The following is a 42,973-nucleotide window of genomic DNA, read 5'->3' as shown; positions in this document are numbered from 1 at the left end:
ATTCCCCTGTGGGAGCGAGCCTGCTCGCGAAGAGGGCATCACTGCCTCAGAAAATCTTCAGGCTGTCGCCTCCACCGTGCCAATAAAGTTCGCCAGCTCCGCCGTCTGCGGATTGGCAAACAATACCTTCGGATCGCCCACCTCGTGCACCTTGCCATGGTGCATGAAGACCAATTTATCGCCGACTTCCCGGGCAAAGCGCATCTCGTGGGTGACCATGATCAGCGTCATGCCTTCCTTGGCCAGTTGCCGAACCACGCTGAGCACTTCATTGACCAGTTCCGGGTCCAGTGCCGAAGTGATTTCATCGCACAGCAGCACCTTCGGCGACATCGCCAGGGCGCGGGCGATCGCCACCCGCTGTTGCTGCCCGCCGGACAGACGATCCGGAAAGGCATCGAATTTCTCCCCGAGCCCGACTCGCTCGAGCATTTCCCGCGCCAGTTCGGCAGCCTTGGCCTTGGGTATTTTTTGCACCACTTGCGGCGCGAGCATGACGTTCTCCCCGACGGTCAGGTGCGGGAACAGGTTGAACTGCTGGAAGACCATGCCGACCTTCTGTCGCAGGCTGCGCAGATCAGCGCGGGCGGCGTCGAGGTATTCGCCGTCGACTTCGATCACGCCGTCGTTGATCGACTCCAGGCCGTTGAGTGTGCGCAACAGAGTCGATTTGCCCGAGCCGCTGCGGCCGATGATCGCCACGACCTGGCCTTCCTCGACGCTGAGGTCGATGCCTTTGAGTACGTGGTGATCGCCGTAGTATTTATGCAGGGCGGAAATTCTAAGCAGAGGCATGCAGTCTCCTTTCCAGGTAGCGCGCACTGAGGGACAAGGGGTAGCAGAGCAGGAAGTAGCCGAGGGCGACGAGGCCGTAGACCATGAACGGTTCGAACGTGGCGTTGGCGAGCATGCCGCCGGTCTTGGTCAGTTCGGTGAAGCCGATGATCGAGGTCACCGCTGTGCCTTTGACCACTTGCACCGAGAAGCCCACGGTCGGCGCCACGGCGATGCGCAGCGCTTGCGGCAGAATCACGTAGCGCAGCTGCTCGAGCGGATTGAGCGCCAGGCTCGACGAGGCTTCCCACTGACCGTGGGGAATGGCCTCGACGCAGCCGCGCCAGATCTCTGCCAGATAGGCGCTGGTAAACAAGGTCAAAGCGATCGCGGCGGCCATCCACGGCGAAATCTCGATCCCGGCCAGCGCCACACCGAAGAACACCAGAAACAGCTGCATCAACAGTGGCGTGCCCTGAAACAGCTCGATCCAGGTGCGGGCGATGCTGCTGGGCAGGGTGTTCTTGGAGATGCGCATCACCAGAATCAGCAGGCCGACGAGGCCGCCGCCAATGAACGCCACCAGCGACAGCGCCAGCGTCCATTGCAGGCCGGTGAGCAGGTTGCGCAGGATGTCCCAGAAAGTGAAATCGCTCATTGGCTGCTCCTCGCAATGAACCGCCGGCCGAACCAGTTGAGCAATTGGCGGATCAGCAGCGCCATGCACAGGTAGATCAGGGTGGTCAGCGCGTAGGTTTCAAAGGCGCGGAAGTTGCGTGACTGAATGAAGTTGGCGGCGAAGCTCAATTCTTCCGTGGCGATCTGCGAACACACCGCCGAACCGAGCATGACAATGATGATCTGGCTGCTCAGCGCCGGCCAGACCTTGCCCAGCGCCGGCAGCAGGACGACGTGGCGGAACGCTTCGAAGCGGGTCATCGCCAGTGCCGCTGCCGCTTCCAGCTGCCCGCGCGGAATCGCCTGGATGCCGGCGCGGATGATCTCGGTCGAATAGGCGCCAAGGTTGATCACCATCGCCAGCACCGCCGCTTGCCATTCGGAAATCTGCACGCCGAGCGACGGCAGGCCGAAGAAGATGAAGAACAGTTGCACCAGAAACGGCGTGTTGCGGATCAACTCGACGTAGACGCCGAAGATCGCCGAGAACGGGCGGATCTGCCACGCCCGCACCAGCGCCCCGACAATCCCGACGCCGACCCCGAGCAGCGCGCCGATGGCGGTCAGCTCCAGCGTGAACAAAGCGCCGCGCAGCAGCAGGTCGGTGTTTTCCACCACCGGCAAAAAATCGAACTGATAAGCCATGAAGGTCTCCCGCGCAGTCGATCAGAGATCGGCAGGCAGCGGCTCTTTCAGCCAGGTCTGCGAGTTCTTTTCCAGTGCGCCGTCAGCCTTGGCGGTGTTGAGGATGTCGTTGACCTTGGTCAGCAGCGCCGCTTCGTTCTTGTTCACACCGACGTAGACCGGCGAATCCTTGAGCTTCACCTTCAGCGCCGGCACGCGCTTGGGATTCTTCTCGCTGATGGCCACCATCACCACGTTGCCGCTGGCGATCAGATCGACCTGGCCTGCCAGGTAAGCGGCGATGGTCGAGTTGTTGTCTTCGAAGCGTTTGATGGTCACGCCTTCGGGGGCGACTTTGCTCAGCTCGATGTCTTCGATGGCGCCACGGGTGACGCTGATGGTCTTGCCCTTGAGGTCGTCGAGGCTGGTGATCGCGGCGTCTGGCGGACCGAACACGGCGAGGTAGAACGGCGCATAGGCGCGGGAAAAGTCGATGACCTTCTCGCGCTCGGCGTTTTTGCCGAGGCTGGAGATCACCAGATCGACCTTGCCGGTGGTGAGGAACGGGATGCGGTTGGTGCTGTTGACCGGGGTCAGTTCGAGTTTGACCTTGAGTTGGTCAGCGAGCAGTTTCGCCGTGTCGATATCCAGGCCGCGCGGCTTCATGTCCGGGCCGACCGAGCCGAATGGCGGGAAGTCTTGGGGCACGGCGACTTTCAGCGTGCCGCGTTTGACCACGTCGTCCAGACCGTCGGCGTGAGCGGGGGCCTGGCACAGCAGCAGGCCGGCAAACAGGGAAGCGAGGAGGGCGCTGTAACGCTGGGTCATGGACAATCTCCGGATCGGCGGGAAGTGGTTGCTGCGATCGAACAGAGCATGGGCCGTGCCAACAGGCGGATTTCGCCCCGGCAGGCCGCGGTAGCAGCGGCTTGGTTCGGTCTTACTGGTCTGAACAGTCAGCTCGGTTTTCGCACTGCGATGGCGCATCGGCTGCACGCGCCGAACCCCGCTGGGGCACGACTTGCCGGACTCGACGAATAGCTTTACAACTAGCCGCACCTTGGCCCTGACGCGTCCGCACATCATGAATTCGATCTCCCGCGCCGTACCCGAAGTGGCGCTGCAAGCGATCCGCAAACTGATCACCGAACAGGGCTTCGGTGCCGGCGACGCGTTGCCTTCGCAACGGGATCTGGCGCTGCAACTGGGCGTCAGTCGGGCATCGTTGCGTGAAGCGCTGTCGTCGCTCAGTGCACTGGGCGTGGTCAGCATTCAGCCGGGCAAGGGCGTGTTCGTGCAGTCGCCGGTCGAATTGTCGCGCGGCGACAACGCGCCAGGCTGGTCGTTTGCGGCGCAGGCATCGCCGCTGGATATCTTTCAATTGCGCTATGCGCTCGAAGGGTTTGCAGCAGGTTTGGCGGCAGTGACGTTGAGCACGTTCGATCTGGATGCGCTGGAAGACAACGTTGCGGCCATGCGCGAGCAATTGAAGCTCGGCGACTTTGAGGCAGCGGCGAAACTCGACTTCGAATTCCACCGACGCATCCTTCTTGCCAGCGGTAATCAGGCGATGCTGAGCATTCTCACCGCCAGCGCCGAGATCTTTCTCGAGAGCCAGAAACTGCCGTTCATCCGCGCCGAGCGCGCCATGGAAACCTGGCAGGAACACCGCAAGATCCTCCGTGCCCTGGCCCGCCGTGCGTCGGGAGCAGCGCAAAAAGCCATGCAGGAACATGTGCGCAACGCCGCCCTGCGTACCGGAATCGCCTTCATCGCTCCCGCCACGGCGTGACTTGAGCTATACCCAAACTCATCAAGGGCCATAGCAACACTCAATCATCTGCGGCTTCCTGAACAAGGGAAGGGCGGCTATGATGGGCCACGTTTTTTTGCTTACAACCTGGAGAATTCCATGAGCAGCGATCTGATCAAACACGTTAGCGACGCTAGCTTCGAAGCCGACGTACTCAAGGCCGAAGGCGCTGTCCTGGTCGACTACTGGGCTGAATGGTGCGGCCCTTGCAAAATGATCGCACCGGTTCTGGACGAGATTGCCGAGACTTACAAAGGCAAGCTGACCGTCGCCAAACTGAACATCGACGAAAACCAGGAAACCCCGGCCAAGCATGGCGTGCGTGGTATCCCGACGCTGATGCTGTTCAAGAACGGCAACGTTGAAGCGACCAAGGTCGGCGCACTGTCGAAGTCGCAGCTGGCGGCGTTCCTCGACGCCAACATCTGAGCGTCGCAGTAATACGCTGAAAAAAAGCCCCGCAAATCGCGGGGCTTTTTGCGTATTCAGGGCTAGACGCTCCGAAACTCAGGTGGTACATTCGGCCCCGCACTGGTTTCTCCAATGCCCCCTGCTAGCCGTCGCCGACGCACTCCTTTTCGAATTAGTTCGCGATCCTGTCGCCTTCTCCGCGGCGCGGCCTCATTAAGCCAAAAGCTTAATTTCCCCCCCTCCATAAATGATTACGTCATTCCTATATGAATCTGACTGAACTCAAGCAAAAGCCGATTACCGAACTGCTCGAATTGGCCGAACAGATGGGCATAGAAAATATGGCCCGTTCGCGCAAGCAGGACGTGATTTTCTCCCTGCTGAAAAAGCACGCGAAAAGCGGCGAGGAAATCTCCGGTGATGGCGTGCTGGAGATTCTCCAGGACGGCTTCGGCTTCCTGCGCTCCGCAGACGCTTCCTACCTCGCCGGCCCTGACGACATCTACGTCTCGCCGAGCCAGATCCGCCGCTTCAACTTGCGCACCGGTGACACCATCGTTGGCAAGATCCGCCCTCCGAAGGAAGGCGAGCGGTATTTCGCCCTGCTCAAGGTCGACACGATCAACTTCGATCGTCCGGAGAACGCGAAAAACAAGATTCTCTTCGAGAACCTGACGCCGCTGTTCCCGACCGTGCGCATGAAGATGGAAGCCGGTAACGGTTCCACCGAAGATTTGACCGGTCGCGTGATCGACCTGTGCGCACCGATCGGCAAAGGCCAGCGTGGTCTGATCGTCGCACCGCCGAAAGCCGGTAAAACGATCATGCTGCAGAACATCGCAGCGAACATCGCCCGTAACAATCCTGAAGTTCACCTGATCGTGCTGTTGATCGACGAGCGTCCGGAAGAAGTGACCGAAATGCAGCGCACCGTGCGCGGCGAAGTGGTTGCCTCGACCTTCGACGAGCCGCCGACCCGTCACGTGCAGGTTGCTGAAATGGTGATCGAGAAGGCCAAGCGCCTGGTCGAGCACAAGAAAGACGTGGTGATCCTGCTCGATTCCATCACTCGTCTGGCCCGTGCCTACAACACCGTGATCCCGAGCTCCGGCAAGGTATTGACCGGTGGTGTCGATGCCCACGCCCTCGAGAAGCCAAAACGCTTCTTCGGTGCCGCGCGTAACATCGAAGAAGGCGGCTCGCTGACCATTATCGCCACCGCGCTGGTTGAAACCGGCTCGAAGATGGACGAAGTGATCTACGAAGAGTTCAAGGGTACCGGCAACATGGAACTGCCTCTGGATCGCAAGATCGCCGAGAAGCGTGTGTTCCCGGCCATCAACATCAACCGCTCCGGCACCCGCCGCGAAGAGTTGCTGACCGCCGACGACGAACTGCAGCGCATGTGGATTCTGCGCAAGCTGCTGCACCCGATGGACGAAGTCGCCGCCATCGAGTTCCTGGTCGACAAGCTGAAGACGACCAAGACCAACGACGAGTTCTTCTTGTCGATGAAACGCAAGTAATACGCTGGCGTTTCAACAAAGGACGCTTCCGCAAGGGGGCGTTTTTTTTGCCCCGAAAAATCTCGCGCCCATCACGGATATCTGTTGATGGGCCGATTTTGCGGCGTCGGCAGCGCACTCCCGAGTTCGAGGCCTGCGCCTTCGCCGCAGCGCGGGGGCCACAATCGAGCAATGACGGGCTGCTGTTTGCCCCTCAGAGCAGGTAGGATGTACGCCTATTTTGAGGGTGCCATCGTCAATGAAATTCAAGGATCTTCGGGATTTCGTGCAGCAGCTTGAGCAGCGCGGAGAGTTGAAACGCATCCAGATTCCCGTCTCGCCGGTGCTGGAGATGACTGAGGTGTGCGACCGCACGCTGCGGGCCAAAGGCCCGGCATTGTTGTTCGAGAAGCCCACCGGTTACGACATTCCGGTGCTCGGCAACCTGTTCGGCACCCCCGAGCGCGTGGCCATGGGCATGGGCGCCGAGTCGGTCAGCGAGCTGCGCGAAATCGGCAAGCTGCTGGCCTTTCTCAAGGAGCCGGAGCCCCCGAAGGGCTTGAAGGACGCGTGGTCGAAACTGCCGATCTTCCGCAAGATCATTTCGATGGCGCCGAAAGTCGTCAAAGACGCGGTGTGCCAGGAAGTGGTCATCGAAGGCGACGACGTCGATCTGGCGATGTTGCCGGTGCAGACCTGCTGGCCCGGCGACGTCGGTCCGCTGATCACTTGGGGCCTGACGGTCACCAAAGGGCCGAACAAGGAACGCCAGAACCTCGGTATCTACCGCCAGCAAGTTATCGGCCGCAACAAGGTGATCATGCGCTGGCTCAGCCATCGTGGCGGTGCTCTCGACTTCCGCGAGTGGTGCGAGAAGCACCCGGGCGAGCCGTTCCCAGTGTCCGTGGCCCTTGGCGCCGATCCGGCAACGATTCTCGGTGCCGTGACGCCGGTGCCGGACAGCCTCTCCGAATATGCTTTCGCTGGGCTCTTGCGCGGTAACCGCACCGAACTGGTCAAGTGCAGGGGCAACGATCTGCAAGTGCCGACCACCGCCGAAATCATCCTTGAAGGCGTGATTCATCCGGGCGAAATGGCCGATGAAGGCCCGTATGGCGACCACACCGGTTACTACAACGAAGTCGACAGCTTCCCGGTGTTCACCGTCGAGCGCATCACCCACAGGGTCAAACCTATCTATCACAGCACTTACACCGGCCGTCCGCCGGATGAGCCGGCGATTCTCGGCGTGGCGCTGAACGAAGTGTTCGTGCCGATCCTGCAGAAGCAGTTCCCGGAAATCACCGACTTCTACCTGCCGCCGGAAGGCTGCTCGTACCGCATGGCCGTGGTGACGATGAAGAAGTCGTATCCGGGGCATGCCAAGCGCGTGATGCTCGGCGTCTGGTCGTTTTTGCGACAGTTCATGTACACCAAGTTCGTTATCGTCACTGACGACGATATCAATGCCCGCGACTGGAACGACGTGATCTGGGCCATCACCACGCGCATGGACCCCAAGCGCGATACGGTGATGATCGACAACACGCCGATCGACTACCTCGACTTCGCCTCGCCGATCTCCGGGCTGGGCTCGAAAATGGGCCTGGATGCCACCCACAAGTGGCCGGGCGAAACTACCCGCGAGTGGGGCCGCGTGATCGTCAAGGACGACGCCGTCACCCAACGGATCGATGCCATCTGGAATCAGTTAGGAATAGATTGATGCGTGTAACCCTGCAGCCTTCCGGAGCAGTGCTCGAGATACAGCCCGGTGAGCGGATTCTCGACGGTGCGCGGCGCCTGGGCTATGACTGCCCGCAAAGCTGCCGCAACGGCAATTGCCACGTGTGTGCAGCGCTGCTGGTGGAGGGCCGCGTCGAGCAGGCCGGCAAAGTCCACGATCATGGCGAGTTCTACACCTGCATCGCCGCACCGCTGGAAGACTGCGTGCTGTTGTGGGATGGCGTGCTCGCACTCGGTGAATTGCCGGTGCGCAGCCTGTCGTGTCAGGTCATCGAGTGCCGCGAGGTCGGCGGCGATACCTGGCGCGTGCGCCTGCGGGCACCAGCAGGCAAGCCGCCGCGCTATCACGCCGGGCAATATTTGATGATCGAGCGCGAGAGCGGTGAGAAGTCGGCGTTCTCCATGGCATCGGCACCCCACGGCGGGCGTGATCTGGAAATCCATGTGCTGGCGCGCGAAACCAGTGCGTTGAGCCTGATCGAGCAGCTGCAACGCAACCCGCTGGTGCGTGTCGAGTTGCCGTTCGGTGACACACATCTTGCGGAGCTGCCCGACGGTCCTCTGGTGTTGATCGCCGCCGGCACCGGCATGGGCCAGATTCACAGTCTGATCGAACATTGCCGCGCCGAAGGCTTCAAGCATCCAGTGCATCTGTATTGGGGCGTACGCCGCCCGGAAGATTTTTATCAGATCGAGCACTGGGACGAATGGCTGAAGCTGCCCAATCTGTTCCTGCATAAAGTGGTCAGCGACCAGTGCTGCTGGGAAGGGCGCTGCGGGATGTTGCACGAGGCGGTTTGCGAGGATTTCCCTGATCTGAAACCGCTACATGTCTATGCCAGCGGGTCGCCGGCGATGGTTTACGGCACCTTGGACGCGCTGGTCGAGGCGGGGATGGATGCGCATCAGATGCGCGCCGATGTGTTCGCCTACGCGCCGCGCTCCTGATACTTATAACTTGGCATATAGCCGATCGGTATTTATCTAATTAGGCAAATACCGCTAGGTTATATATCAATCAGGCAATTAAGCAGTGGCACTTAATTTGCCTTAAAACATATGTGCCTTATTGTTACAGCGGTGCGTTCTATTAAGTAATTCTTCACCCGCGGGGAGCTGAACGCTATTCGCCATGAGCGCCATTGAAAACGCAATTCTGAACCTGGCTTACCCTCCGCGGCTCGATCTTGGGCCGCAGCTGACGCACGAACAACTTCTCGCTTCCATGCAATCGACCATGGCGCGCCACAAGGGCGGGCCGGTGTGGCTGTTCGCGTATGGTTCGCTGATCTGGCGCCCGGAATGCACGGCAGTCGAGCGCATGCGCGGTCGCGTGCATGGCTATCATCGCGGCTTGTACCTGTGGTCCCACGAGCATCGGGGCACGCCGGAAATGCCCGGTCTTGTGTTCGGTCTGGATCGCGGCGGTTCATGCAGTGGCTTTGCCTACCGCTTGCCGGAAGACAATCTCGATACCGCGCTGTATGCGCTGTGGAAACGTGAGATGCCGTTTCCGTCGTATCGACCACACTGGCTCAATTGCCGGCTCGAAGATGGCACTCAGGTGCAGGCCTTGGGCTTCGTGCTGGAGCGCCACCTGCCGAGCTATGCCGGCAACTTGCCGGATCATGTGCTCAGCCAGGTGTTCGCCAGCGCCAGCGGGCGCTACGGCACTACTCGCGATTATGTCGAGCAGACCGCGCATGCCCTGCGCAGCCACGCCATGCCAGACCGCAATCTGGAGGCGCGGCTCAAGCGCTGTAAATCACACAGCGATCAGGCGACCGCTTCACGGCTCTGACTGGCGACTTGCTTGTGCCACAGCGTTGGCGCAAGGAAGGCCATCGCCAGCAGGCAAGCGCCGACCAGCAGGACGAAACCGCCATCCCAGCCGAAGTGGTCAACGGTGTAGCCCATCGCCGCACTGGCTGCGACCGACCCCCCCAGATAACCGAACAGACCGGTGAAGCCCGCTGCGGTACCGGCGGCTTTCTTCGGCGCCAGTTCCAGCGCTTGCAGGCCGATCAGCATCACCGGGCCGTAGATCAGGAAGCCGATCGACAGCAGGGCGATCATGTCGACCATCGGGTTACCGGCCGGATTGAGCCAGTACACCAGAGTCGCAACAGTCACCAGGGCCATGAACACCATGCCGGTCAGGCCACGGTTGCCACGGAAGATCTTGTCCGACATCCAGCCGCACAGCAGCGTGCCCGGAATGCCCGCCCACTCGTAGAAGAAATAGGCCCACGAGGTCTTATCCACGGTGAAGCCCTTGGCTTCCTTCAGGTAGGTCGGCGCCCAGTCCAGCACGCCGTACCGCAGCAAGTAGACGAAAACGTTGGCCAGAGCGATGTACCAGAGCATTTTGTTGCGCAGCACGTATTTGACGAAGATTTCCTTGGCGCTGAATTCGTCTTCGTGGCTGGCGTCGTAGCCTTCCGGGTAATCGTTCTTGTACTGCTCGATTGGCGGCAGGCCGACCGATTGCGGGGTGTCACGCATGGTGATGAAGGCGAACACCGCTACGCCCAGTGCGACTGCTGCCGGGACGTAAAAAGCCGCGTGCCAGTCGTTGAACAGGCCCATGCCGATCAGGAACAGCGGGCCGATCAGACCGCCGCCGACGTTATGCGCCACGTTCCACACCGACACCACGCCGCCGCGTTCCTTCTGCGACCACCAGTGCACCATGGTCCGCCCGCTCGGCGGCCAGCCCATGCCCTGCGCCCAGCCGTTGATGAACAACAGAATGAACATCATCGTCACGCTGGACGTTGCCCACGGCGCGAAACCGAAAATGAACATCACCCCGGCCGAGACCAGCAGACCGAACGGCAGGAAGAAGCGCGGGTTGGAACGGTCGGACACCAGGCCCATTAGGAACTTCGACAGACCGTAAGCAATGGCGATCGCCGACATCGCCAAGCCGAGGTCGCCACGGCTGTAGCCTTCGTCGATCAGGTACGGCATGGCCAGGGAGAAGTTCTTGCGCAGCAGGTAGTAACCGGCGTAGCCGATAAAGATACCGGCGAAGATCTGCCAGCGCAGGCGGCGGTAGGTGCTGTCTATTTTTTCTTCAGGCAATGGAGCCTGATGTGCGGCAGGACGAAAGAAAGCAAACATTCAAGAGCTCCAATTTTCTTGTTTTGACTGCGGATGCGAATGTTACAGTTTCGTTACCGAAAATAGCATCGCTTCACGTCGGCAAAACAGCGGAAATTTGGGCAGATGAGCGTTCCTTTATGAACATGTCGCTCTGAGATAAGAAGGCGGCGCTGAGGGGATGGTGGCTCGGGTGGGTTTCTGCGGTTTAACGTATTGGCGAGGCGGATCTCAACGGTAAAGCGATCCGGATGGTTACTCCGGATCGCTCCATGTTTTAACGAACCTGAACGACAACCTTGCCCACAGCCTTGCGCTGGCCGAGATCATCGATCGCCTGCGCGGCATTGCTCAGCGGATACACCCGCGACACCAGCGGTTTCAGCTTGCCCTCGGCAAACCAGGCAAACAGCTGCTGAAAGTTGGCTGCGTTGTCCTGGGGCTGGCGCTGGGCAAAGGAGCCCCAGAACACGCCGAGCACCGCCGCGCCTTTGAGCAGGGCGAGGTTGACCGGCAGTTCCGGGATGCGTCCGCTGGCGAAGCCGACCACCAGCAGGCGGCCGTTCCAGGCGATGGCGCGGATGGCCTGGTCGAACAGGTCGCCGCCGACCGGGTCGTAGATCACGTCGGCGCCCTGGCCGTCGGTGAGGCGTTTGATCTCGTCCTTGAGGCTGGCTTCGCTGTAGTTGATCAGTTCATCGGCGCCGGCAGCCTTGGCCACCGCGAGTTTCTCGGCACTGCTGGCGGCGGCGATCACGCGGGCGCCCATGGCTTTGCCGATCTCCACCGCGGCGAGGCCGACACCACCGGATGCGCCGAGCACCAGTAGGGTTTCCCCCGGTTGCAGGTTGGCGCGTTGCTTGAGCGCATGCATCGACGTGCCGTAGGTCATGCTGAATGCAGCGGCAATGTTGAAGTCCATCGACGGTGGAATCGGCAACACGTTGTAGCCCGGCACCGCAACCTGCTCGGCAAAACTGCCCCAGCCAGTCAGGGCCATGACCCGGTCGCCGACTTTCAGATGGCTGACCTTTTCCCCGACTTCGCGCACCACGCCCGCCGCTTCACCGCCTGGCGAAAACGGGAAGGGCGGTTTGAACTGGTATTTGCCCTCGATGATCAGCGTGTCCGGGAAATTGACTCCGGCAGCGTGCACGTCCAGCAGGATTTCATTCTTCTTGGCGACAGGACTGGCGACGTCTTCCAGCACCAGCGATTCGGCAGGGCCGAAGGCTTTGCACAGCACGGCTTTCATCAGGGCTATTCCTTTGGGAGTGATGGCCGATAAGTGTAGGTGTGTGAATCAACGGGTCAACGAGCATGCCCGGCCCTGATAGTCAGCCATAAGCTTGTGCTTGCGCGGCGGGTCGTTATGCTAGGCCGCAAACCGGATAAGGAGCGAATTGTGAAAGCGTGGATCATGTTGTTGCTGGCCCTGTCTCTGCCTGTGGCAGCACTGGCCGAAGAAGCCAAAGAAGGCGAGGCGCCGAAGGTCAATTACATCACCCTGAGCCCGCCGTTCGTCGGCAACTATGGCCTCGACGGCACCGCCAAGCTCAAGGTCTACAAGGCCGATGTGGCATTGCGTGTGACTGGTGAAGAGGCGACCAAACTGGTCAAGGCCAACGAGCCGCTGATCCGCAATCAGCTGGTGGCGTTGTTCACTCAGCAGACCACCGAGGCGATGGGCAGCATCGAAGGCAAGGAAAAGCTGCGTCAGGAAGCATTGAAGCAGACCCAGCAAGTGATGAATGACGAGACCGGCAAGCCTGTTGTTGAGGATCTGTTGTTCAACAACCTGATCATTCAGTAAGTCATTCGCTGTCCGGGCAGGCCCCATCGCTGGCAAGCCAGCTCCCACAGGTTTTTCGGGTGGTCACAAAATATGTGTCCACTGAAATCCCTGTGGGAGCTGGCTTGCCAGCGATTGCATTTTGGCAGGCGCCAAATTAATCAGGGTTTAAGGGCAAGCACCGCCGCCCACTGTTCTGGTGTAACCGGCATCACCGACAACCGCGAGCCCTTCTGCACCAATGGCATCTCTGCCAGCGCCGTGTGCTGCTTCAGATAATCCAGCTTCAACACCCGTTTGAACGTCTCGACATGCTCGACATCGATCACGCTCCACGCGTTTTTCTCCGGCGTAGCTTTCGAATCGAAGTAATGGCTGTCCGGCTCCAGCGCCGTCGGATCGGGATACGCTGCTTGGATAATTTTGCCAATCCCGGCAATCCCCGGCTCGGGGCAGCTGGAATGGTAGAAAAAGAACTCGTCACCGACCGCCATCGCCCGCAGGAAGTTGCGTGCCTGATAGTTGCGAACCCCGTCCCAGCGCGCCTTGCCGAGCTTTTCCAGACCCTTGATCGAGAGTTCGTCGGGCTCTGATTTCATCAGCCAGTAGGCCATGTGGTGTGCTCCTGAAGCGGTCATTGGGCAGGTTGTCGGGCAATTTTATGACAAACCGACAGTCGGTTGACGTCAGCGTTTGCGCACAGGTTCACGTTGCCGCAAAATGCCGGCCTTTAAAGCTTGACGCTGCTGCACGGCCTACGAACGGAAACCGCTGCTGTCATCGTGATGATGTGCCTTGAGGGGGGCAATCGATGAAACGCAAACCGGATTTGCTATGGACTTTGGTAATTTTGTTTGGCCTGGGCGTGGTAACCACCGGTTACGCGCAGAGCCTGTGGGCGAACAAGACCGACGCGCCGATTGAAGTGGCGCAACAGGTGCAACAGTCGACCGCTTTCAAACGCTGAACCTGTCTCTTCGACGCCGCTGTTGCATGCGGCGTCTACTCTGCGAAATACCACGCCTTGTCGGTGACCGTGCCTTGTAACGGCACATCCCAGCTCGCCTGCGCCAGACGCTCGACCTTCTGACACTCATGGGCCAGGCCCAGCAGCGTCGGCTTGCGCCAGTTCTTGCGCCGGGCCAGATAGGCGAGGCTGCGATCATAAAACCCGCCGCCCATGCCCAAGCGTCCGCCGACATCGTCAAATCCCACCAGCGGCAACAACACCAGATCCAGCGCCCAGACCTTGCGTTGCCGAGCCAGATTGGCCCGGGGCTCGAGGATGCGGAAGCGATTGGGCGTGAGCTTTTCGCCGGGGCGGATGCGCTGGAAGACCATTTTCGTTCGTGGCCATGCGCTGAGTACCGGCAGATAAGTCGCCTTGCCACGACGCTGGGCTTCGCGCAGGAGCAGGCGCGGATCGATTTCACCGTCGGTGGGCAAATACAGAGAGATATGTTTCGCCCGGCGAAAGTGCGGGTCTTGCGCCAATTGCCGGAACAGGCCTTTGGCAGCCCGGCGTTGTTCGCCCGGCGTCAGTGCGCGGCGCGCCTTGCGCAGCAGGCGGCGGAGTTGCGGGCGGGGCAGCAGCGCGGGTTCGGTCATGGTTCGGCTTCGGCAGGTGGATGCAAAAACGTACGCATAAAAAATCCGATGTCGGCATACACCGACATCGGATTCGAATCAGGCTCCCCGGATGAACCGCTGTCAACTCAGCCCTTGAACCCGAAAGTTCAAGGTGGAAGAAGCAGTAGACTTTAAGGCTTTCCGTCTAGCGGACATGCACACCAGCCCAACGTGCAACTTCCAGGGTAGTGCGAATCGGCTCCGGGACATCGTCAACTGGCAAGCACCCCAGGGAGTGCCGCGAGTATACCTCAAGCTGTCAGTCGAATCAGCCCTTGGCGGTGTTCTGATCGTCGGCCAGGACCAAATCGACACGATCGAGCAAGTCGCGTACCTGTTCGCGGGTCGAACCGCTGGCCTGGATGTCCGGGCGCTCTTCTTTGTGCAACAGGTCGTGGGTGATGTTCAGCGCGGCCATCACGGCAATGCGGTCGGCGCCGATGACTTTGCCGCTGCTGCGGATCTCGCGCATCTTGCCGTCCAGGTAGCGGGCGGCACTGACCAGATTGCTGCGTTCTTCCGGCGGGCAGATGATCGAATACTCTTTGTCGAGGATCTGCACGGTAACGCTATTGCTTGAACTCATGAGTCTTGCTCCAGGGCCTTGAGGCGCGAAATCATCGATTCGACCTTACGCCGGGCGATTTCGTTTTTTTCAATGAGGTGAGCGCGTTCCTCGCGCCAGGTTTTTTCCTGAGCTAGTAAGAGTGCGTTTTGACTCTTAAGTTGCTCGACTCGGCCAATCAGCAGTTCGAGTCTGGCCATCAGCGCTTGCAGGTCGGTGTCTTCCATTGGGTCCACGTGTTCGTCTGATGGGTGGTAACTGGCGGACAGCCTTTAATGGTCTTGGCGGGGCTGTCGATGTAGGATAGAAGGCCTTCATTCTAGACATAGCGCCGTCTGGCGCCTAGCTGCCCATGACCATTGCGAATTCCCCGTACCAAGCCTTTGCCACCCTGCTGACTGCCAGCGGCCACAACGTCTCGCCTGCCGAACTGCACGGCGTGCTGCTCGGGCGCAGTTGCGCCGGGGCCGGCTTCGATCACGAAGGCTGGCTGATCGACGCCGCCGAACTGCTCGAAGGCGACATCCAGGACAACGTCCGCAACGCCCTGATCGGCCTGCAGGAGATGGTCAAAGGCGAGCTGACCGGCGCCGACATCACCGTCGTGCTGCTGCTGCCGACCGACGATGCACCGCTGGCCGAGCGCGCCGCCGCACTGGGCGAGTGGTGCCAGGGCTTCCTCAGCGGTTTCGGTCTGACCCGCCGTGCTTATGCACTGAGTGACGAAGCCAACGAAGTGCTGCGGGATCTGGCCGCCATCGCTCAGGTGCAGGACGCGCTGGAAGAATCCGAAGACGGCGAATCCGACTACATGGAAGTCATGGAATACCTGCGCGTTGCGCCGTTGCTGCTGTTCTCGGAAACCAAAAAAGCCGATGTGCCGCCAGCGGCCAAACCTTCGCTGCATTAATCGCGTGCCAGGGAAAGCCATCTGCCCATGACCCACATCCCCAAAGCGGAATACAGCCGTCGCCGCAAGGCCCTGATGGCGCAGATGGAACCCAACAGCATCGCGATCCTGCCCGCCGCCGCGGTGGCCATCCGCAACCGCGACGTCGAGCATGTCTATCGTCAGGACAGCGACTTCCAGTACCTCAGCGGTTTTCCCGAGCCCCAAGCCGTCATCGTTCTGATGCCTGGTCGCGAGCACGGCGAGTACATCCTGTTCTGTCGTGAACGCAACGCCGAACGCGAATTGTGGGATGGCCTGCGCGCAGGGCAGGAAGGCGCGATCCGCGAATATGGCGCCGACGATGCTTTTCCGATTACCGACATCGACGACATCCTCCCGGGCCTGATCGAAGGCCGCGACCGGGTGTATTCGGCGATGGGCAGCAACCCCGAATTCGATCGGCACCTGATGGACTGGATCAACGTGATCCGCTCCAAGGCGCACCTCGGCGCGCAGCCGCCGAATGAATTCGTTGCCCTGGATCATCTGCTGCACGACATGCGCCTGTATAAATCGGCGGCAGAAGTGAAGGTGATGCGCGAAGCCGCGCGGATCTCGGCGCAGGCGCATATCCGCGCGATGCAGGCCAGTCGTCCGGGGCTGCATGAATACAGCCTCGAAGCCGAACTGGATTATGAATTCCGCAAGGGCGGGGCGAAGATGCCGGCCTACGGTTCGATCGTCGCCGCCGGGCGCAACAGCTGCATCCTGCATTACCAGCAGAATGACGCGTTGCTCAAGGACGGCGATCTGGTGTTGATTGACGCCGGTTGCGAGATCGACTGCTACGCCAGCGACATCACCCGTACGTGGCCGGTCAACGGCAAGTTTTCGCCGGAGCAGAAGGCGATCTACGAGTTGGTGCTGGCTTCCCAGGAAGCGGCATTTGCCGAGATCGCCCCTAACAAGCACTGGAATCAGGCGCACGAAGCCACGGTTCGAGTGATTACCACAGGGCTGGTGAAACTCGGTTTGCTACAAGGCGAGGTCGACGAGTTGATTGCGAGCGAAGCCTACAAAGCTTTCTATATGCACCGCGCCGGCCACTGGCTGGGCATGGATGTGCATGACGTCGGCGAGTACAAGGTCGGCGGCGAATGGCGCGTGCTGGAGGTCGGCATGGCGTTGACCGTGGAGCCGGGCATCTACATCGCCGCGGACAATCAGAACGTGGCGAAGAAATGGCGCGGCATTGGCGTGCGCATCGAGGATGACGTGGTCGTGACCCGGTCCGGCTGTGAAATCCTCACCAGTGGCGTGCCGAAAACCGTCGCCGAGATCGAAGCGCTGATGGCCCAAGCAAGGACACACGCAGCATGAGTCGAGTCAATCTGGCAATCATCGGTGGCGGTCTGGTCGGCGCCAGTCTGGCGTTGGCGTTGCAGGCCGGGGCCAAGGCGCAGGGCTGGAAGATCGTCCTGATCGAACCGTTCGCCCCCGGCGACAGCTGGCAACCGAGCTACGACGCCCGCTCCTCAGCCCTTTCGTTCGGCTCGCGGCAGATTTATCAGCGCCTGGGCGTGTGGCAGGAAATTTCCCGCCGCGCCGAGCCGATCAAACAGATTCACGTCTCCGACCGTGGCCGCTTCTCCACCGCGCGCTTGTCGGCGATGGAAGAGGGTGTGCCAGCGCTCGGTTACGTGGTGGAAAACGCCTGGCTCGGCCAGTGCCTGTGGCAGCACCTCGACAAAGACGTGATCACGTGGCGCTGCCCGGCGGAAGTCATGCGCATGGAGCCGTTGGCCGATGGCTATCGCCTGACCCTCAACGATGAAACCACCCTTGAATGCGACCTCGCGGTGCTCGCCGATGGCGGCCGCTCCGGGTTGCGCGAACAGTTGGGCATCAACGTGCGCACGCGCCCGTACAACCAGAGCGCGCTGATTGCCAACATCACCCCGAGTGAAGCGCACAACGGCATGGCCTTCGAGCGCTTTACCGATGAGGGGCCGATGGCCCTGCTGCCGTTGCCGGACAATCGCTGCGCACTGGTCTGGACCCGTCTGGGCATGGACGCGCAGCGTCTGACCGAGTTGACCGAGCGTGATTTTCTCAGCGAGCTGCAAGGTGTGTTCGGTTACCGCCTCGGCACTTTGAAACAGGTCGGCGCACGGCATCTTTATCCGCTGTCACTGATCGAAGCTGAAGAACAGGTGCGTTCGCATCTGGCCGTGCTCGGCAACGCCGCACACAGCCTGCACCCGATCGCCGGCCAGGGCTTCAACCTGTCGCTGCGTGACGCCGACGCCTTGGCTGCCACGCTGCTGGCCAGCGACAAGCCGCTGGGCGACTTCGCCACGTTGCAGGCCTATCGCGAACGGCAGCGCCTCGATCAGGACCTGACGGTGGGCTTCTCCGATCAGGTCACGCGCCTGTTCGGCAGCACCCAGCCGCTGGTGTCGCTGGGGCGCAATCTCGGCCTGCTCGGCCTCGACCTGCTGCCGCCAGCCAAACGCTGGTTCGCCCGGCAGGCGATGGGCCTGGGAACCCGTCCGGATGCTTGAGTGGCTGAGCAACACATTCGGCAAGGCACGATTGATGCGCTGGGTAATGACCTTTTACCCGCCGTATCTCGGCGCGGGTGTGCGGGTGTGCCACATCAGTGACGACTTTCGCGATGTGCAGGTGTCCATGGGGTTGGGCTGGTACAACCGCAACTATGTCGGCACCCAGTTTGGCGGCAGTCTGTATTCGATGGTCGACCCGTTCTTCATGTTGATGCTCATGGAAAACCTCGGTCCGAAGTACATCGTCTGGGACAAGGCCGCCGACATCGATTTCATTGCGCCGGGCAAAGGCCTGGTGTTCGCCCGGTTCAACATCGACCAGACCCTGCTCGACGAGATCCGCCGGCAGACCGCCAACGGCGATAAATACCTGCCGCAGTTGCAGGTCGACATTCATGACGGCGCCGGCAACCTTGTGGCGCGGGTCGGTAAAACCCTTTACGTGCGGCTCAAGCCGCAAGCGAGACAGGCCTAAAGCATGGAAATGCGCGCAGATCTGCTGATTGTCGGAGCCGGAATGGTCGGCAGCGCCCTGGCGCTGGCGCTACGGGACAGTGGGCTGGAAGTGCTGCTGCTCGACGGCAGCCCGTTGAGCGTGAAGCCGTTCGATGCCGAAGCGGCGTTCGAACCGCGCGTCAGCGCATTGTCGGCGGCGAGCCAGCGCATTCTCGAGCGCCTCGGTGTCTGGGACGGCATCGCCCAGCGGCGCAGCAGCCCGTACACCGACATGCATGTCTGGGACGGCAGCGGCACCGGGCAGATTCATTTCTCGGCGAGCAGCGTACATGCCGATGTGCTCGGCCACATCGTCGAAAACCGCGTGGTGCAGGATGCTTTGCTCGAGCGTTTGCATGATTGCAACCTGGGCATGCTGGCCAATGCGCGGCTGGAGCAGATGCGTCGCTCCGGCGACGACTGGCTGCTGACCCTGGCTGATGGCCGCACCTTGCGCGCGCCGCTGGTGATCGCGGCCGATGGCGCCAATTCAGCGGTGCGCCGTCTCACTGGGGTGGCGACTCGCGAGTGGGATTATCTGCATCACGCCATCGTCACCAGCGTGCGCTGCAGCCAGCCGCACCGCAAAACCGCCTGGCAGCGCTTTACCGATCACGGGCCATTGGCGTTTCTGCCGCTGGAACGTGATGGTCAGCAGGACTGGTGCTCGATCGTCTGGTCGACCACACCGGCTGAAGCCGAGCGCTTGATGGCGCTGGAAGAGGCTGCGTTTTGCGCTGAGCTGGAGCGAGCGTTCGAAGGGCGCCTCGGTGACGTGATCAGCGCCGACCCGCGTCTGTGCGTGCCGCTGCGTCAGCGTCACGCCAAACGTTATGTCGCTGAAGGCCTGGCGTTGATCGGTGATGCGGCACACACCATTCACCCGCTGGCGGGGCAGGGTGTGAACCTTGGTTTCCTCGATGCAGCGGTGCTGGCGGAAGTGTTGCTGCAAGCGCATGAGCGCGGTGAGCGACTGGCAGACGTGAAGGTGCTGAGCCGCTACGAGCGTCGGCGTATGCCGCACAATCTGGCGCTGATGGCGGCGATGGAAGGCTTCGAGCGGTTGTTCCAGGCCGACCCGCTGCCACTGCGCTGGTTGCGCAATGCCGGGTTGAAACTGGTCGAGCAGATGCCCGAGGCGAAGGCGTTGTTTGTGCGCGAGGCGCTGGGGCTGACCGGTGATCTTCCAGCTCTGGCAAAGCCCTGACCGCCTCATTGAGGCTGATGCCCCTTCGCGAGCAGGCTCGCTCCCACAGTTGAGATGCATTCCAATGTGGGAGCGAGCCTGCTCGCGAAAGCGTCCGCCCACTTACCGCAGTTTTGAGTCGTGCAACATCTGGTAACGCCTTCCCCCAGTGTTCGATTGAGAAGGTAAATGTGAGTCCTTATCATTTGGCCCACCTTTCCCGACCGTGAGACCACTCCCATGTTGGCACCCAAGCGTCTTCTGACCGCACTGGCCTTGACCCTGATCGGCAGCACCACTGCCCAGGCCGCCGATGAGGTGGTGGTTTACTCGTCGCGTATCGATGAGCTGATCAAACCGGTATTCGATGCCTACACCGCCAAGACCGGGGTGAAGATCAAGTTCATCACCGACAAGGAAGCGCCGCTGATGCAGCGCATCAAGGCCGAAGGTGAAAATGCCACCGCCGATCTGCTGCTCACCGTCGATGCCGGCAACCTGTGGCAGGCCGAGCAGATGGGCATCCTCCAGCCATTCACCTCGAAAACCATCGACACCAACATTCCCGCGCAATATCGCTCGTCCACCCACGCCTGGACCGGCCTGAGCCTGCGCGCGCGGACCATCGCCTATTCCACCGAGCGGGTGAAGCCGGGCGAACTGACCACCTATGAAGCGCTGGCCGACAAGAACTGGGAAGGCCGCCTGTGCCTGCGCACGGCGAAGAAGGTCTACAACCAGTCGCTGACCGCGACCATGATCGAAGTCCACGGCGCCGAGAAGACCGAGAAAATCCTCAAGGGCTGGGTCAACAACCTGTCCACCGACGTGTTCTCCGATGACGTTGCAGTACTGGAAGCGATCAACGCCGGGCAGTGCGATGTTGGCATCGTCAACACCTACTACTACGGTCGCCTGCATAAGCAGAAGCCTGAATTGCCGGTGAAGCTGTTCTGGCCGAACCAGGCTGATCGTGGTGTGCATGTGAACCTGTCGGGCATCGGCCTGACCAAACATGCGCCGCACCCGGAAGCCGCGAAGGCTTTGGTCGAATGGATGACCACGCCTGAGGCACAGAAGATTTTTGCAGATGTGAACCAGGAATTCCCGGCCAACCCGGCGGTGGCGCCTTCGGAAGAAGTGGCGGCGTGGGGCAAGTTTGTCGCCGATACCTTGCCGGTTGAGGTGGCGGGCAAACGTCAGGCTGAGGCGATCCGGATGATGGATCGGGCGGGGTGGAACTGAGGCGTTTCGTGTAACTGTTGATCGTTCCCACGCTCCGCGTGGGAATGCAGCCCTCGACGCTCTGCGTCGTGCCGCTGAAAGCGTGACGCGGAGCGTCACAGGATGTGTGCCCACGCAGAGCGTGGGTACAATCATTTGAACGAGATTGTTTCCTTGGCCCACCCCGCCCAACGCCGCTGGTACCCCATCGTCTTCGCCATCGCCGCGCTGGTGTTGTTGCCGCTGAGCGTGCTGTTGTTGTCGTGGCAGACCATCGATCAGCAGATCTGGTCGCATCTGTGGCAAACCCAGATGCCGCGACTGCTCGGCAATACCCTGACGCTGATCCTCGGCGTCGGTGTCGGCGTGACCCTGCTGGGTGTCAGCCTGGCGTGGCTGACCAGCCTCTGTGAATTCCCCGGTCGGCGCTGGCTCGACTGGGCGCTGATGCTGCCCTTCGCCATTCCAGCGTATGTACTGGCGTTCGTTTTCGTCGGCCTGCTCGATTTCGCCGGCCCCGTGCAAACCCTGCTGCGCGAATGGTTCGGCACGGGTCTGCGCCTGCCGCGAGTGCGTTCCACCGGCGGAGTGATCGTGGTGCTGGTGCTGGTGTTTTATCCCTACGTTTATCTGCTGGCGCGCACCGCGTTCCTGGCTCAGGGCAAAGGTTTGATGGAAGCGGCGCGGGTGCTCGGGCAGTCGCCGTGGCAGGCGTTCTGGCGGGTTGCGCTGCCGATGGCGCGTCCGGCGATCGGCGCGGGCGTGGCGCTGGCGCTGATGGAAACCCTCGCCGATTTTGGCGCGGTGTCGGTGTTCAACTTCGACACCTTCACCACGGCCATCTACAAAACCTGGTACGGCTTTTTCAGCCTGCCCAGCGCTGCGCAACTGGCCAGTCTGTTGCTGCTGGTAGTGATGCTGGTGCTGTACGGCGAGCGCCGTGCACGCGGGGCGAATCGGGCCAGCAACGAGCGGCCACGGGTGAAAGCGCTGTATCACCTGCGGGGAATCAAGGCCTTCGCGGCGACGGGCTGGTGTGCATTGGTATTCGCCTGCGCCTTCGTTATCCCGGTGCTGCAACTGATCGTCTGGTTCTGGCAGCGCGGACGCTTCGATCTGGACGAGCGCTACGCCGGGCTGATCCTGCACACCCTGTATCTGGGGGCGATGGCCTCGCTGATCACCGTCAGCGTTGCGCTGTTGCTGGCATTTGCCCGGCGTCTGGCGCCGACCCAAGCCATCAACTCCGGCGTCGGTCTGGCCAATCTCGGCTACGCCTTGCCCGGTTCGGTGCTGGCGGTGTCGATCATGCTTGCCTTCAGTTATCTGGATCGTGAACTGGTGATTCCGCTCTCCGCTTGGCTCGGCGGTGCCGGCAAACCGTTGCTGCTCGGCAGCCTCGCGGCGTTGCTGATGGCTTATCTGGTGCGCTTCATTGCTGTCGCCTACGGGCCGCTGGAAAGCAGTCTGGCGCGTATACGGCCATCTTTGCCCGAAGCGGCACGTAGCCTGGGTGTCAGTGGGCCGCGACTGTTTTTCAAAGTGTATCTGCCGCTATTGCTGCCCGGCACCTTGAGCGCCGCGTTGCTGGTGTTCGTCGATGTGCTCAAGGAAATGCCCGCGACCCTGCTGATGCGCCCGTTTGGCTGGGACACGCTGGCGGTGCGCATCTTTGAGATGACCAGTGAAGGCGAATGGGCGCGCGCCTCATTGCCGGCATTGACCTTGGTGCTGGTTGGTCTATTGCCGGTGATCGGATTGATTCGACGTTCGGCGCACCGAAACACTTAGTCGTCAGTCCTACATCATGCGGCTACAATGCGCGGCATTCGGTGCGGTTCGTCTGACAGACCCGTGCGCTGGAATCGGCTGCAAGCCTTATTCATCAAGGCTTTCAGCCGTATAGCGGCGGTCCGCACCCTCGCCACGCCCGGAAGGAGAAACCCATGGGACAGCGTACGCCTCTGTATGACCTGCACCTCGCGCTCGGCGCGAAGATGGTCGATTTTGGCGGTTGGGACATGCCACTGCATTACGGCTCGCAGGTCGAGGAGCACCACGAAGTGCGCCGCGATTGCGGGGTGTTCGATGTTTCCCATATGACCGTGATCGATGTCACCGGCGTCCAGGCCAAAGCCTGGCTCCAGCATTTGCTGGCCAACGACGTCGAACGTCTGCACCGCACCGGCCGGGCGTTGTACAGCACCATGCTCAATGAGCGCGGCGGCATCGTCGACGACATGATCGTCTATCGCCTCGACGACGCGTACCGGCTGGTGTTCAACGCCTCGACCCGCGATCAGGATCTGGCCTGGATGAACGCCCAGCTCGGCGCCTACGACGTGCAACTGCACGAGCGCGCCGAACTGGCGATGCTCGCCATCCAGGGCCCGCAGGCCCGGCACAAGATTGCCGAACTGGTCACCCAGTCGCGCGCCACGCTGATCCAGCAACTCAAACCTTTCGAAGGCGCCATCGACGGCAACTGGTTCATCGCGCGTACCGGTTACACCGGCGAGGATGGCCTGGAAATCTGCCTGCCCGCGAATCAGGCGCCGGGTTTCTTCAACGACCTCGTCGGCGCCGGCATTTCGCCGATTGGCCTCGGTGCCCGTGACACCTTGCGGGTCGAGGCTGGGATGAACCTGTACGGTCAGGACATTCATCAGGACGTTTCACCGCTGGCCTCGAACATGGCCTGGAGCATCGCCTGGGAGCCGGCCTCGCGGCAGTTCATCGGCCGCGCGGCGCTGGAGGCGGAAAAAGCCGCCGGTGTGGCGCACAAACTGGTCGGTCTGGTACTGGAAGAACGCGGGGTTTTGCGTGCTCACCAGGTGGTTCGCATCGCCGATGTTGGCGAAGGGGAGATCACCAGTGGTAGTTTCTCTCCTACGCTGAGCAAATCGATTGCCCTGGCGCGTGTACCGATGGCAACCGCCGACCGCGCCGAAGTGGAAATCCGTGGCAAGTGGTATCCGGTGCGAGTGGTCAAACCGACCTTCGTACGCCATGGCAAAACCTTGATCTAACCTTTTCTGGCGGGTATGACCGCTGACCAATTTCCGAGGAACCGAAGATGAGCGATATCCCTGCCGAACTGCGTTTTGCCGAAAGTCATGAATGGGCGCGTCTGGAAGCTGACGGCACTGTCACCGTGGGCATCAGCGATCACGCGCAGGAAGCGCTGGGCGACGTGGTGTTCGTCGAGCTGACCGAAGTCGGCAAGGTGTTCGCCGCCGGTGATCAATCCGGCGTGGTCGAGTCGGTGAAAGCCGCCTCCGACATCTACGCCCCGGTCAGTGGCGAAGTCATCGCGATCAACGAAGAGCTGGGTGGCTCGCCTGAGCTGCTGAACTCCGACCCGTACGGCGCGTGGATCTTCAAGCTCAAGCCAAGCGACAAGGCCGAGCTGGACAAGCTGCTGGATGCGGCGGCTTACAAGGCTGCCATCGGCGAGTAACTTGCCGGTATGACCCAAAGCCCCGATTCGTCGGGGCTTTTTTATGGGCGACGAATATCCCTTTGTGGGAGTGAGCCTGCTCGCGAAAGCGCCATATCAGTCAATGCCAAGGTTTCTGAAACACCGCTTTCGCGAGCAGGCTCGCTCCCACAGGGGCGGCGTGATCTTGAAAATTCGCCTGCTATGCTGGTTTGACCGTGTCGATTGACGCCAAGCGCCAGCCAGGAGAGCCCGTCATGTCCCAGTCGCCGTCCCTGAGCCAGTTACGCGATCCCGAAGCCTTTCTGCGCCGCCACCTCGGCCCGGATGCCGCCGAGCAGCAGGCGATGCTCGACAGCCTCGGCCTGGGTAGTCGCGCCGAGCTGATCGAGCAGACCGTGCCGCCGGGCATTCGCTTCAATCGCGCACTGGATCTGCCGCCGGCTCTCGACGAACAGGCTGCACTGGCGAAGCTGCGCAGTTATGCCGAGCAGAATCAGCTGTTCACCAGCCTGATCGGCATGGGCTATCACGGCACCGTCACGCCGACCGTCATCTTGCGCAACGTGCTGGAAAATCCCGGTTGGTACACCGCGTACACCCCATACCAACCAGAAATCGCCCAAGGCCGACTCGAAGCGCTGCTGAATTTTCAGCAACTGACCATCGACCTCACCGGCCTGGAACTGGCCAACGCCTCGCTGCTCGATGAGGCTACCGCAGCGGCCGAAGCCATGGCTTTGGCCAAGCGCGTGGCGAAGTCGAAGAGCAATCTGTTTTTTGTGGATGAAAATTGCCATCCGCAAACTCTCTCCGTGGTACAGACCCGCGCCGAAGGTTTCGGCTTCGAGCTGATCGTCGACGCGGTGGATAACCTGGCGCAGCACGAGGTGTTCGGCGCGCTGCTGCAATACCCCGACACCCACGGCGAAATCCGCGATCTCAAACCCTTGATCAACCACCTGCACGCACAACAGGCCCTGGCCTGCGTCGCCACCGATTTGCTCAGCCTGCTGGTGCTGAAGCCGCCGGGTGAGTTGGGTGCCGATGTGGTGTTCGGTTCGTCCCAGCGTTTCGGTGTGCCGATGGGTTATGGCGGCCCGCATGCGGCGTTCTTCGCCAGCCGCGAGGAATACAAACGAGCGATTCCGGGGCGGATCATCGGTGTGTCGAAAGATGCTCGCGGCAACGTCGCGCTGCGCATGGCCCTGCAAACCCGCGAGCAACACATCCGCCGCGAGAAAGCCAATTCGAACATCTGCACCGCGCAGGTGCTGCTGGCCAATATCGCCAGTTGTTATGCGGTGTATCACGGCCCGGAGGGTTTGAAGCGTATCGCCCAGCGCGTGCATCGCCTGACCTGCCTCCTTGCGGCGGGACTCGAGCGCAACGGCATCAAACGGCTCAACAGGCAGTTCTTCGACACGCTGACGCTGGAGGTCGGCGGTGCGCAAACGGCGATCATCGAAAGTGCTCAGGCAGCGCAGATCAACCTGCGCATTCTTGGGCGCGGCCGCGTCGGTCTGAGTCTGGACGAGACCTGTGATGAACACACCGTGGCGAAGCTGTTCGATGTGCTGCTCGGCGCCGATCATGGCCTGAGCGTTGATGCGCTTGATGCGCAGGACATCGCCTCGGGAATTCCCGACGAACTCCAGCGCAGTACGCCGTACCTGCAACATCCGGTGTTCAACGCCCACCACAGCGAAACCGAGATGCTGCGTTACCTCAAACAGCTGGAAAACAAGGATCTGGCGCTCAACCAATCGATGATCCCGCTAGGCTCGTGCACGATGAAACTCAACGCCACCAGCGAGATGATCCCGATCACCTGGCCGCAGTTCGCCCATCTGCATCCGTTTGTGCCGAGGGAGCAGGCTGTCGGTTACACGCTGATGATCGAGGAGCTTGAGCGTTGGCTCTGCGCGATTACCGGTTTCGATGCGATCTGCATGCAGCCCAACTCCGGCGCCCAGGGCGAATACGCCGGGCTCTTGGCGATCCGTAAATATCACGAGAGCCGGGGGGAGGGCGCGCGGGAAATCTGCCTGATTCCGTCATCGGCCCACGGCACCAATCCTGCCTCGGCGCAGATGGCCGGGATGCGTGTGGTGATTGTCGAATGCGATGAGGCGGGCAACGTCGATCTGGAAGACTTGAAGCTGAAAGCCGCCGAGGCCGGGAACAAGTTGTCGTGCCTGATGGCGACCTATCCGTCGACCCACGGGGTTTACGAGGAAGGCATCAGCGAAATCTGCGCAGTGATCCACCAGCATGGCGGCCAGGTGTACATGGATGGCGCTAATCTCAATGCCCAGGTCGGCTTGGCCAGACCGGCGGACATTGGCGCCGACGTGTCGCACATGAACCTGCACAAGACCTTCTGCATTCCCCATGGCGGCGGCGGGCCGGGCATGGGCCCGATCGGCGTTCGTGCGCATCTGGCGCCGTTCGTCGCCAATCATCCGGTGGTGCCGATTGACGGGCCACTGGCGCAGAACGGCGCAGTCAGCGCAGCACCGTGGGGCAGTGCGAGCATTTTGCCGATCAGTTGGATGTACATCGCCATGATGGGACCGCAGTTGGCGGACGCCAGCGAGGTGGCGATTCTGGCGGCAAATTATCTGGCGCAGCATCTATCCGGGGCGTTCCCGGTGCTTTACGCCGGGCGCAACGGCCGGGTGGCGCATGAATGCATTCTTGATCTGCGCCCACTGAAGGCGCAGACCGGCATCAGCGAGGAAGACGTTGCCAAGCGGCTGATGGATTACGGTTTCCACGCGCCGACCATGTCCTTCCCGGTACCGGGTACGTTGATGGTCGAGCCGACCGAGAGCGAATCCAAGGCTGAGCTCGACCGCTTCATCGCGGCGATGCTGAGCATTCGCGCCGAGATCAACGAAGTGCAGAAGGGCAACTGGCCGGGCGAAGACAACCCGCTCAAACGCGCGCCGCATACCTTGGCCGATGTCACTGGAGTCTGGGAGCGACCCTACAGTGTCGAACAGGCCATCACCCCGGATGCGCACACACGCTTGCACAAATATTGGCCGGCGGTGAATCGGGTGGATAACGTCTACGGCGATCGCAATCTGTATTGCGCCTGTGTCCCGGTGGAGGATTACCGCTGATCTCTAAATCCACCACCGCCCCTGTGGGAGCGAGCCTGCTCGCGAAAGCAATCGTCCAGCCAGCATTTTCGGTGACTGGCTCACCGCTTTCGCGAGCAGGCTCGCTCCCACAAGGCATGGTGGTGAGGCGGTAATCCGGGCAAAAAAATGCCGCTCGATCGAGCGGCATTTTTGAGGGTGCGAGGCTTACTCGGAAGCCACGGCGTTCTTCGCCAGAATCGCGTTCGCCAGTTCCATGTCCGAAGCCTGCAGGCCAGGGTTGTCGGCGCGGACTTTCTGCATCGCTGCTTCCAGATACGGGCCACGGATGCCGCCGTCGCTGGCGACGAAGCTGCCGGCGTCGTCCTGGGCGGCGACGATCAGCTTGTGATCCTTGAAGGTCAGGTAGGTCGAACCGGTGGTGGCACCGGAGGAGATGACGTTACGCCAAAAGCTGTCCGCCATGGCCGAACCAACGGGAAGCGACAGCAGGGCCAAGGTGGCGACAGCGAGTTTGAGACGCATGATGAGGTGACTCCTGGGATTGACTACGGCGTTGGATAGCCGATCCCCGATCCAGTTCCGTGCTGAATTATTTCAACTCACTTTGCGGTGTCACCCGCAGCACTTCCTCCACCGTGGTCAGCCCCGCCGCGACTTTCTGCGCGCCGGACAGGCGCAGGCTGCGCATGCCTTCCTTGAATGCCTGACGCCTGATCGCGGTAAGGTCGGTGTCCGGGGTGATCAGCGCTTTGAGGCTGTCGCTCAGTTGCATGATTTCGTACACGCCGGCGCGGCCGCGATAGCCGGTGTCGCGGCATTCCAGGCAACCGATCGCCCGTTGCGCATTGCTCGGCAGCGGCGCCTGCCAGGGCCGGGTCAGGGTTTGCCAGTCTTCATCTTCGAGCGTCAGCGGCGCCTTGCAGTGCGGGCACAAGGTGCGCACCAGGCGCTGAGCCATGACGCCGAGCACGGTGGCTTTGATCAGGTAATGCGGCACGCCCAGTTCGAGCAAACGGCTGATGGCGCTTGGCGCGTCGTTGGTGTGCAGGGTGGACAGGACCAAGTGCCCGGTGAGCGCGGCCTGAATCGCCATTTCGGCCGTTTCCAGATCGCGGATCTCGCCGATCATGATGATGTCCGGGTCCTGTCGCATCAGCGCGCGCACTCCGGCGGCGAAGGTCAGCTCAATGTTGTGCTGCACCTGCATCTGGTTGAAGGCCGGCTCGACCATTTCGATCGGGTCTTCGATGGTGCAGAGGTTGACCTCCGGCGTCGCCAGTTTTTTCAGCGTGGTGTACAGGGTGGTGGTCTTGCCCGAGCCGGTCGGCCCTGTGACCAGAATGATGCCGTTGGGCTGGCGGGTCATGTCCTGCCAGCGCCGCAGGTCGTCGGCGCTGAAACCCAACTGGTCGAAATTCTTCAGCAGCACTTCCGGGTCGAAAATCCGCATGACCATTTTTTCGCCGAACGCTGTCGGCAAAGTCGACAGCCGCAACTCCACTTCGCCGCCGTCCGGGGTCTTGGTCTTGACCCGGCCATCCTGGGGTTTGCGCTTTTCCGCGACGTTCATGCGGCCAAGGCTTTTCAGGCGGCTGACGATCGCCATGGTCACTTGCGGCGGAAATTGATAGACGTTGTGCAGCACGCCGTCGATGCGAAAGCGCACGGTGCCGTGCTCGCGGCGCGGTTCGATGTGGATATCGCTGGCGCGCTGCTGGAAAGCGTACTGGAACAGCCAGTCGACGATGTTGACGATGTGCGCGTCGTTGGCGTCCGGCTCCTGATCGCTGGCGCCGAGGTTGAGCAGTTGTTCGAAGTTGCCAAGGTTGCCGCCCTGGGCGTCGGCATTGCTGGCACCGCTGACCGATTTGGCCAGCCGGAAAAACTCGACGCTGAAGCGCTGGATGTCGACCGGGTTGGCCACGACCCGTTTGATCGGCAGCTTCAATACGTGGGTCAGGTCGGCTTCCCAACCGCTGACGTAGGGCTGAGCGCTGGCCACGGTAACCGAGTCGCGGTCCACGGCGACGGCGAGAATCTTGTGGCGCTGGGCGAAGGCGTAGGACATCAGCGGCGTGATCGCCGCGACATTGATTTTCAGCGGATCAATGCGCAAATACGGCTGACCGGCCTGTTGCGCCAGCCACAGGGTCAGGCTTTCCAGATCCAGATGTTTGCCCGGACGGCTGAGGTCGTCGAGTTGCTGGCTGGCGATGAATTCCAGCGGATGCATCTGCCCGTGAGCAGCATGGCGACGGCGGGCATTGAGCGCCTGTTCCGCCGCGTCCTGGCAGATGAAGCCTTGGGCGACCAGTTCCCGTAATACATCGTTGAGGTCCAGCCAGCGGTCCTGAGTGACAAATTGAACGGACATGCGGCTTTCCTTTTTAAGCGTCATGCGCAAAAGGATAGTCGTGGCCCCGCTGACCGTTGGGCCACTACCCGACGAAGCCGTTGCCGGATTTGTCAGCCGGCAGCCTGGGCGGGCGCTTGCCACGCGGCGTCGGCGTTGTGCAGGTCCACCGCGCAGACGCTGATCAGGTTGCGCAGTTTCTCGGCGATCACTTGCGCGCGATGCCAGCTCAGGCCACTCATGAGCAGATCGATCAACAGCAGATCGTCCTGGCGCTGGACCTTGACCTGCTCCGGCGTCAGAAACTGCAAGGCGAACAGATTCAGCACCCGCACCAGCAGATCCGGCTCGGCCTCGGCGAGGATCTGGTATTGCGCCAGGCAGTGGGCGTTGTTGACGTTCCAGACATCGGCGCGGGTGGCGGGGCTGTTCACGGCTTCGAGGTGCGGCATGGCGAGTCTCCAGAATCATTGGAGAAATTTTTACATTCGGTGCGGGGTATTTCTTGGCTATGATCGGCGTCTGAACGGATTTATCGAAAGAGTTGATTCGTGAAAGCTGATCTTTGAGGATTTTTTATGCAAAGCGAGCTGGACGCCTACGACCGCAAGATCCTCGCCTTGCTGCAGGAAGACGCTTCGCTGTCGAGCGCGCAGATCGCCGAGCAGGTGGGCCTGTCGCAATCGCCGTGCTGGCGGCGGATTCAGCGGATGAAGGAGGAGGGCATCATTCGTGGCCAGGTGACCTTGCTGGATCGCAAGAAGATAGGCCTGAACACGCAGATCTTCGCCGAAATCAAACTCAACGCCCACGGCCGCTCGAACTTCACCGAGTTCACCGAGGCGATTCGCGGCTTTCCGGAAGTGCTGGAGTGTTATGTGCTGATGGGCGCGGTGGATTTCATGCTGCGCATTGTCGCGGCGGATATCGAGGCGTACGAGCGGTTCTTTTTCGAGAAGCTGTCGCTGGTGCCGGGGATACAGGAAGTGAATTCGATCGTGGCGCTGTCGGAGATCAAGTCCACCACCAGCCTGCCGGTCTAGTGCGGATGGCCTTCGTGGCGAGGGGATTTATCCCCGCTGGGCTGCGCAGCAGTCCCCGCTTGATCGTTCCCACGCTCCGCGTGGGAATGCAGCCCGGGACGCTCTGCGTCCCAAAGCGGACGCAGAGCGTCCATTGAGGCGTGCCCACGCAGAGCGTGGGAACGATCGGGTGGGGAGGTGTTTAGCTGCGCAGGAGGATTTTCCAGGCGCGATTCTGGTACACCGCAATCGCCTGATGCTTGCGCGCATCGAGCAGTTCGTCGGTGATGGTCGGCTCGTTGGCCAGTTGCGCCAGTTTGTTCAGCTCACCGTACAGGCGATCCATTTCCGGGATGTCCAGCACGTTGCGCGCGTGGTGCAACCAGACCTGAATGCGTTCGATACGCGGCAGTTGTTCAGCAAGATCTTCCGGCTGCTGCTGATAGCGTTGCAGCTGCAGAGCAGTGGCTTCTTCGCCCAGCAGACGCGGCAACCAGCTGTGCAGTTGCGCGTCACCCTGACGATTGCCGCGAGTATTGCGGTCGGCGGTCCAGGTGCGGGCCAACAGCCAGCGTGAAGCGTTCAGCGAGAACTGGCCCCAGCGCGGGTCTTCCAGCTCTTCGAGGAACTGCTCAGGCGCGGCTTTGCGCACGTCTTCGTCTTCGATGCCGACCTGTACCAGTGGGCGCCAGTCTTCGAGCAAGGCATCGAGGGCCACGCGCAGATCGTGGGTCGACTGACGCGGCGCAGCCTGGCCGAGGCTGCTGAGCAGGGCGCGCATTTCCGCGAGGTTCTCGACCCAGTCCTGCAACAGGCGCCAGTGGCCGTTGAAGCGATATTGTTCAGCCAGACGCTGGCTGCTGCCGAGCAAATGCCAGCTCAACGCGGCGAAGGCGTCGTCGAGACGGGTTTCGCTGGTCAGCTGCGGCGCTGGCAGGCTCAGCGAGTAGCTGTTGGCGTCGTGCAGGCGATAACCGCGCTCGGCCTTGCTGATATCGCATGGCATCAGCGCCAGGGTTTCGGCCAGTTCGGCAGCCAGTTCCAGCAACGCGGCAGGCTCGCCTTCGCGCAGCTCCAGTTCCAGCTCGCAGATTTCTTCCTTCTGCTTGCCGACCACTACGTGACCGAGATCCAACGCGGCTTCGATGACCACTTTGGTCTTGCCACGGCCCCAGGCGATTTCGGCGCGCTCGCGGACGAAATCGGTGGTGAAGATCGGCTTGAGGGTTTTCTTGTCCAGCTCGGCCAGCGCCTCGGGCCAGCATTCGCCGTCGAGTTTCTTCACATCGAGCTTGGCTTTCGGCAGTTTCCAGTCGTACTCGTTACGCTCGGACAGGCCGGCGACGCTCTGGCCACGGGTCTTGAGGGTCTGAATCACTTCGTCACCGTCCTTGCGCAGGCGCAGTGCGACTTTGGCTTGGGCGAGGTCGCGCTCGGGGGTGTCGAAGTACTGGTTCATCAACTCACGGCGTTCCCAGCCACTTTTGTTGCGTTTCTTCAGCAGCGGGTGCTCGCGCAGGGCAGCGAGGGTTTCGCGGCTGACGCGGAGTTTGATTTCAGTTTCTTTTTGCATGGCCGGAACATCCAGAATCGGGAGCGCAGCCGGGGGAATGTGTGGCTGCCAAGGCCGTGCAGTGTACAGGAGTCAAACTTCCTACGCCCTGCAGCGGTTTATTCCGCGCGCCGGATGGTTCTATAGTGGGCCTCAATCCGGGACCTGGAGTCAGTGATGCCATTGCCGTCCATGCAAGACCAGTTCGCCGCGCTGATTGCCGCGCCATCGGTCAGCTGTACTCAACCGAACCTGGACCAGTCCAACCGCGCCGTCATCGATCTGCTGGCGGGCTGGCTCGGTGACCTGGGTTTCAGCTGCGATATCCAGCAGGTCAGCCCCGGCAAATTCAATCTGCTCGCCAGTTTCGGCAGCGGCCCCGGCGGCCTGGTGCTGGCCGGGCACAGCGACACCGTGCCGTACGACGACGCGTTGTGGCAGACCGACCCGCTGAAGCTCACTGAAGTCGATGGCCGCTGGGTCGGGCTGGGCAGCTGCGACATGAAGGGCTTTTTTGCGCTGATCATCGAAGCCGTGCGGCCGCTGCTCGATCAGCCGTTCAAGCAACCGCTGCTGATCCTCGCCACCTGCGACGAAGAAAGCTCGATGTCCGGCGCCCGCGCGCTGGCCGAGGCCGGGCAACCGCTGGGCCGCGCGGCGGTGATCGGCGAGCCGACCGGGCTCAAGCCGATTCGCATGCACAAAGGCATCATGATGGAGCGCATCGACATCCTCGGGCAGAGCGGCCACTCGTCTGATCCGCGCCTGGGCCACAGCGCCCTTGAAGCGATGCACGATGCCATCGGCGAACTGCGCGGCCTGCGCCTGTTGTGGCAGCGCGAATTCAGCAATCCACAATTCAGCGTGCCGCAACCGACGATGAACTTCGGCTGCATCCATGGTGGCGACAACCCCAATCGCATCTGCGGCCAATGCTCGCTGGAGTTTGACCTGCGGCCGCTGCCGGGCATGGACCCGAACCTGCTGCGCGCGGAAATCCTGCGCAAGCTCAACCCGGTGGCCGAGCGGCATAAGGTGAAAATCGATTACAAACCGCTGTTCCCGGAAGTGCCGCCGTTCGAACAGTCAGAGGATGCCGAACTGGTGCGCATCGCCGAAAAGCTCACCGGCCATCGCGCCGAAGCAGTAGCGTTCGGCACCGAAGCGCCTTATCTTCAGCGCCTCGGCTGCGAAACCATCGTCCTCGGCCCCGGCGACATTGCCTGCGCGCATCAACCCGGCGAGTACCTTGAAATGTCACGTTTGCAGCCTACCGTGCATCTGATTCGGCAGTTGATTGAACATTATTGCCTGACGACAGACGAACGATGACGGCCCTGTGTGGGAGCGAGCCTGCTCGCGAAAGCGTTCCGTCAGTCGCCATTGATGAACCTGATCCACCGTTTTCGCGAGCAGGCTCGCTCCCACAGGGTTAAATGTCTTGCATCAACCCGGTAAATTGTCTGCACCACAACCCGTATTCATGAGGAGAGCGCGCGTGTCGCCAAGCCTGTTCCGACGATAACCATCAGCCCGCTGTGCGTTTTTCGTTTCGCCCCTTTTTTCGGCTGCTCTTTATTACAGGCCCAGGTTCATGCCCGAATACGTTAATTGGCTTCGCCACGCGTCCCCTTACATCAATGCCCACCGCGATTGCACCTTCGTCGTCATGCTGCCTGGCGACGGCGTCGAGCATCCGAATTTCGGCAATATCGTCCACGACCTGGTCTTGCTGCACAGTCTGGGCGTGCGTCTGGTGCTGGTGCACGGCTCGCGCCCGCAGATCGAAACCCGCCTCGCCGCCCGTGGCCTGACCCCGCATTACCATCACGGCATGCGCATCACCGATGCCGCGACCCTGGAATGTGTGATCGACGCGGTCGGCCAGTTGCGCATCGCCATCGAAGCGCGGCTGTCGATGGACATGGCCTCGTCGCCGATGCAGGGCTCGCGTCTGCGCGTGGCCAGCGGCAACCTCGTCACCGCGCGGCCGATCGGTGTGCTGGAAGGTGTCGACTATCACCACACCGGTGAAGTGCGTCGGGTTGACCGCAAGGGCATCAATCGCCTGCTCGATGAACGCTCGATCGTATTGCTGTCGCCGCTGGGCTATTCGCCGACCGGCGAAATCTTCAACCTTGCCTGCGAAGACGTCGCCACGCGCGCCGCGATTGATCTGGGCGCGGACAAGTTGCTGTTGTTCGGCGCCGAGCTCGGCCTGATCGACGAAAACGGCAAACTGGTGCGCGAACTGCGCCCGCAACAAGTGCCGGCACATTTGCAACGCCTCGGCATGAGCAACTATCAAGCGGAATTGCTCGATGCCGCCGCCGAAGCCTGCCGTGGCGGCGTGGCGCGCAGTCATATCGTCAGTTACGCCGAAGACGGCGCACTGCTGACCGAGCTGTTCACCCGTGACGGTGGCGGTACGCTGGTGGCGCAGGAGCAATTCGAACTGGTGCGCGAGGCGGCGATTGAAGACGTCGGCGGTTTGCTCGACCTGATCAGTCCGCTGGAAGAGCAGGGCATTCTGGTGCGCCGCTCGCGGGAAGTGCTGGAGCGCGAGATCGAGCAGTTCAGCGTGGTTGAGCGCGAAGGCATGATCATCGCCTGCGCGGCGCTGTATCAGATTGCCGATTCCGATGCTGGTGAGCTGGCGTGCCTGGCGGTGAACCCGGAATACCGCCATGGCGGTCGCGGCGATGAATTGCTCGAGCGCATCGAAACCCGCGCGCGGGCGCAGGGTTTGAAAACCCTGTTCGTACTCACCACGCGCACCGCGCACTGGTTCCGCGAGCGCGGATTCGAGCCGAGCAGCGTGGAACGCCTGCCAGCGGCACGGGCGTCGCTGTACAACTATCAGCGTAATTCGAAGATCTTCGAAAAGACCCTCTGAACAACAGCGAGGTCTCCTGTGGCGAGAGGATTCATCCCCGCTGGACTGCGCAGCAGTCCCCTTGCGTTTCCAAGTGAAAACATAGGTGGTCGCTACGCGACCCAGCGGGGATAAATCCCCTCACCACAGGGTTCTGCATTCAGTCAGTGATGAATTTGGCGCTGACGTACGGCGAATAATCAGGCAGCACCGTCTCGACCTTGCCTTGTTCCTTCAGGAATTTCGCCGTTTCGGCAATGGCCTTCGCGGTGCCGCCGTCCAGCAGCGCCGTGGTTTGCTGCGCCTTGGCATCCGGGAACGCCGAACCGGCCAGCAGTTCCGGTACATCTGCTGCGTTGGCACCGGTCAATTTGGCGATTTTCTGCACAGGCACCGAGTCGGCCGTCCAGCTGTCTTTGTGTGCGGCGTAATCAGCGAACGACTCCAGGGTGACCTTGGCAAACTTGGCCACGACCTCGGGATGCTTCTCGGCAAAGTCCTTGCGCGCCACCCACACCTCGAAGGTCGGCGCACCCCACTGGCCGACCTGGGCGGCGTCGGTCAGGGTCTTGCCGGTCTTGCGGATCTCGCCCAGCGCTGGCGACCAGACAAACGCCCCGTCAATGTCGCCACGCTTCCACGCGGCGGCGATTTCCGCCGGTTGCAGGTTGACCACTTTGACTTGCGAAGTATTCAGACCCCAGTGCTTCAGCGCCCCAAGCAGACTGTAGTGCGAGGTCGACACGAACGGTGTGGCGATGGTTTTACCGATCAGGTCCTGCGGTTTGTCGATGCCGCTGCCGTTGCGCACCACCAAGGCTTCGGCGGCATTGATCTGCGCCGAAACGATAAACGCCACGATCGGCAGATTGCGTGAAGCAGCTGCTGCCAGTGGGCTTGAGCCAAGGTTGCCGATCTGCACGTCGCCAGAAGCAATGGCAGTGACGACTTCCGGGCCGCTGTTGAAACGACGCCAGTCGATCTTCTCGCCGATGGTTTTTTCATAGACACCATCGGCCTGCGGCACTTTGCTCGGATCGATCCCGGTCTGGTAGCCGACCGTCAGACCGGCGGCATGTGCGGAAAAAGAAAACAGTGCCGACACACAAACTGTAACAAATTGACTTGATAGTGCGCGTTTCGCCATGATGCGTCGCCTTTTCGATGGGATTTGCCGTGTTGGGAGCACGGCAAAGCTAATCGATCTAAAAAAAGGTCAACAAATACCATTTAGGAATGAGCTTAGGCGCCGATACGCTGTTTCCCGGCGCAAAGGGCCATTAATGGGCCATATGTCCGAATGGTATGAAAAAGGATGAATAAATTCTTTTTGGGATTATCAGGAAGTCTTTACGCTGCAGGGACCCAATCACTGGCGATTAGACGATGGTCGTAGACACACAAGGTTACGATTGACTTGGCAGTCACGGTCTGGCGCTAATCGCGCATCTTAGGATTCAGGGCAAATCGACCCCGAACCAGGAACACAAGAATTAGAACGAGAGGAGCGATACATGAACAAGTCCACCTTGGCCCTGGCTGTGGCCGTTGGGGTTATGGCGCAGCAGGCAGGCGCCGCCGGTTTCATCGAAGACAGCAAGGCTACTCTGGGTCTGCGCAACTTCTATATCAACACTGACAACCGTAACGGCACTGCCGAACCAAGTCGCAACGAAGAGTGGGGCCAAGGCTTCGATCTGCGTTTCATTTCCGGTTACACCCAAGGTACTGTCGGCTTCGGTATCGATGCCATCGGCCTACTGGGCGTACGTCTGGATTCGGGTGGCGGCACCAACGGTAACGTTGCCTCCGGCGGCGGCCCAGGTACTGCTTACGGCGGCACTGTTTTCCCAAGCGAATCCAACGGTGAGGCGGTTGATAACTTCTCCAGCCTGGGTCTGACGGCCAAGGCCAAGATCTCCCAGACCGAACTGAAGCTGGGTACTCTGCAGCCGAAGAACCCGGTCATCGTCACTAACGATGGTCGTCTGCTGCCGCAAACCTGGCAGGGTGGCCAGATCACTTCCGGCGAGATCAAGGACCTGACTCTGGTCGGTGGCCAGATCGAGCACGTGAAAGGTCGTAACTCCAGCAACAATGAACAGCTGTCTATCGGTGGTGCAAGCGCGCGCACCATTAACAGCAACAAGTTCATCTACGCCGGTGGTGACTACAAAATCACCAAAGACCTGACTGCCCAGTACTACTACGGCAACCTGGAAGATTTCTACAAGCAACACTTCCTGGGTCTGGTTCACAACTGGGCAATCGGCCCGGGCGTTTTGAAGTCTGACTTGCGTTACTTCAACAGTTCCGACGACGGCGCCAACGGCAACACACCTGCTTACTTCAGCAACGGTAGCTACTCTGGTTTCGCCAACGGTCGCGGCAAAGTCGACAACAACCTCTACAGTGGTTTGTTCCTCTACACCGTTGCCGGTCACACCTTTGGTGGCGGCTATCAGGTGAGCAACGGCAGCAGCGACTTCCCTTGGCTGAACCAGGGCGACGGTTCGTCGAACTACACCATCACCGACATGCAGATCCAGAAGTTCGCCCGTGCCGGCGAGCGCACCTGGCAAGCACGCTACTCCTATGACTTCGCCAAGGTTGGCTTGCCAGGCCTGACCGCCGGTATGGTTTACCTGCGTGGCGACAACGTCGATACGTACAACGCCGGTCGCGTCCAGACTTCGAATGGCGCTTCCGAGTGGGAACGCGATCTGACCGTAGCGTACGTTGTTCCAGAAGGCCCGTTGAAAAACGTCGGCTTCATGTGGAAAAACGCTTCGTGGCGCACCGACATCGCTGGTCAACGCGACCAGGACGAAAACCGCCTGATCCTCAGCTACTCGATCCCGCTGTTGTAATAGCGCTCGAGCAACTGAAGAAAAAAAGCCCCGTCCGGCATCGCGCCGGACGGGGCTTTTACGTTTCGAGTCAGGCTCACCCCCGTAAGCCCTTCTCGATTTCCCTCTTTGCTGCAACTCAAGGCCTTCTCGAACCTTGCAACCGATGTTCGTCGCGATGCAGGCCGGTGTCCAATGAACAGATCTTTAATATTCCCGAATCATCTAGATATCTATTTATTTATTCTTTTTCACGCTGATTGATCCCGAGCTACAGTTGTTGTCTCCCATCCCTCATCAGGAGCAGCACCATGAGCCTCAGACTCGGCGACATCGCCCCCGATTTCGAACAAGACTCCAGCGCCGGCAAGATTCGTTTCCACGAATGGCTGGGCGATAGCTGGGGCGTGCTGTTTTCCCATCCGGCGGATTTCACTCCGGTGTGCACCACCGAGCTGGGTTTCACCGCCAAGCTCAAGGATGAATTCAGCCAGCGTGGCGTCAAAGCCATCGCGCTGTCGGTCGACCCGGTGGACTCGCACCACAAGTGGATCGAGGACATCAACGAAACCCAGAACACTATCGTCAATTTCCCGATCCTGGCCGATGCCGATCGCAAGGTGTCCGATCTCTATGACCTGATCCACCCGAACGCCAACGACACCCTGACCGTGCGTTCATTGTTCGTCATCGATCCGAACAAGAAGATCCGCCTGACCATCACCTACCCGGCGAGCACCGGGCGCAATTTCCACGAGATCCTGCGGGTGATCGACTCGCTGCAGCTCACCGACAATTACAAGGTGGCCACCCCGGCCAACTGGCAGGACGGTGAAGAGGTGGTGATCGTGCCGTCGCTCAAGGATGAGGACGAGATCAAGCAGCGCTTCCCGAAAGGCTATCGCGCGGTGAAGCCGTACCTGCGCCTGACGCCGCAGCCGAACAAATAAGTCAGTGAGATTTTGATCGTTCCCACGCTCTGCGTGGGAATGCCGCCCGTGACGCTCCGCGTCACAGTGGACGCGGAGCGTCCATGGATTCATTCCCACGCAGAGCGTGGAAACGATCTTCGTGTGACTACGCAGGGAAATTTCGGCCGTTTCGACGGCCTTTTTTTTCGCCTGTATTCTGCGCAGAGGTATATCTCTTAAATGCATAACCAAATGAATAAATATGATTTATGGATATATAAATCAGCTGGTAAGGTCACTGCCATTGAAGCGAGATCGCAGCCTGCGAATCGCCCGTAACGCTTAAAGGAATCTGCAATGCTGGTCGTCTCACTCGGTGGCAGCCCCAGCCTGCGCTCCCGTTCCGGGGTGCTGCTGGAGCGTTCGCAACGCTGGTTGCAACAGCAAGGGGTGGAAGTGGTGAGTTATCAGGTGCGGGACTTCCCGGCCGAGGATCTGCTCCACGCGCGCTTCGACAGCCCGAAGGTCCTCGACCTGTTGCAACAGATCGCAAACGCCGATGGCCTGCTGATCGCCACGCCGGTGTACAAGGCCTCGTTTTCCGGTGCGCTGAAGACCCTGCTGGATCTGCTCCCCGAGCGTGCCTTGAATCACAAGGTAGTCTTGCCGATGGCTACCGGCGGCAGCATCGCCCACATGCTGGTGGTCGATTACGCTCTCAAGCCTGTGCTGTCGGCACTCAAGGCCCAGGAAATGCTTCAGGGCATTTTCGCCGAGGACAGCCAGATCGCTTATGGCGAAGGCAGTGCCGCAGCGCAACTGGCGCCGGCCCTGGAGCAACGCTTGCACGAGGCCCTGGACCAGTTCATCGGCGCCATGGCGCGCCGGCCGAAACCGCTGGAGCCAGGCCTGCTGAACGAACGTTTGTTGAGTGCTCGCTGGAGCATTTAAGCCTCATCGAAATTTGAAGTACTGGCCTTACTCGCCCGCCAACGGGCAAGCAGGTGCAGCCAAAACCCAACAGCAAAAAGGAGAGCGCTATGCGCACTGTATTTTTGCGTCGTGGTCTGGTCGCTCTGTTTGCTGCGGCTGTCACCTTCGGCGCCATCACCCAAGCTCAAGCCGAGACATTGCGGATCGGTTATCAGAAGTACGGCACGCTGGTGCTGCTCAAAGCCAAAGGCACGCTGGAAAAACGCCTCGCGGCGCAAGGCGTCGACGTGCAATGGACCGAGTTTCCCGGCGGCCCGCAACTGCTCGAAGGCCTCAACGTCGGCTCGATCGATTTCGGCGTGACCGGCGAAACCCCGCCGGTTTTCGCCCAGGCCGCTGGCGCCGATCTGCTCTACGTCGCCTATGAACCGCCAGCGCCGAACAGCGAAGCGATCCTCGTGCCGAAAGACTCGCCGATCAAATCGGTGGCCGATCTCAAGGGCAAGAAAGTCGCCCTGAACAAAGGCTCCAACGTGCACTACCTGCTGGTGCGTGCACTGGAAGACGCCGGCCTCAAGTACAGCGATATTCAGACCGTGTTCCTGCCGCCGGCCGATGCCCGCGCTGCGTTCGAACGTGGCAGTGTCGACGCCTGGGTCATCTGGGATCCGTATCAGGCCGCTGCCGAGAAACAACTGCAAGCGCACACCCTGCGTGACGGCAAAGGCATCGTCGACAACCACCAGTTCTATCTCGCGACCAAACCTTACGCGCAGAAAAATCCCGAGGTGATCAAGACCCTCGTCGAAGAAGTGCGCGCGGTGGGTGAATGGTCGCAAGCCAATCCCGAAGACGTGACGCAACAGGTCGCGCCACTGCTTGGCCTGCCGGCGGACATCACCCTGACCTCGGTGAAACGCCAGGGCTACGGTGCGCTGTTCCTGACCCCGGAAGTGGTCGCTGCGCAACAGAAAATCGCCGACACGTTCTTCCAGCTCAAGCTGATTCCCAAGCCGTTGAGCATCAAGGATGTGATCTGGACCCCGCCGGCCGCTGTGGCCCAAAGCTCCCCAGCCCAGTAATTCGAATCCATAAGGAGACCACTCCATGAGCCTCAACATCTTCTGGTTCCTGCCAACCCACGGCGACGGCCATTACCTTGGCACCGCCGAAGGCGCCCGCGCGGTTGATCACGGTTATCTGCAACAGGTCGCGCAAGCGGCGGATCGTCTGGGTTTTGGCGGGGTGCTGATTCCCACCGGGCGTTCCTGCGAAGACTCATGGCTGGTCGCGGCCTCGCTGATTCCGGTGACCCAGCGTTTGAAATTCCTCGTCGCCCTGCGCCCCGGGATCATTTCCCCGACGGTCGCGGCGCGCCAGGCAGCAACGCTGGATCGTTTGTCCGGCGGGCGTGCGCTGTTCAATCTGGTCACCGGTGGCGATCCGGAAGAACTGGCCGGCGACGGTCTGTTCCTCAACCATGAGGAACGCTATCAAGCCTCGGTGGAATTCACCCGTATCTGGCGCCGTGTGCTGGAAGGCGAAACCGTCGATTACGACGGCGAGCACATTAGCGTGAAGGGCGCGAAGCTGCTGTATCCGCCGATCCAGCAACCGCGTCCGCCGCTGTATTTCGGTGGCTCTTCGGAAGCGGCGCAGGATCTGGCGGCCGAGCAGGTCGAGATGGTCCTGACCTGGGGCGAGCCGCCGGCCGCGGTGGCCGAGAAGATCGCACAAGTCCGGGCCAAAGCCGCCAAGCTCGGCCGCACCGTGCGCTTCGGTATTCGTCTGCATGTGATCGTCCGTGAAACCAACGCCGAAGCCTGGCAGGCAGCGGACCGGCTGATCTCGCATCTGGACGACGACACCATCCAACGTGCGCAGGCTTCGCTGGCGCGCTTCGATTCGGTCGGCCAGCAACGCATGGCCGCGCTGCACGGCGGCAGCCGCGACAACCTCGAAGTCAGCCCCAACCTCTGGGCCGGCGTCGGTCTGGTACGTGGCGGTGCCGGTACTGCGCTGGTCGGCGATGGCCCGACCGTGGCAGCGCGGGTCAAGGAATATGCCGATCTTGGTATCGACACCTTCATCTTCTCCGGTTATCCACACCTCGAAGAATCGTATCGCGTGGCCGAGCTGCTGTTCCCGCACCTCGACGTCGAACGCCCGGAACTGCCGAAGAGCGCCGGTTATGTCAGCCCGTTCGGCGAGATGGTCGCCAACGACATCCTGCCCAAAGCCGCGTCGCAGAGGTGAGGCGCAGCCATGAACAAATTTATCCACAGCCTCGCGCCCTGGGCGTTGCCGGTGTTGCTGCTGGCGGTGTGGCAGTTGTCGGTGTCGGCGGGCTGGTTGTCGACACGGATTCTGCCGGCCCCGGTGGCGGTGATCGAAGCCGGTGTCAGTCTGGTACGCAGCGGCGAGATCTGGACGCACCTGGCGATCAGCGGCTGGCGCGCGGCACTCGGTTTTACCATCGGCGGCAGCATTGGTCTGGTGCTGGGTTTCATCACCGGCCTGTCGAAGTGGGGCGAGCGCCTGCTCGACAGCTCGGTGCAGATGATCCGCAACGTGCCGCATCTGGCGCTGATTCCGCTGGTGATCCTGTGGTTCGGCATTGACGAGTCAGCGAAGATTTTCCTCGTGGCGCTGGGCACCTTGTTCCCGATTTACCTGAACACTTATCACGGCATCCGCAACGTCGACCCGGCGCTGGTGGAGATGGCGCGCAGTTATGGTCTGAGCGGTTTCAGCCTGTTCTGGCAGGTGATTCTGCCGGGTGCGTTGCCGTCGATTCTGGTCGGCGTGCGCTTCGCCCTGGGCTTCATGTGGCTGACGCTGATCGTCGCTGAAACCATCTCGGCCAGCTCCGGCATCGGCTATCTGGCGATGAACGCTCGAGAGTTCTTGCAGACCGATG

The 42,973-nt window shown here is 61.1% G+C and carries 42 protein-coding genes and 1 other RNA gene (1 of these 43 running past the window's edge); 27 read left to right on the top strand and 16 right to left on the bottom strand.

Annotation, left to right across the window (positions count from 1 at the left end):
- Window positions 1–57: 57 nt before the first annotated feature.
- Genes OK411_RS26970 through OK411_RS26955 form a run of 4 tightly spaced genes read right to left on the bottom strand, consistent with a single transcriptional unit; the run spans window position 58 to window position 2,904 of the window.
- Window positions 58–795, bottom strand: a complete 738-nt coding sequence (locus OK411_RS26970) for an amino acid ABC transporter ATP-binding protein (protein WP_130926508.1) — start codon at window positions 793–795, stop codon at window positions 58–60.
- Window positions 782–1,432, bottom strand: a complete 651-nt coding sequence (locus tag OK411_RS26965; protein ID WP_016772621.1) for an amino acid ABC transporter permease — start codon at window positions 1,430–1,432, stop codon at window positions 782–784. Before OK411_RS26965 ends, OK411_RS26970 begins: the two co-directional genes overlap by 14 nt.
- The gene (locus OK411_RS26960; RefSeq protein ID WP_122612308.1) at window positions 1,429–2,097 is read right to left on the bottom strand and encodes an amino acid ABC transporter permease; all 669 of its coding nucleotides are present in this window, start codon (window positions 2,095–2,097) and stop codon (window positions 1,429–1,431) included. The genes OK411_RS26965 and OK411_RS26960 overlap by 4 nt, the downstream gene beginning before the upstream one ends.
- A gap of 21 nt (window positions 2,098–2,118) precedes the next feature.
- Window positions 2,119–2,904 carry a transporter substrate-binding domain-containing protein gene (locus OK411_RS26955; RefSeq protein ID WP_076564506.1) on the bottom strand — a complete coding sequence of 262 codons (786 nt, stop codon included), beginning with the start codon at window positions 2,902–2,904 and terminating at the stop codon, window positions 2,119–2,121.
- A gap of 256 nt (window positions 2,905–3,160) precedes the next feature.
- Here OK411_RS26955 and OK411_RS26950 point away from each other — a divergent pair, with 256 nt between their 5' ends.
- The 6 genes from OK411_RS26950 to OK411_RS26925 all read left to right on the top strand — a co-directional run bounded on the left by OK411_RS26950 (window position 3,161) and on the right by OK411_RS26925 (window position 9,352).
- The gene (locus OK411_RS26950; RefSeq protein ID WP_073471078.1) at window positions 3,161–3,868 is read left to right on the top strand and encodes a FadR/GntR family transcriptional regulator; all 708 of its coding nucleotides are present in this window, start codon (window positions 3,161–3,163) and stop codon (window positions 3,866–3,868) included.
- 120 nt (window positions 3,869–3,988) lie between these two features.
- On the top strand, window positions 3,989–4,318 hold the full coding sequence (trxA, locus tag OK411_RS26945) for a thioredoxin TrxA (protein ID WP_003206727.1): 330 nt from the start codon (window positions 3,989–3,991) through the stop codon (window positions 4,316–4,318).
- 248 nt (window positions 4,319–4,566) lie between these two features.
- Window positions 4,567–5,826 (top strand): transcription termination factor Rho, encoded by a 1,260-nt coding sequence (rho, locus tag OK411_RS26940; protein WP_003229334.1) that lies wholly within the window; start codon window positions 4,567–4,569, stop codon window positions 5,824–5,826.
- A gap of 238 nt (window positions 5,827–6,064) precedes the next feature.
- A complete protein-coding gene (gene ubiD, locus OK411_RS26935) occupies window positions 6,065–7,531 on the top strand; it encodes a 4-hydroxy-3-polyprenylbenzoate decarboxylase (protein WP_264365927.1) in 1,467 nt (488 codons plus the stop codon).
- Window positions 7,531–8,499 carry a CDP-6-deoxy-delta-3,4-glucoseen reductase gene (locus tag OK411_RS26930; RefSeq protein WP_264365926.1) on the top strand — a complete coding sequence of 323 codons (969 nt, stop codon included), beginning with the start codon at window positions 7,531–7,533 and terminating at the stop codon, window positions 8,497–8,499. The genes ubiD and OK411_RS26930 overlap by 1 nt, the downstream gene beginning before the upstream one ends.
- 184 nt (window positions 8,500–8,683) lie before the next feature.
- The gene (locus OK411_RS26925) at window positions 8,684–9,352 is read left to right on the top strand and encodes a gamma-glutamylcyclotransferase (protein WP_024014748.1); all 669 of its coding nucleotides are present in this window, start codon (window positions 8,684–8,686) and stop codon (window positions 9,350–9,352) included.
- On the opposite strand, the gene glpT is transcribed toward OK411_RS26925, so the two are convergent.
- Together glpT and OK411_RS26915 are read right to left on the bottom strand one after the other, a co-directional pair.
- Window positions 9,328–10,677: a glycerol-3-phosphate transporter gene (gene glpT, locus OK411_RS26920; RefSeq protein WP_024014747.1), complete on the bottom strand. Its 1,350-nt coding sequence runs from the start codon at window positions 10,675–10,677 to the stop codon at window positions 9,328–9,330. The genes OK411_RS26925 and glpT overlap by 25 nt on opposite strands.
- 256 nt (window positions 10,678–10,933) lie before the next feature.
- Complete coding sequence (locus tag OK411_RS26915) at window positions 10,934–11,911, bottom strand: NADPH:quinone oxidoreductase family protein (RefSeq protein ID WP_264365925.1); 978 nt, start codon at window positions 11,909–11,911, stop codon at window positions 10,934–10,936.
- A 150-nt stretch (window positions 11,912–12,061) separates the two neighbouring features.
- Here OK411_RS26915 and OK411_RS26910 point away from each other — a divergent pair, with 150 nt between their 5' ends.
- Window positions 12,062–12,469 carry a flagellar basal body-associated protein FliL gene (locus OK411_RS26910; protein ID WP_039757432.1) on the top strand — a complete coding sequence of 136 codons (408 nt, stop codon included), beginning with the start codon at window positions 12,062–12,064 and terminating at the stop codon, window positions 12,467–12,469.
- Window positions 12,470–12,609: 140 nt separating this feature from the next.
- Here OK411_RS26910 and OK411_RS26905 read toward each other — a convergent pair whose 3' ends face one another.
- Window positions 12,610–13,062: an EVE domain-containing protein gene (locus tag OK411_RS26905; RefSeq protein ID WP_217878989.1), complete on the bottom strand. Its 453-nt coding sequence runs from the start codon at window positions 13,060–13,062 to the stop codon at window positions 12,610–12,612.
- 197 nt (window positions 13,063–13,259) lie between these two features.
- On the opposite strand from OK411_RS26905, the gene OK411_RS26900 reads away from it, so the two are divergent.
- Complete coding sequence (locus tag OK411_RS26900) at window positions 13,260–13,415, top strand: hypothetical protein (protein ID WP_024014743.1); 156 nt, start codon at window positions 13,260–13,262, stop codon at window positions 13,413–13,415.
- A gap of 35 nt (window positions 13,416–13,450) precedes the next feature.
- Here the strand turns inward: OK411_RS26900 and OK411_RS26895 are convergent, their stop codons facing one another.
- From OK411_RS26895 to OK411_RS26880, 4 genes are all read right to left on the bottom strand, one after another.
- Window positions 13,451–14,056, bottom strand: coding sequence for a 5-formyltetrahydrofolate cyclo-ligase (locus OK411_RS26895; protein WP_016772631.1), 606 nt, complete (start codon window positions 14,054–14,056; stop codon window positions 13,451–13,453).
- An 80-nt stretch (window positions 14,057–14,136) separates the two neighbouring features.
- A non-coding RNA gene (ssrS, locus tag OK411_RS26890) (6S RNA) lies at window positions 14,137–14,315 on the bottom strand.
- 30 nt (window positions 14,316–14,345) lie between these two features.
- Window positions 14,346–14,663: a cell division protein ZapA gene (locus tag OK411_RS26885; protein ID WP_016772632.1), complete on the bottom strand. Its 318-nt coding sequence runs from the start codon at window positions 14,661–14,663 to the stop codon at window positions 14,346–14,348.
- Window positions 14,660–14,869 (bottom strand): TIGR02449 family protein, encoded by a 210-nt coding sequence (locus tag OK411_RS26880; protein ID WP_007911197.1) that lies wholly within the window; start codon window positions 14,867–14,869, stop codon window positions 14,660–14,662. The genes OK411_RS26885 and OK411_RS26880 overlap by 4 nt, the downstream gene beginning before the upstream one ends.
- A 125-nt stretch (window positions 14,870–14,994) precedes the next feature.
- Between OK411_RS26880 and OK411_RS26875 the strand changes: the two genes are divergently transcribed.
- The 10 genes from OK411_RS26875 (at window position 14,995) to gcvP (ending at window position 27,576) form a co-directional block, all read left to right on the top strand.
- A complete protein-coding gene (locus tag OK411_RS26875; protein WP_110644472.1) occupies window positions 14,995–15,552 on the top strand; it encodes a YecA family protein in 558 nt (185 codons plus the stop codon).
- Between the two features lie 27 nt (window positions 15,553–15,579).
- Window positions 15,580–16,914: a Xaa-Pro aminopeptidase gene (pepP, locus tag OK411_RS26870; protein ID WP_217878988.1), complete on the top strand. Its 1,335-nt coding sequence runs from the start codon at window positions 15,580–15,582 to the stop codon at window positions 16,912–16,914.
- Window positions 16,911–18,098, top strand: a complete 1,188-nt coding sequence (gene ubiH, locus OK411_RS26865; protein ID WP_217878987.1) for a 2-octaprenyl-6-methoxyphenyl hydroxylase — start codon at window positions 16,911–16,913, stop codon at window positions 18,096–18,098. Before pepP ends, ubiH begins: the two co-directional genes overlap by 4 nt.
- Window positions 18,091–18,576, top strand: coding sequence for a DUF4442 domain-containing protein (locus OK411_RS26860; RefSeq protein WP_264365923.1), 486 nt, complete (start codon window positions 18,091–18,093; stop codon window positions 18,574–18,576). Before ubiH ends, OK411_RS26860 begins: the two co-directional genes overlap by 8 nt.
- A gap of 9 nt (window positions 18,577–18,585) precedes the next feature.
- On the top strand, window positions 18,586–19,803 hold the full coding sequence (locus OK411_RS26855; RefSeq protein ID WP_264365929.1) for a 2-octaprenyl-3-methyl-6-methoxy-1,4-benzoquinol hydroxylase: 1,218 nt from the start codon (window positions 18,586–18,588) through the stop codon (window positions 19,801–19,803).
- A 219-nt stretch (window positions 19,804–20,022) separates the two neighbouring features.
- Window positions 20,023–21,027, top strand: a complete 1,005-nt coding sequence (locus OK411_RS26850; RefSeq protein ID WP_073470981.1) for an extracellular solute-binding protein — start codon at window positions 20,023–20,025, stop codon at window positions 21,025–21,027.
- Window positions 21,028–21,180: 153 nt separating this feature from the next.
- Window positions 21,181–22,797, top strand: coding sequence for an ABC transporter permease (locus OK411_RS26845; RefSeq protein ID WP_264365922.1), 1,617 nt, complete (start codon window positions 21,181–21,183; stop codon window positions 22,795–22,797).
- A 155-nt stretch (window positions 22,798–22,952) separates the two neighbouring features.
- Window positions 22,953–24,035, top strand: coding sequence for a glycine cleavage system aminomethyltransferase GcvT (gcvT, locus tag OK411_RS26840; RefSeq protein ID WP_264365921.1), 1,083 nt, complete (start codon window positions 22,953–22,955; stop codon window positions 24,033–24,035).
- Between the two features lie 47 nt (window positions 24,036–24,082).
- Window positions 24,083–24,466: a glycine cleavage system protein GcvH gene (gene gcvH, locus OK411_RS26835; protein WP_024014734.1), complete on the top strand. Its 384-nt coding sequence runs from the start codon at window positions 24,083–24,085 to the stop codon at window positions 24,464–24,466.
- Window positions 24,467–24,702: 236 nt separating this feature from the next.
- Window positions 24,703–27,576, top strand: a complete 2,874-nt coding sequence (gene gcvP / locus OK411_RS26830) for an aminomethyl-transferring glycine dehydrogenase (protein ID WP_264365920.1) — start codon at window positions 24,703–24,705, stop codon at window positions 27,574–27,576.
- Window positions 27,577–27,762: 186 nt separating this feature from the next.
- Here gcvP and OK411_RS26825 read toward each other — a convergent pair whose 3' ends face one another.
- The 3 genes from OK411_RS26825 to OK411_RS26815 all read right to left on the bottom strand — a co-directional run bounded on the left by OK411_RS26825 (window position 27,763) and on the right by OK411_RS26815 (window position 30,363).
- Complete coding sequence (locus OK411_RS26825) at window positions 27,763–28,083, bottom strand: DUF2388 domain-containing protein (protein WP_172667868.1); 321 nt, start codon at window positions 28,081–28,083, stop codon at window positions 27,763–27,765.
- A 64-nt stretch (window positions 28,084–28,147) separates the two neighbouring features.
- Window positions 28,148–29,932 (bottom strand): GspE/PulE family protein, encoded by a 1,785-nt coding sequence (locus OK411_RS26820; RefSeq protein ID WP_024014732.1) that lies wholly within the window; start codon window positions 29,930–29,932, stop codon window positions 28,148–28,150.
- 92 nt (window positions 29,933–30,024) lie between these two features.
- Entirely contained in the window at window positions 30,025–30,363 is a 339-nt protein-coding gene (locus OK411_RS26815) for a hypothetical protein (RefSeq protein WP_136493151.1), read from the bottom strand.
- A 126-nt stretch (window positions 30,364–30,489) separates the two neighbouring features.
- On the opposite strand from OK411_RS26815, the gene OK411_RS26810 reads away from it, so the two are divergent.
- Window positions 30,490–30,954 (top strand): Lrp/AsnC family transcriptional regulator, encoded by a 465-nt coding sequence (locus OK411_RS26810; protein WP_125925402.1) that lies wholly within the window; start codon window positions 30,490–30,492, stop codon window positions 30,952–30,954.
- Window positions 30,955–31,135: 181 nt separating this feature from the next.
- Here OK411_RS26810 and OK411_RS26805 read toward each other — a convergent pair whose 3' ends face one another.
- A complete protein-coding gene (locus OK411_RS26805; RefSeq protein ID WP_024014729.1) occupies window positions 31,136–32,506 on the bottom strand; it encodes an inorganic triphosphatase in 1,371 nt (456 codons plus the stop codon).
- Between the two features lie 156 nt (window positions 32,507–32,662).
- Here OK411_RS26805 and argE point away from each other — a divergent pair, with 156 nt between their 5' ends.
- Together argE and argA are read left to right on the top strand one after the other, a co-directional pair.
- On the top strand, window positions 32,663–33,817 hold the full coding sequence (gene argE / locus OK411_RS26800; protein ID WP_136493149.1) for an acetylornithine deacetylase: 1,155 nt from the start codon (window positions 32,663–32,665) through the stop codon (window positions 33,815–33,817).
- 262 nt (window positions 33,818–34,079) lie between these two features.
- A complete protein-coding gene (argA, locus tag OK411_RS26795) occupies window positions 34,080–35,381 on the top strand; it encodes an amino-acid N-acetyltransferase (protein ID WP_016772647.1) in 1,302 nt (433 codons plus the stop codon).
- A gap of 139 nt (window positions 35,382–35,520) precedes the next feature.
- On the opposite strand, the gene tauA is transcribed toward argA, so the two are convergent.
- Window positions 35,521–36,510: a taurine ABC transporter substrate-binding protein gene (gene tauA, locus OK411_RS26790; RefSeq protein WP_136493284.1), complete on the bottom strand. Its 990-nt coding sequence runs from the start codon at window positions 36,508–36,510 to the stop codon at window positions 35,521–35,523.
- A gap of 364 nt (window positions 36,511–36,874) precedes the next feature.
- On the opposite strand from tauA, the gene OK411_RS26785 reads away from it, so the two are divergent.
- The 6 genes from OK411_RS26785 to ssuC form a co-directional block, all read left to right on the top strand.
- The gene (locus OK411_RS26785; protein WP_130926514.1) at window positions 36,875–38,230 is read left to right on the top strand and encodes an OprD family porin; all 1,356 of its coding nucleotides are present in this window, start codon (window positions 36,875–36,877) and stop codon (window positions 38,228–38,230) included.
- Window positions 38,231–38,520: 290 nt separating this feature from the next.
- Window positions 38,521–39,159 (top strand): peroxiredoxin, encoded by a 639-nt coding sequence (locus OK411_RS26780; protein ID WP_024014725.1) that lies wholly within the window; start codon window positions 38,521–38,523, stop codon window positions 39,157–39,159.
- A 318-nt stretch (window positions 39,160–39,477) separates the two neighbouring features.
- On the top strand, window positions 39,478–40,071 hold the full coding sequence (ssuE, locus tag OK411_RS26775; RefSeq protein ID WP_016772651.1) for an NADPH-dependent FMN reductase: 594 nt from the start codon (window positions 39,478–39,480) through the stop codon (window positions 40,069–40,071).
- 89 nt (window positions 40,072–40,160) lie between these two features.
- Window positions 40,161–41,135, top strand: a complete 975-nt coding sequence (locus OK411_RS26770) for a sulfonate ABC transporter substrate-binding protein (RefSeq protein WP_071172169.1) — start codon at window positions 40,161–40,163, stop codon at window positions 41,133–41,135.
- Between the two features lie 25 nt (window positions 41,136–41,160).
- Window positions 41,161–42,309 (top strand): FMNH2-dependent alkanesulfonate monooxygenase, encoded by a 1,149-nt coding sequence (gene ssuD / locus OK411_RS26765; RefSeq protein ID WP_264365919.1) that lies wholly within the window; start codon window positions 41,161–41,163, stop codon window positions 42,307–42,309.
- Between the two features lie 9 nt (window positions 42,310–42,318).
- On the top strand, window positions 42,319–42,973 hold the 5' portion of the coding sequence (gene ssuC, locus OK411_RS26760) for an aliphatic sulfonate ABC transporter permease SsuC (protein WP_027610511.1). Its footprint extends 128 nt past the window's final position; only the first 655 of its 783 coding nucleotides appear in the window; it begins with the start codon at window positions 42,319–42,321; its stop codon lies off the right edge, out of view.

The sequence above is a fragment of the Pseudomonas sp. RG1 genome, from assembly GCF_025910115.1.
Classification (GTDB): domain Bacteria; phylum Pseudomonadota; class Gammaproteobacteria; order Pseudomonadales; family Pseudomonadaceae; genus Aquipseudomonas; species Aquipseudomonas atacamensis.
Note: the sequence above shows the minus strand (reverse complement) of the source record. Positions and strands in the feature narration are given on the sequence as shown.

Bases quoted from the DNA above. Each gene is read 5' to 3' on its own strand.
- OK411_RS26970 (WP_130926508.1), bottom strand. From the start codon at position 795: ATGCCTCTGCTTAGAATTTCCGCCCTGCATAAATACTACGGCGATCAC.
- OK411_RS26965 (WP_016772621.1), bottom strand. From the start codon at position 1,432: ATGAGCGATTTCACTTTCTGGGACATCCTGCGCAACCTGCTCACCGGC.
- OK411_RS26960 (WP_122612308.1), bottom strand. From the start codon at position 2,097: ATGGCTTATCAGTTCGATTTTTTGCCGGTGGTGGAAAACACCGACCTG.
- OK411_RS26955 (WP_076564506.1), bottom strand. From the start codon at position 2,904: ATGACCCAGCGTTACAGCGCCCTCCTCGCTTCCCTGTTTGCCGGCCTG.
- OK411_RS26950 (WP_073471078.1), top strand. From the start codon at position 3,161: ATGAATTCGATCTCCCGCGCCGTACCCGAAGTGGCGCTGCAAGCGATC.
- trxA (WP_003206727.1), top strand. From the start codon at position 3,989: ATGAGCAGCGATCTGATCAAACACGTTAGCGACGCTAGCTTCGAAGCC.
- rho (WP_003229334.1), top strand. From the start codon at position 4,567: ATGAATCTGACTGAACTCAAGCAAAAGCCGATTACCGAACTGCTCGAA.
- ubiD (WP_264365927.1), top strand. From the start codon at position 6,065: ATGAAATTCAAGGATCTTCGGGATTTCGTGCAGCAGCTTGAGCAGCGC.
- OK411_RS26930 (WP_264365926.1), top strand. From the start codon at position 7,531: ATGCGTGTAACCCTGCAGCCTTCCGGAGCAGTGCTCGAGATACAGCCC.
- OK411_RS26925 (WP_024014748.1), top strand. From the start codon at position 8,684: ATGAGCGCCATTGAAAACGCAATTCTGAACCTGGCTTACCCTCCGCGG.
- glpT (WP_024014747.1), bottom strand. From the start codon at position 10,677: ATGTTTGCTTTCTTTCGTCCTGCCGCACATCAGGCTCCATTGCCTGAA.
- OK411_RS26915 (WP_264365925.1), bottom strand. From the start codon at position 11,911: ATGAAAGCCGTGCTGTGCAAAGCCTTCGGCCCTGCCGAATCGCTGGTG.
- OK411_RS26905 (WP_217878989.1), bottom strand. From the start codon at position 13,062: ATGGCCTACTGGCTGATGAAATCAGAGCCCGACGAACTCTCGATCAAG.
- OK411_RS26900 (WP_024014743.1), top strand. From the start codon at position 13,260: ATGAAACGCAAACCGGATTTGCTATGGACTTTGGTAATTTTGTTTGGC.
- OK411_RS26895 (WP_016772631.1), bottom strand. From the start codon at position 14,056: ATGACCGAACCCGCGCTGCTGCCCCGCCCGCAACTCCGCCGCCTGCTG.
- OK411_RS26885 (WP_016772632.1), bottom strand. From the start codon at position 14,663: ATGAGTTCAAGCAATAGCGTTACCGTGCAGATCCTCGACAAAGAGTAT.
- OK411_RS26880 (WP_007911197.1), bottom strand. From the start codon at position 14,869: ATGGAAGACACCGACCTGCAAGCGCTGATGGCCAGACTCGAACTGCTG.
- OK411_RS26875 (WP_110644472.1), top strand. From the start codon at position 14,995: ATGACCATTGCGAATTCCCCGTACCAAGCCTTTGCCACCCTGCTGACT.
- pepP (WP_217878988.1), top strand. From the start codon at position 15,580: ATGACCCACATCCCCAAAGCGGAATACAGCCGTCGCCGCAAGGCCCTG.
- ubiH (WP_217878987.1), top strand. From the start codon at position 16,911: ATGAGTCGAGTCAATCTGGCAATCATCGGTGGCGGTCTGGTCGGCGCC.
- OK411_RS26860 (WP_264365923.1), top strand. From the start codon at position 18,091: ATGCTTGAGTGGCTGAGCAACACATTCGGCAAGGCACGATTGATGCGC.
- OK411_RS26855 (WP_264365929.1), top strand. From the start codon at position 18,586: ATGCGCGCAGATCTGCTGATTGTCGGAGCCGGAATGGTCGGCAGCGCC.
- OK411_RS26850 (WP_073470981.1), top strand. From the start codon at position 20,023: ATGTTGGCACCCAAGCGTCTTCTGACCGCACTGGCCTTGACCCTGATC.
- gcvT (WP_264365921.1), top strand. From the start codon at position 22,953: ATGGGACAGCGTACGCCTCTGTATGACCTGCACCTCGCGCTCGGCGCG.
- gcvH (WP_024014734.1), top strand. From the start codon at position 24,083: ATGAGCGATATCCCTGCCGAACTGCGTTTTGCCGAAAGTCATGAATGG.
- gcvP (WP_264365920.1), top strand. From the start codon at position 24,703: ATGTCCCAGTCGCCGTCCCTGAGCCAGTTACGCGATCCCGAAGCCTTT.
- OK411_RS26820 (WP_024014732.1), bottom strand. From the start codon at position 29,932: ATGTCCGTTCAATTTGTCACTCAGGACCGCTGGCTGGACCTCAACGAT.
- OK411_RS26815 (WP_136493151.1), bottom strand. From the start codon at position 30,363: ATGCCGCACCTCGAAGCCGTGAACAGCCCCGCCACCCGCGCCGATGTC.
- OK411_RS26810 (WP_125925402.1), top strand. From the start codon at position 30,490: ATGCAAAGCGAGCTGGACGCCTACGACCGCAAGATCCTCGCCTTGCTG.
- OK411_RS26805 (WP_024014729.1), bottom strand. From the start codon at position 32,506: ATGCAAAAAGAAACTGAAATCAAACTCCGCGTCAGCCGCGAAACCCTC.
- argE (WP_136493149.1), top strand. From the start codon at position 32,663: ATGCCATTGCCGTCCATGCAAGACCAGTTCGCCGCGCTGATTGCCGCG.
- argA (WP_016772647.1), top strand. From the start codon at position 34,080: ATGCCCGAATACGTTAATTGGCTTCGCCACGCGTCCCCTTACATCAAT.
- OK411_RS26785 (WP_130926514.1), top strand. From the start codon at position 36,875: ATGAACAAGTCCACCTTGGCCCTGGCTGTGGCCGTTGGGGTTATGGCG.
- OK411_RS26780 (WP_024014725.1), top strand. From the start codon at position 38,521: ATGAGCCTCAGACTCGGCGACATCGCCCCCGATTTCGAACAAGACTCC.
- ssuE (WP_016772651.1), top strand. From the start codon at position 39,478: ATGCTGGTCGTCTCACTCGGTGGCAGCCCCAGCCTGCGCTCCCGTTCC.
- OK411_RS26770 (WP_071172169.1), top strand. From the start codon at position 40,161: ATGCGCACTGTATTTTTGCGTCGTGGTCTGGTCGCTCTGTTTGCTGCG.
- ssuD (WP_264365919.1), top strand. From the start codon at position 41,161: ATGAGCCTCAACATCTTCTGGTTCCTGCCAACCCACGGCGACGGCCAT.